The 57,469-nt window shown below is 72.5% G+C and carries 45 protein-coding genes and 1 pseudogene (2 of these 46 cut by a window edge); 16 read left to right on the top strand and 30 right to left on the bottom strand.

The window, feature by feature from the left end; genetic code table 11:
• Positions 1-682, top strand: the 3' portion of a protein-coding gene (locus ACZ4Z4_RS06985) for a LacI family DNA-binding transcriptional regulator (protein ID WP_468323297.1). 368 nt of this gene lie to the left of the window's left edge; only the last 682 of its 1,050 coding nucleotides appear in the window; its start codon lies beyond the left edge, outside the window; its stop codon occupies positions 680-682.
• A 28-nt stretch (positions 683-710) separates the two neighbouring features.
• On the opposite strand, the gene ACZ4Z4_RS06990 is transcribed toward ACZ4Z4_RS06985, so the two are convergent.
• From ACZ4Z4_RS06990 to ACZ4Z4_RS07010, 5 genes are all read right to left on the bottom strand, one after another.
• Complete coding sequence (locus tag ACZ4Z4_RS06990) at positions 711-1,622, bottom strand: nitroreductase/quinone reductase family protein (protein ID WP_468323299.1); 912 nt, start codon at positions 1,620-1,622, stop codon at positions 711-713.
• A 307-nt stretch (positions 1,623-1,929) separates the two neighbouring features.
• Entirely contained in the window at positions 1,930-2,991 is a 1,062-nt protein-coding gene (locus tag ACZ4Z4_RS06995) for a hypothetical protein (protein ID WP_468323302.1), read from the bottom strand.
• A 272-nt stretch (positions 2,992-3,263) separates the two neighbouring features.
• Positions 3,264-3,437 (bottom strand): hypothetical protein, encoded by a 174-nt coding sequence (locus tag ACZ4Z4_RS07000; protein ID WP_468323305.1) that lies wholly within the window; start codon positions 3,435-3,437, stop codon positions 3,264-3,266.
• Between the two features lie 366 nt (positions 3,438-3,803).
• Positions 3,804-5,291, bottom strand: a complete 1,488-nt coding sequence (locus tag ACZ4Z4_RS07005; protein ID WP_468323307.1) for an SDR family NAD(P)-dependent oxidoreductase — start codon at positions 5,289-5,291, stop codon at positions 3,804-3,806.
• Between the two features lie 70 nt (positions 5,292-5,361).
• Complete coding sequence (locus ACZ4Z4_RS07010; protein WP_468323310.1) at positions 5,362-6,732, bottom strand: wax ester/triacylglycerol synthase family O-acyltransferase; 1,371 nt, start codon at positions 6,730-6,732, stop codon at positions 5,362-5,364.
• Between the two features lie 506 nt (positions 6,733-7,238).
• Between ACZ4Z4_RS07010 and ACZ4Z4_RS07015 the strand changes: the two genes are divergently transcribed.
• From ACZ4Z4_RS07015 to ACZ4Z4_RS07030, 4 genes are all read left to right on the top strand, one after another.
• Positions 7,239-7,466: a type A2 lantipeptide gene (locus ACZ4Z4_RS07015; RefSeq protein ID WP_468323313.1), complete on the top strand. Its 228-nt coding sequence runs from the start codon at positions 7,239-7,241 to the stop codon at positions 7,464-7,466.
• 154 nt (positions 7,467-7,620) lie between these two features.
• Positions 7,621-8,427 carry a hypothetical protein gene (locus tag ACZ4Z4_RS07020; protein WP_468323316.1) on the top strand — a complete coding sequence of 269 codons (807 nt, stop codon included), beginning with the start codon at positions 7,621-7,623 and terminating at the stop codon, positions 8,425-8,427.
• A complete protein-coding gene (locus ACZ4Z4_RS07025; RefSeq protein ID WP_468323318.1) occupies positions 8,424-10,709 on the top strand; it encodes an NHLP family bacteriocin export ABC transporter peptidase/permease/ATPase subunit in 2,286 nt (761 codons plus the stop codon). Before ACZ4Z4_RS07020 ends, ACZ4Z4_RS07025 begins: the two co-directional genes overlap by 4 nt.
• A gap of 1 nt (position 10,710) precedes the next feature.
• On the top strand, positions 10,711-13,566 hold the full coding sequence (locus ACZ4Z4_RS07030) for an NHLP bacteriocin export ABC transporter permease/ATPase subunit (protein ID WP_468323321.1): 2,856 nt from the start codon (positions 10,711-10,713) through the stop codon (positions 13,564-13,566).
• A gap of 6 nt (positions 13,567-13,572) precedes the next feature.
• Here ACZ4Z4_RS07030 and ACZ4Z4_RS07035 read toward each other — a convergent pair whose 3' ends face one another.
• From ACZ4Z4_RS07035 to ACZ4Z4_RS07050, 4 genes are all read right to left on the bottom strand, one after another.
• On the bottom strand, positions 13,573-13,998 hold the full coding sequence (locus ACZ4Z4_RS07035; RefSeq protein ID WP_468323324.1) for a peptidase inhibitor family I36 protein: 426 nt from the start codon (positions 13,996-13,998) through the stop codon (positions 13,573-13,575).
• 111 nt (positions 13,999-14,109) lie between these two features.
• Complete coding sequence (gene glgC, locus ACZ4Z4_RS07040) at positions 14,110-15,330, bottom strand: glucose-1-phosphate adenylyltransferase (protein ID WP_468323327.1); 1,221 nt, start codon at positions 15,328-15,330, stop codon at positions 14,110-14,112.
• A 28-nt stretch (positions 15,331-15,358) separates the two neighbouring features.
• Positions 15,359-16,525 carry a glycogen synthase gene (gene glgA, locus ACZ4Z4_RS07045; protein ID WP_468323329.1) on the bottom strand — a complete coding sequence of 389 codons (1,167 nt, stop codon included), beginning with the start codon at positions 16,523-16,525 and terminating at the stop codon, positions 15,359-15,361.
• Positions 16,526-16,571: 46 nt separating this feature from the next.
• Complete coding sequence (locus tag ACZ4Z4_RS07050) at positions 16,572-17,327, bottom strand: (2Fe-2S)-binding protein (protein ID WP_468323332.1); 756 nt, start codon at positions 17,325-17,327, stop codon at positions 16,572-16,574.
• A 247-nt stretch (positions 17,328-17,574) separates the two neighbouring features.
• Between ACZ4Z4_RS07050 and ACZ4Z4_RS07055 the strand changes: the two genes are divergently transcribed.
• The gene (locus ACZ4Z4_RS07055; protein ID WP_468323335.1) at positions 17,575-18,654 is read left to right on the top strand and encodes a DMT family transporter; all 1,080 of its coding nucleotides are present in this window, start codon (positions 17,575-17,577) and stop codon (positions 18,652-18,654) included.
• Between the two features lie 37 nt (positions 18,655-18,691).
• Here the strand turns inward: ACZ4Z4_RS07055 and ACZ4Z4_RS07060 are convergent, their stop codons facing one another.
• The 8 genes from ACZ4Z4_RS07060 to ACZ4Z4_RS07095 form a co-directional block, all read right to left on the bottom strand.
• A complete protein-coding gene (locus tag ACZ4Z4_RS07060) occupies positions 18,692-19,981 on the bottom strand; it encodes a transglycosylase family protein (protein WP_468323337.1) in 1,290 nt (429 codons plus the stop codon).
• A 132-nt stretch (positions 19,982-20,113) separates the two neighbouring features.
• Complete coding sequence (locus ACZ4Z4_RS07065) at positions 20,114-21,094, bottom strand: acetylxylan esterase (protein WP_468323340.1); 981 nt, start codon at positions 21,092-21,094, stop codon at positions 20,114-20,116.
• 525 nt (positions 21,095-21,619) lie between these two features.
• Positions 21,620-22,303, bottom strand: coding sequence for an aspartate/glutamate racemase family protein (locus tag ACZ4Z4_RS07070; protein WP_468323342.1), 684 nt, complete (start codon positions 22,301-22,303; stop codon positions 21,620-21,622).
• Entirely contained in the window at positions 22,300-22,728 is a 429-nt protein-coding gene (panD, locus tag ACZ4Z4_RS07075; RefSeq protein WP_468323345.1) for an aspartate 1-decarboxylase, read from the bottom strand. The genes ACZ4Z4_RS07070 and panD overlap by 4 nt, the downstream gene beginning before the upstream one ends.
• Positions 22,729-22,800: 72 nt before the next feature.
• Positions 22,801-23,595, bottom strand: a complete 795-nt coding sequence (locus ACZ4Z4_RS07080) for a DeoR/GlpR family DNA-binding transcription regulator (protein ID WP_468323347.1) — start codon at positions 23,593-23,595, stop codon at positions 22,801-22,803.
• Between the two features lie 144 nt (positions 23,596-23,739).
• Complete coding sequence (locus ACZ4Z4_RS07085) at positions 23,740-24,288, bottom strand: flavin reductase family protein (protein WP_468323350.1); 549 nt, start codon at positions 24,286-24,288, stop codon at positions 23,740-23,742.
• Positions 24,289-24,308: 20 nt separating this feature from the next.
• On the bottom strand, positions 24,309-25,469 hold the full coding sequence (gene argJ / locus ACZ4Z4_RS07090) for a bifunctional glutamate N-acetyltransferase/amino-acid acetyltransferase ArgJ (protein WP_468323353.1): 1,161 nt from the start codon (positions 25,467-25,469) through the stop codon (positions 24,309-24,311).
• 56 nt (positions 25,470-25,525) lie between these two features.
• The gene (locus tag ACZ4Z4_RS07095) at positions 25,526-27,742 is read right to left on the bottom strand and encodes a BTAD domain-containing putative transcriptional regulator (protein WP_468323356.1); all 2,217 of its coding nucleotides are present in this window, start codon (positions 27,740-27,742) and stop codon (positions 25,526-25,528) included.
• 458 nt (positions 27,743-28,200) lie between these two features.
• Between ACZ4Z4_RS07095 and ACZ4Z4_RS07100 the strand changes: the two genes are divergently transcribed.
• The 4 genes from ACZ4Z4_RS07100 to cs1 are packed head-to-tail and all read left to right on the top strand — an operon-like array spanning position 28,201 to position 33,447.
• Positions 28,201-29,916, top strand: coding sequence for a thiamine pyrophosphate-binding protein (locus ACZ4Z4_RS07100; protein WP_468323359.1), 1,716 nt, complete (start codon positions 28,201-28,203; stop codon positions 29,914-29,916).
• A gap of 3 nt (positions 29,917-29,919) precedes the next feature.
• Positions 29,920-31,494, top strand: a complete 1,575-nt coding sequence (locus tag ACZ4Z4_RS07105; RefSeq protein ID WP_468323361.1) for an asparagine synthase-related protein — start codon at positions 29,920-29,922, stop codon at positions 31,492-31,494.
• A 31-nt stretch (positions 31,495-31,525) separates the two neighbouring features.
• Complete coding sequence (gene speB, locus ACZ4Z4_RS07110) at positions 31,526-32,476, top strand: agmatinase (protein WP_468323364.1); 951 nt, start codon at positions 31,526-31,528, stop codon at positions 32,474-32,476.
• A complete protein-coding gene (gene cs1 / locus ACZ4Z4_RS07115) occupies positions 32,473-33,447 on the top strand; it encodes a clavaminate synthase Cs1 (RefSeq protein WP_468323367.1) in 975 nt (324 codons plus the stop codon). The genes speB and cs1 overlap by 4 nt, the downstream gene beginning before the upstream one ends.
• A 71-nt stretch (positions 33,448-33,518) precedes the next feature.
• Here the strand turns inward: cs1 and ACZ4Z4_RS07120 are convergent, their stop codons facing one another.
• From ACZ4Z4_RS07120 to ACZ4Z4_RS07140, 5 genes are all read right to left on the bottom strand, one after another.
• Positions 33,519-34,658 (bottom strand): acyl-CoA dehydrogenase, encoded by a 1,140-nt coding sequence (locus ACZ4Z4_RS07120; RefSeq protein WP_468323370.1) that lies wholly within the window; start codon positions 34,656-34,658, stop codon positions 33,519-33,521.
• Between the two features lie 32 nt (positions 34,659-34,690).
• The gene (locus ACZ4Z4_RS07125; RefSeq protein WP_468323372.1) at positions 34,691-35,698 is read right to left on the bottom strand and encodes an aldo/keto reductase; all 1,008 of its coding nucleotides are present in this window, start codon (positions 35,696-35,698) and stop codon (positions 34,691-34,693) included.
• 17 nt (positions 35,699-35,715) lie between these two features.
• Entirely contained in the window at positions 35,716-36,360 is a 645-nt protein-coding gene (locus ACZ4Z4_RS07130) for a nitroreductase family protein (protein WP_468323375.1), read from the bottom strand.
• Positions 36,361-36,427: 67 nt separating this feature from the next.
• Positions 36,428-37,801: an aminotransferase family protein gene (locus ACZ4Z4_RS07135; protein WP_468323378.1), complete on the bottom strand. Its 1,374-nt coding sequence runs from the start codon at positions 37,799-37,801 to the stop codon at positions 36,428-36,430.
• A gap of 174 nt (positions 37,802-37,975) precedes the next feature.
• Positions 37,976-40,729 (bottom strand): helix-turn-helix transcriptional regulator, encoded by a 2,754-nt coding sequence (locus tag ACZ4Z4_RS07140; RefSeq protein WP_468323381.1) that lies wholly within the window; start codon positions 40,727-40,729, stop codon positions 37,976-37,978.
• A 122-nt stretch (positions 40,730-40,851) separates the two neighbouring features.
• Between ACZ4Z4_RS07140 and ACZ4Z4_RS07145 the strand changes: the two genes are divergently transcribed.
• Both ACZ4Z4_RS07145 and ACZ4Z4_RS07150 read left to right on the top strand, forming a co-directional pair.
• Complete coding sequence (locus tag ACZ4Z4_RS07145) at positions 40,852-41,772, top strand: MBL fold metallo-hydrolase (protein ID WP_468323382.1); 921 nt, start codon at positions 40,852-40,854, stop codon at positions 41,770-41,772.
• Positions 41,773-41,814: 42 nt separating this feature from the next.
• The gene (locus tag ACZ4Z4_RS07150; RefSeq protein WP_468323384.1) at positions 41,815-43,305 is read left to right on the top strand and encodes a carboxylesterase/lipase family protein; all 1,491 of its coding nucleotides are present in this window, start codon (positions 41,815-41,817) and stop codon (positions 43,303-43,305) included.
• Positions 43,306-43,378: 73 nt separating this feature from the next.
• On the opposite strand, the gene htpG is transcribed toward ACZ4Z4_RS07150, so the two are convergent.
• The 3 genes from htpG to ACZ4Z4_RS07165 form a co-directional block, all read right to left on the bottom strand.
• Positions 43,379-45,262 carry a molecular chaperone HtpG gene (gene htpG / locus ACZ4Z4_RS07155; RefSeq protein ID WP_468323386.1) on the bottom strand — a complete coding sequence of 628 codons (1,884 nt, stop codon included), beginning with the start codon at positions 45,260-45,262 and terminating at the stop codon, positions 43,379-43,381.
• A gap of 100 nt (positions 45,263-45,362) precedes the next feature.
• A complete protein-coding gene (locus tag ACZ4Z4_RS07160; protein ID WP_468323389.1) occupies positions 45,363-46,538 on the bottom strand; it encodes a spore photoproduct lyase family protein in 1,176 nt (391 codons plus the stop codon).
• Between the two features lie 108 nt (positions 46,539-46,646).
• A complete protein-coding gene (locus ACZ4Z4_RS07165) occupies positions 46,647-48,326 on the bottom strand; it encodes an amidase (RefSeq protein ID WP_468323391.1) in 1,680 nt (559 codons plus the stop codon).
• A gap of 241 nt (positions 48,327-48,567) precedes the next feature.
• Here ACZ4Z4_RS07165 and ACZ4Z4_RS07170 point away from each other — a divergent pair.
• Positions 48,568-49,390, top strand: a pseudogene (locus ACZ4Z4_RS07170) (VOC family protein).
• Positions 49,391-49,409: 19 nt separating this feature from the next.
• Here ACZ4Z4_RS07170 and ACZ4Z4_RS07175 read toward each other — a convergent pair.
• Positions 49,410-49,607: a hypothetical protein gene (locus ACZ4Z4_RS07175; RefSeq protein WP_468323394.1), complete on the bottom strand. Its 198-nt coding sequence runs from the start codon at positions 49,605-49,607 to the stop codon at positions 49,410-49,412.
• A gap of 386 nt (positions 49,608-49,993) precedes the next feature.
• Here ACZ4Z4_RS07175 and ACZ4Z4_RS07180 point away from each other — a divergent pair, with 386 nt between their 5' ends.
• A complete protein-coding gene (locus ACZ4Z4_RS07180; RefSeq protein WP_468323396.1) occupies positions 49,994-51,133 on the top strand; it encodes a baeRF2 domain-containing protein in 1,140 nt (379 codons plus the stop codon).
• A 221-nt stretch (positions 51,134-51,354) separates the two neighbouring features.
• A complete protein-coding gene (locus tag ACZ4Z4_RS07185) occupies positions 51,355-51,858 on the top strand; it encodes an SPW repeat protein (RefSeq protein ID WP_468323398.1) in 504 nt (167 codons plus the stop codon).
• A 121-nt stretch (positions 51,859-51,979) separates the two neighbouring features.
• On the opposite strand, the gene ACZ4Z4_RS07190 is transcribed toward ACZ4Z4_RS07185, so the two are convergent.
• Both ACZ4Z4_RS07190 and ACZ4Z4_RS07195 read right to left on the bottom strand, forming a co-directional pair.
• Positions 51,980-52,438 carry a DUF6098 family protein gene (locus tag ACZ4Z4_RS07190; protein WP_468323401.1) on the bottom strand — a complete coding sequence of 153 codons (459 nt, stop codon included), beginning with the start codon at positions 52,436-52,438 and terminating at the stop codon, positions 51,980-51,982.
• A 51-nt stretch (positions 52,439-52,489) separates the two neighbouring features.
• Positions 52,490-53,515 carry a DNA topoisomerase IB gene (locus tag ACZ4Z4_RS07195; RefSeq protein WP_468323404.1) on the bottom strand — a complete coding sequence of 342 codons (1,026 nt, stop codon included), beginning with the start codon at positions 53,513-53,515 and terminating at the stop codon, positions 52,490-52,492.
• 206 nt (positions 53,516-53,721) lie between these two features.
• Between ACZ4Z4_RS07195 and ACZ4Z4_RS07200 the strand changes: the two genes are divergently transcribed.
• Complete coding sequence (locus ACZ4Z4_RS07200; protein ID WP_468323407.1) at positions 53,722-56,253, top strand: ATP-dependent Clp protease ATP-binding subunit; 2,532 nt, start codon at positions 53,722-53,724, stop codon at positions 56,251-56,253.
• A 27-nt stretch (positions 56,254-56,280) separates the two neighbouring features.
• On the opposite strand, the gene ACZ4Z4_RS07205 is transcribed toward ACZ4Z4_RS07200, so the two are convergent.
• Positions 56,281-56,550, bottom strand: coding sequence for a DUF6480 family protein (locus ACZ4Z4_RS07205; RefSeq protein WP_468323410.1), 270 nt, complete (start codon positions 56,548-56,550; stop codon positions 56,281-56,283).
• Positions 56,551-56,609: 59 nt separating this feature from the next.
• On the bottom strand, positions 56,610-57,469 hold the 3' portion of the coding sequence (locus tag ACZ4Z4_RS07210; protein WP_468323413.1) for a glycosyltransferase family 2 protein. It continues 94 nt past the right edge of the window; the window shows 860 of its 954 coding nt (coding positions 95-954); its start codon lies off the right edge, out of view; its stop codon occupies positions 56,610-56,612.

Genomic DNA, 57,469 nt, shown 5'->3' on the forward strand with positions numbered 1-57,469 from the left:
CTGGTGGGCCGAGCACCGGGTGGACGGCGTCCTGGTGGTGGACCCGCGCACGGACGACCCGCGGCCCGCGCTCCTCGACGAGCTGGGTCTTCCCGCGGTGGTGACGGGCGGGGTGCCCGACCCGGAGGCCGGGCACCCGGGCCTGTCCACGGTGTGGGCGGACGACGCGGGCGCGATGGCTTCGGTGGTGGGCCATCTGTACGGGCTCGGGCACCGCCGCATCGTCCACATCGCGGGCCTGGAGGGGCTCGCGCACACCGAGCGGCGGATCCGGACGCTGCGCGTGGAGGCGGCGGGGCGCGGCCTGTCGGGGGTGCGTTCGGTGACGACGGACTACTCCGACGCGGAGGGCGCCGCGGCCACCCGCCGGGTCCTCGAATCCGCACAGCCGCCGACGGCGCTCGTGTACGACAACGACGTGATGGCCGTCGCCGGTGTCGCCGCCGCGCGCTCCCTCGGCTTCGCGGTTCCGGACGACCTCTCGGTCGTCGCCTGGGAGGACTCGGCGCTGTGCCGCATGGTGCACCCGTGGCTGACGGCCTTGTCCCGGGACACGCTGTCGTTCGGCCGCACCGCGGCCCGCGAACTCCTCGCCCTCCTCGACGACGGCCCCGCGGCGACGGTTCAGGTGCCGTTGCCGCGGCTCATCGAGCGGGAGAGCACGGGGCCCGCGCGAGCCTGAGGCCGGGAAGGCCCGCGCGGGCGCCGGCTCACTCCCCGCCCGGCGGCACGGGAGGCCACGGGAGCGCGGCGAGGACCGGCAGCAGGGCCTCCTCCTCGTAGTCGAGGTGGGCGGTCAACTCCGCGCTCATGCGCGCGAGTTCGGTGCGGAACCGCTCGGGTTCAGCTCCCCCGACGGCCGCGAGGAGGGTGGCGAGCTCGCTCTGGATGCGGGCGATCGTCCGGTGTTCCTCCGCGAGTCGGTCGAAGGTGTCGCGCAGTTCGGGGTGGTGGCTCGCCATGACGGGGAAGAGATGGGCGTCCTCGCCGGTGTGGTGGAACTCCAGGGCGTCGCAGAACGCCAGGCAGTGCTGGCGGATCTGGAGCCCGAGGCCCGGTGCCGGCGGTGTCCCCGGACCCCGGTGTGCGGCGAGCGCGGCGAAGTACGCGTCGGTCTCGTCGCGTACGTGCCGCAGCTGGCCGCGGAGCCAGTGGTGGACCTGGACCATCTTGTCCGCGAAGGTGGCCGCCTCCTCTGGCGTGCCGGCGTCGTGCGCGGGCCGTTCCAGGACGACGACCGGCAGGATCCGGCTGGTCCGCGCCTGGTAGTCGCCGTATCCGGGTTCGGCGGCGACCACCCGCTCGAAGAGCCGGTCGCGCCGCTCGCCCTCGGCCGGGACGGCGATCGCCTCGAACGCGTCGGTGCCGAGCTCGACGGTCACTGTGGGGTGGGTGAGGACGTTGTGGTACCAGTCGGGGTGCCGCGGCCCACCGAGGTTCGACCCGACGACCAGGAGCGCTCCGCCGTCGCGGACGAAGCCGAGGGGGGTGGTGTGCTCCTTGCCGGATCTCGCGCCGGTGGTGGTGAGCAGCAGGAGGTCGCCGCCTTCGAAGGGGCCGCCGACCTTGCCGCCGTTGGCGCGGAACTCGTCGATGACGGACTGGTTGAAGGGTGTGGGCATGACGGTGTCGGATCTCCGTACGGATCGTTCAAAGCCGCGTCGGGCGCGGTGAAGTGAGGGAGGGTCACGCCGTGGCGGCATGACCGAGGGCGCGCGAGGGCGCACGGGTCGGGCGGAAGCCCTGGGGTGCGGACGTCACGAACGGCAGGGCCGTTACGCGCGGTGTGCACTCACGACGTATCCATGGCGTCGTCCTTGAGTGAAGGTGCTCGCCCGATCGCCGACCTGCCCACTGCTCTTTGGTCGGCGCCACGCGGCACGAGCACCATTACAGACACTCACTCCCTCACATGTCAACGCGGAACGATCAGTCGAAGCGGCGGACGAACACGTCCGACTTGCCGTTGGTGTCGCCGGGCACGATGTCGTCGGCCGTGGAGTGGAAGACGACGGCGCGCCCGTCGGCGCTGACCGCGTCGGTACCGGCCGAGGCGGGCCGGTCCGAGACGACCCTGTCGGTGCCCGTGCTCAGATCGCGCAGGGTGAGCGACGGTCCGGTCGTGTCGTGCGGGGCGTACAGCAGATAGCGGCCGGTGGGGTCGATGGCGACGCCCCGGACGTTCGGCACCTGTTGCGCGGTGCCCGAACCCACGTCGTGGACATAGGTGTCGGAGCCCGAGAGGTAGAGGACCGTGCCGCCGTCCTCGCTGAGCTGGACGAGCGTCGCCTCCTTGGCCGGGCCCTCGATCGGCCCCGAGGTGGTGCCCGCGGCCCGGTCCCGTACGAAGACGTCCTGCGCCTTGCCGTCCTGGTAGGCGATGCGTTGCGCGTCGCCGCTGAGGGACGGCCGGGAGGGGACGGTGTGGTCGAAGGCGGCGACGGTCTCGACGGTGTTGGCGTCCCAGTCCTCGACCTGGACGCGCTGCCCGTAGTTCGCCTGCCGGTAGGAGATGGCGGCGTACGCGGTGATTCTGCCGTCCCCGTTGATCGACGGCTGGTTGCAGGTGAAGAGCGAGCAGCTGCCGGAGGCCGTCCTGCCGGTGCTGACCTCGTAGTGGCGGATCCGTACGTTGTTCATCCACTGGAGCGGATAGGCGACGTACTCCCCGTCACCGCTGATCTCCGGGGGCTCGACCGGGGTCAGATGCCCCATCCGCTGGGTCTGCCCCGCCTGCCGGTCGCGGACGTACACCTTGGCGCCCTCGGACGGGGTGTCGGACGTGAGGTTCTTCGCCGCCGACGAGAAGACGACGCGGCGGCCGTCCGACGTGATCGAGGCCCCGGCGGAGTCACCCTCACCCTGGGTGCCGTCGGTCGCGACACTGACCCTCTCGACGCCCTCCGTGCTCCCGGGCTCGGCCGCGGCCGCCCCGGGAAGCACCGCTGTGACCGCGCAGACCACGACCGCCGCGCTCAGAGCGGTCCGCACACGTCTGGTGGTGCCCCGGTTCACAACTGCACTCATCTTCCCCCCAGTTCTGATGGTCTCCCCTCCGGCTCCCCACCGGAGGACCACCAGCATGCAACCGTGCTGACACTGCGGGGGTCAATGCGTCACATGACGTAGCAAGAGGCGCAGTTCTGGTCATGTGAGAGCAGACGGCTGTGAGCGGAGAGGCCGGACACACCGGTGCCCCCGGCCGTCGAGGGCAGGGGGCACGGGGCGAAGTGCACCGGTGCGGGACCGGGGCCGGCAGCGGTTCAGTCGATGCCGGGGAGGATGTGCGGCTCGGCGAGGTCGTCCTCGTAGCCGGCCAGACGGATCGGGGCCGCCTTGGCCCACGCCTCCAGGTTGCGGAGCTTCGCGGGCCGAGTGGCCCGCTCGCCGCCGCGTTCCGCCGGTCGCTTCTCGTGCTTCGTCAGATCGGGTGTCACCGCGCACTCCTTTGTGTCGCGTAACGGAAGGGCTGGGGCAGTTCGGTCGCGGTGGCGCCGTTCTTAGGCGGGACCGCGGCCGTGGTGCCGGCCTGTCCCCGGAGCGGCCGAGGGATGGTTGTGGATCTCTCGTGGCCGCCCGTTCGCACTACATTAACCAAATGAGCGGCGCGGCGCTCGATGGGGAGCTGAGTCGGGGTGGATTCCGGACATCGGAGCCCGCGTGGCGGCCTGCGGCGGCGGAGGCCGGGGGTGCGGAACGGGTCACAGCTGGCGAAAGACGGACAGCCGGTCCGGGGCGCGCGGCGCGCGACACCCGGACCGGCTGTCCAAAAGCTGAGACGACGTCCGGCTACGGCCGGTGGACTACCACTTGCCCTGTGCGTAGTCCTTCAGGAAGACGCCGTACAGGTCCTCCCCCGCCTCGCCGCGCACGACCGGGTCGTACACGCGGGCGGCGCCGTCGATCAGGTCGAGCGGGGCGTGGAAGCCCTCCTCGGCGAGGCGCAGCTTGTCGTAGTGCGGGCGCTCGTCGGTGATCCAGCCGGTGTCCACCGAGGTCATGAGGATGCCGTCGGTCTGGAACATCTCCTGGGCGCTGGTCCGCGTCACCATGTTCATCGCGGCCTTCGCGGCGTTGGTGTTCGGGTGCCCCGCGCCCTTGTAGCCGCGGCCGAAGACGCCTTCCATCGCCGAGACGTTGACGACGTAGGAGCGGCCGCTCGGCGCCTTCTTCGCGGCGTCGGCCATGGCCTGCCGCAGCGCGCTGATCAGGATGAACGGCGAGGTGTAGTTGCACAGTTGGGTTTCGAGGAGCTCCACCGGGGAGATCTGGTCGATGGTCTGCACCCAGGTGTTGCTGTCGACGACGTCCGGGACCAGGCCGCCCGCGTCGATGGCGGTGCCGTCGAGGTGCCGGGCGACGCTGGCGTTGCCGGCGACGAGGGCCAGGTCAGCGACCTGCTGCGCGTCCAGGCCGCTGGTGCCGACGGGCAGCGCGGCCAGGCCGTCCACCGCCCCGGAGTTGAAGGCGCCGATCACCGAGTGGGCGGGCAGCTCCCCGGCGGGCAGCGGCGCGCTCTCGCCGTCGACCAGCGCGGCGTACGCGGAGGGCAGGCGGCGCACGGTCTGCGTCGCGTTGTTGATGAGGATGTCGAGCGGGCCCGCGGCGGCGACCCGCTCGGCGAGGGCCACGGCCTGCGCCGGGTCGCGCAGGTCGATGCCGACGACCTCCAGGCGGTGGAGCCACTCCGCCGAGTCGTCCATCGCCTTGAAGCGGCGGATGGCGTCCTTGGGGAACCGCGTCGTGATGGTGGTGTGAGCACCGTCACGCAACAGCCGCAGCGCGATGTACATGCCGATCTTGGCGCGGCCGCCGGTGAGCAGGGCGCGCTTGCCGGTGAGGTCGGCGCGGGCGTCGCGCTTGGACCGGTTCAGGTGGGCGCACTCCGGACAGAGCTGGTGGTAGAAGTAGTCGACTTCCACGTACCGGGTCTTGCAGGTGTAGCAGGAGCGCGGGCGCTGGAGTATCCCCGCGATCCTGCCCTCCTCGGTCCGCGAGGAGGGCAGCAGGCCCTCGGTCTCGTCGTCGATGCGCTGCGCGGAACCGGTGGCGGTGGCCTCGGTGACGGCCTTGTCGTGGGCGGTCTTGGCGGCGCGGCGCTCCTGGCGGCGGCGCTGCTTCACCGTCCGGTAGATCCCGGCCGTGGCCCGGCGCACGGCGATCGCGTCCGGGTGGTCGACGTCCAGCTTGTCGAGTTCGTCGAGCACGCTGAGGCAGACGGCGAGACGGTCCGGGTCGATGCCCGGGCCGTGGGAAACGGTCTCCTCCTGGCTTTCGTCTGTCACCGTCATCGCCGCTGTCCTCATGTCATTCCGTGCCGCGGCGCGTCTGGTCGTCCGCGGAAGCTCCAAAAGCGCAACTTTACGTAGCGGCGGGCCCTGTCACCAAACCCGCCGCCTGGGCGCAGGCGGCGACGAGGCCGTCGATCTCGTCCCGCACGCTCCGCGCGAGCAGTTCCAGATCGGGTACGGCGGCGGCGTCCGCGACCAGTCCGTAGTGGACCCTGCCCCGGTACGTGGAGACGGCGACGGCGAGCGACTGGCCCCGGGCGAGGGGCGCGAAGGGGTAGACCTCGGCGAGCCGGCAGCCGCCGAGCCGCAGGCCGACGCCGGGCAGCGGGACGCTGGTGACGAGGATGTCGAAGAGGAGCCGCGCGGCCTGGGCGACGACGGGTCCGCCGATCCGGTGCCCGAGCGACGGCACGTGCTCGGCGAGCAGCGCCACGGCTCCGGCGCCCCGCTCCGGGCCCGCCTCCTTGTTCCGGTCCATGGCGGCGCGTACGGCGCGCAGCCTGTCCAGGGGGTCCTCGTGGCCGACGGGGAGGCGGACGAGATAGCCGGAGAGCCGGTTGCCCGGGGGCTGCGCGGAGCGGGGGCGGCGCCGTGAGACGGGGACGAGGGCGCGCGGCTCGACACCCTCGCTGCAATCGCCGCGCTCGTCGAGCCAGCGGCGCAGGGCGCCGGCGACCACCGCGATCAGTACGTCGTTGACCGTGCCGCCCACGGCCTTGCGCACCAGGTGCACGTCGTCCAGGTCGAGGACGACTCCGGCGGTGCGGCGGGTGCCGGAGGCGGCCGCGGTGAGCGCGGCGCAGGAGCGTACGCCCAGGGTGGCGCGCGCGACGGAGGCGCCGATGCCGATGGCCTGGCGCACGTCCGCGACCGTGCCGCGGACGCGGCCTGGCAGGGTGCGCGGGTCCAGGACGGACCAGCGGGAGGCCGCGGGGGCCGGTGGCCGCTCGCGGGAGGCGGGGAGGTCGACGGGGTCGAGGAGGGCCGCGCCGAGCGTCAGCGCGCGCAGTCCGTCGGCGAGCGCGTGGTGGAACTTGAAGAGGACCGCGAAGGACGTGCCGTCCGCGCCGGGCAGCACATGCGCCTCCCACGGTGGCCGCCGGCGCTCCACCGGCCGCCGCATCAGCTCCCCGGCGGCGGCGTGGAAGTCCGTCACGGGCGCCGAGAGGCGGACGTGCTCCAGCGGGTCGAAGGCGGGCGCCGGTACGCGCATCGCGCCGCCGGGGGGCACCAGGACGGTGCGTATGCGCATGCGGAGTCCCGGTACGGCCGCCGCACGGGCCGCGAGCAGGTCGGCGGCGCGGTCGGCCGCGCCGGGCCCGTCGGCCTCGAAGACGCCGAGCGCGCCCAGATGCATGGGGTGTTCGGCGGTCTCGATGTTCCAGAAAGCCAGATCGAGAGGTACGAGCAGGTCGGAGCTCTGCACAGACGATGAAGTCACGGACTCGCTCTCGCGTCGAAGACGGGGCGGTGCTGGCGAACGAGAAGTCAACCGCCCCGGTCAACTACGGTCAAGTACGGTCACGTTACGCAGAGTTAACAACGGATTAAGGCCCGCCCGCCGGAACGCCTCACGCCCGCCTTCAATAAACCTGCACATCGAATGCGCACTCCGGTCACGCAATTCGACCCGAGCGCCAACCCGGAATTCCGTGCACCGGCCACAGAGCACACCCTTCGGCGCGCACGTGTCCGTTTTGTCGAAGGGAGTCCTGCCATGCCCTCGATTTCCTTCTGTGAATCTTGTGAAGGAGCTGCCGCCACGCGGTGAAACCGCCTGCACGCAGCGGTGATTCGACGACACAGCCGTGCCCGACGGTTGCTGCTCCGATTGGATGTACGAGCTGCGAACGTGCTTTGATCCTGGCTCGCCGCGGAATTCGAATCCCCAGGTTCCGCGACGTAGGAAAAACCTCCGCACATTCATTGAGAAGGGCAGCTCACGCCATGAACAACGTCCCCCAGGTCGAGACCCTCGAGATTTCCGACGCCGACCTCGACAACGTCTCCGGCGGCCTCGTCGCCGGTGTCGTGTCCAACGTCACCGGCACCGTCGACTCCGTCGCCCCCGTCTCGGGCGTCGTCGCCGGCGTCGTCGGCACGGTCGAGGGTGCCACCGGCATCAACACCGGCGCCGTCACCGGCCTGGCCGCCGGCCTGACCGCCGGTCTCTGAGCCTCCCGCTCACCGAGACGCCATGATTCGTGAGCCCCGGAGCCTCTGGTTCCGGGGCTCACGGACGCCACAGGCACCGTCGCCACAGGCACAGGCACAGGCACAGGCGCCATCGCCATCGCCATCGCCACAGGCACAGTAAGGGAAGCGTTCCGTGCAGTTCCGCCAACAGGCCCTGTCCAAGGTGCAGTCGCCCGAGGAACTCGACCTTCCGGTGCGCTACGCCCGCCCCCAGGGCCTGCTCGTCCTCGCCGTCACCCTCGTCGTCATGGCCGCCGCGAGCGTCTGGGCCGTGACCGGCTCGGTCTCCTCCACGCTCCGCGCGCCGGGCATCCTCACGCACGGCCAGGGCAGCTACGTCCTACAGAGCCCCGTCACAGGGCAGGTCACCCGCGTCCTGGCCGAGGAGGGCAAGCGCCTCGCCGCGGGCGCTCCGGTGCTCAAGGTCCGTACGGAACAGGGCGACAAGATCGTGCGCGCGCTCGCCGCGGGCCGCGTGACCTCGCTCGTCGCCAGGATCGGCACCGTCGTCACCACCGGCGCCGACGTCGCGACCCTGGAGCGGGTGGCGGACGGCGACGACCCGCTGCTCGCCCTGGTCTACGTGCCCGCGGACAGCGCCGCCACCGTCCCCGTCGGCGCATCGGTGGATCTCACCGTCCAGACCGTGCCCACCCAGGAGTACGGAACGCTGCGCGGCCGCGTGAAGGCGGTCGGACGGGCCGCGCAGACCCGGCAGAGGATCGCCGGGTTCCTCGGCGACAAGGACCTCGCCGGGCAGTTCACCAAGGACGGGCCGCCCGTCGCCGTCCTCGTACGGCTCGACAGGTCACCCGCCACCAAGTCCGGCTACGCGTGGTCCACCGCCGACGGACCGCCCTTCGCACTCGACTCCATGACCCCGGCCACCGGCGCCTTCCACCTCACCGAGCAGCGCCCGATCGATTGGCTGCTTCCGTGACCGCACCGCACCCCTCCCCCGCGCACCAGCAGCAGCTGCCGCCCCCCGGCGGCCGCCGCAGGCACCGCCCCGAGCCCCCGCGGCGCGGCCGCCGCCGCGCGGCACCGCGCCCCGCGTCGAAGGGCCGGCGGCCGCGGACCGTCCGCACCCCCACCGTCCTTCAGATGGAGGCCGTGGAGTGCGGCGCCGCCGCCCTCGCCATGGTCCTCGCCCACCACGGGCGGCACGTCCCCCTGGAGGAGCTGCGCATCGCGTGCGGCGTCTCCCGCGACGGCTCACGGGCCAGCAACGTCCTGAAGGCGGCCCGGAGTTACGGCCTGACGGCCAAGGGCATGCAGATGGAGCCGGCCGCGCTCGCCGAGGTCCGGGCGCCCGCGATCCTCTTCTGGGAGTTCAACCACTACGTCGTGTACGACGGCACGGGGCGCCGCCTCGGCCGCCGGGGCGTCTACATCAACGACCCCGACAAGGGCCGCCGCTTCGTGCCGTCGGAGGACTTCGACACCAGCTTCACCGGGGTCGTCCTGGTCCTCGAACCCGGCGACGGCTTCCGTCCGGGCGGCCGCAGGCCCGGCGTCCTGAAGACCCTCCCCGCCCGGCTGCGCGGCACCACGGGCACCATGCTCGCCGCGCTCCTGGCCAGCCTGCTGCTCGTCGCGGTCGGCGCTGCGCTGCCCGCGCTCAGCAGGACGTACATCGACCTGTTCCTGATCGGTCACCAGACCTCCCTTCTGGGCGCGCTGTTCGCCTCCATGGGCGCGATGGTGGCGCTCACCGTCGTGCTCACCTGGCTGCAACAGGCCAACCTGCTGCGCGGCCGCATCATCTCCTCCACCCTCGGCAGCGCCCGCTTCTTCCGCCATCTGCTGCGCCTGCCCGTCACGTTCTACGCGCAGCGCTCCCCCGCCGACCTCGTACAGCGCCTCGCCTCCAACGACGCGGTCGCCGAGACGCTGGCCCGCGACCTCACGGCCGCCGGGGTCGACGGCGTCGTCGTCCTCCTCTACGCGGCCCTGCTGTGGACGTACGACCCGCAGCTCACCCTCGTCGGCGTCGGCATCGCGCTGCTGAACGTCGTGGCGATGCGCACCGTCGTCCGGCTGCGCGCCACCGGCACCCAGAAGCTCCGCGCCGACAGCGCCAAGCTCACCAACACCTCGTACACCGGGCTCCAGCTGATCGAGACCATGAAGGCCACCGGCGGCGAGAACGGCTACTTCCGGCGCTGGGCGGGCCAGCACGCCACCACGTTGGAGGAGCAGCAGCGGCTCGGCGTGCCGAGCGCGTGGCTCGGTGTCGTCGCGCCGACCCTCGCGACCCTCAACAGCGCGCTGATCCTGTGGATCGGCGGTCTGCGGGCGGTCGAGGGGCAGCTGTCGATCGGGCTGCTCGTCGCCTTCCAGGCCCTCGTCACCCGCTTCACCGCGCCGATCACCCGCCTGAACGGCGTCGCGGGCCGCATCCAGGACTTCGCCGCCGACGTCGCCCGCCTCAAGGACGTCGAGAACTTCCCCGTCGACCCGCTCTACTCCCGCCCCGAACCGGCCGCCGACACCCGCCGCCTCAAGGGCCACGTGACCCTCGACGACATCACCTTCGGCTACAGCCCGCTCGACAAGCCGCTCCTCACCGGCTTCTCGCTGTCGGTCGGGCCGGGACAGCAGGTGGCGCTCGTCGGCGGGTCCGGCAGCGGCAAGTCGACCGTGTCCCGGCTCATCTCGGGCCTCTACAGCCCCTGGGAGGGCACGATCCGCATCGACGGGCAGCGCCTCGAGGACATTCCGCGCGGCGCGCTCGCGGCCTCCGTCTCCTTCGTCGACCAGGACGTCTTCCTCTTCGAGGGCACCATCCGCGACAACGTGGCCCTGTGGGACCCGTCGATCCCCGACGACGCCGTCGTCGCCGCCCTGAAGGACGCCTGCCTGTACGAGGTCGTGGCCCGCAGGCCCGGCGGCATCCACGGCCGCGTGGAGCAGGACGGGCGCAACTTCTCCGGCGGGCAGCGCCAGCGCCTGGAGATCGCGCGGGCCCTGGTCCGCCGCCCGAGCATCCTCGTGCTCGACGAGGTGACCAGCGCCCTGGACGCAGAGACCGAACAGGTCATCATCGACAACCTGCGCCGCCGCGGCTGCGCCTGCGTGGTCATCGCCCACCGGCTGAGCACCGTGCGCGACAGCGACGAGATCGTCGTGCTCGACCACGGCCGGATCGTGGAGCGCGGCCGCCACGAACACCTCGTCACTGCAGGCGGCCCCTACGCCGACCTGGTCAAGGAGCACTGAGGTGACCTCACCACCCGAGCAGCACGCGTACGACGCGGTGGGCGCGGCCTTCGGCACGCTCGGCAGCCCCGTCGACTGCACGGGGCTGCGCAGCGTGCACCTGGAGGGTCCCCAGGTGCTGTGGTTCGTCGTGGCGGGGGCGCTCGACCTGTTCGCGGTCGACGCCGTGCAGCAGGGCCACTGGCACTACCTCGGCCGCCTGGAGCCGGGCACACTGCTCCTCGGCCCGGTCGAAGGGCCCCAGCACACCCTCGTCGGCCGCCCCCTCCAGGGCTGCGAGCTGCGCCGCGTCCCGCTGCGCGAGCTGTACCGGCCCGACCACGGCGACACCTGGTCGTACGAGCAGCACCACCCCTCTCAGTACGACACGCAGGACGCGTCCCTGAGCCTGCTTGAGCACGCCTTCGCCCTCGGCGTCGGACGCGGCCACCGGGTCCTGTTCGAGGCGCCGCTGGACGGCCGCACGGTGGGCGACGAGGTGGTGGCGGACGACGACATCCTGTGGATGCCGGTCGCGCCGGGCAGCGTGCAGTACGGCTCCGCCTACAGCGCGGAGGCGGCGGGCGACCTGCTCGTGGACGCCGCGATGTGGCAGCGCATGGTCAACCAGCAGTACCGGCTGCTCGCCACCCTCGACCGCTGGATCGAACGCCTGGAGCGGGCCCACGAGGACCGAACGGCGGCCGGCATCAAGGCGGGCGAGAGCGTGCGCGAGCAGGCCGACCGCACACTGATCGCCTCCATCGGCCGCGCACGCGGGCGCGGCACGCGCCGTACCGGGTCCGGTGCCGGTGCCGGTCACGACGCGACGTACGCCGCCTGCCGGCTGGTCGCGGAGGCGGCGGGCATCACGCTGTCCGGCGCCGCCGAGGGCGGTGCGGTGAGCGACCGGATCGATCCGGTGGAGCAGGTCGCGGTGGCCTCGGGCATCCGCACCCGCGCCGTCCGGCTCGACGGCCGCTGGTGGCGCGAGAACGCGGGACCGCTGGTGGGGCACCGGGCCGCGAGCGGCACACCGGTCGCGCTGCTGTGGCGGCGCGGCGGTTACGAGTCGGTGCATCCGACGTCCGGGCGGCGCACCCGCGTCGACGCGGCCAACGCCGACGAGTTCGAACCGCAGGGCGTCATGTTCTACCGGCCGCTGCCCGACCGGCCGTTGACGCCGTGGCGGCTGTTCCGCTTCAGCCTGCGCGGCACCGGCTCCGACGTGCGCAACCTCGTGCTCGCCGGTCTGGTGACGGTCGTGATCGGCGCGCTCGTGCCGATCGCGACGGGGCAGGTGCTCGGCGTGTTCGTGCCGAACGGCGAGAAGAGCCTCATCGTCCAGGTCTCCCTCGCCGTGATGGTCACCAGTATCGTCTCGGCGGCGTTCATGCTGCTCCAGAACCTCACCGTCCTGCGGATGGAGGGCCGCATGGAGAGCACGCTCCAACCCGCCGTGTGGGACCGGCTGTTGCGGCTGCCGACCCGCTTCTTCGCGGCCCGCTCCACCGGCGAGCTGGCGAGCGCGGCGATGGGGGTCAGCGCGATCCGCCGGGTCCTGTCGGGGATCGGTCCCGTCACCCTCCAGGCCGGTTCGGTCGGCGCGATGAACCTCGTCCTGCTGCTCCTCTACAGTGTCCCTCTCGCCCTGGCCGCCCTCGCGATGCTGGCCGTCATCGCCGGTGTGTTCCTCACGCTCGGCCTGTGGGAGCTGCGCTGGCAGCGGCGTCTCGTGGAGCTCGCCAACAAGCTGAACAACCAGGCGTTCCAGAGCCTGCGCGGGCTGCCGAAGCTCCGGGTGGCGGGGGCGGAGAGCTTCGCGTACGCCGCGTGGGCGGGCGAGTTCGCGCGCAGCCGGGAGCTCCAGCGGCGGGCCGGCCGCATCAAGAACATCACCACGGTCCTGAACTCGGTGTACCTGCCGCTCTGCACGCTCGTCATGTTCGTCCTGCTCGCGGGACCGGCCCGGGGCAGCTTGACCGCGGGCGAGTTCCTCACCTTCAGCACCGCCGTGACGATGCTCCTGACATCCGTCACTCAGCTCACCGGCGCGCTGATCTCGGCGGCCGCGGTGCTCCCGATGTTCGAGCAGATCAAGCCGGTGCTCGACGAGGCGCCCGAGGTACGCGCCGGGAGCGCGCAGCCGGGCGAGCTGCGGGGCGGCATCGAGGCACGCGGCGTCTCCTTCCGCTACACCGACGACGGCCCGCTGGTCCTGGACGACGTGTCGCTGGCGGTCGAGCCCGGGGAGTTCGTGGCCGTCGTCGGCCCGAGCGGCTGCGGCAAGTCGACGCTGCTGCGCCTCCTGATCGGCTTCGACGAACCGGTATCGGGCAGCGTGCTCTACGACGGGCAGGACCTGTCGGCGCTCGACCAGTCGGCGGTCCGCCGCCAGTGCGGTGTGGTTTTGCAGAACGCGCAGCCGCTCACCGGCTCGATCCTGGACTGCATCTGCGGCGCCGAGTCGTTCACACAGGAGGAGGCGTGGGAGGCCGCCGCGATGGCGGGGCTCGCCGAGGACATCAAGCGCATGCCGATGGGCCTGCACACGATGATCTCCGGCGGCGGGGCGGTCTCCGGCGGCCAGCGCCAGCGCCTGATGATCGCCCAGGCGTTGATCCGCCGCCCCCGCGTCCTCTTCTTCGACGAGGCGACGAGCGCCCTGGACAACGAGACCCAGCGCACGGTCATCGACAGCACCCGCGCCCTGAACGCCACCCGCGTCGTCATAGCCCACCGCCTCTCCACGGTCCTGGACGCCGACCGCGTCGTCGTCATGTCGGAGGGCCGCATCGTGCAACAGGGCCCGCCCGCCCAGCTGTTGGCCGACGCGGGCGGGCGGCTGCACGAACTGGTGCGGCGGCAGCTGCGGTGAGAGTGGCTAACGACCCTCGCCCGGCGGCGTGCCGCAGCTCGGGCCGCCGGGGCCGTCGAACTGCACCGAGCTGAAGAAGTCCTGGTACGGCGGGAAGAAGTTGCCCTTGCCCGTCGGGCCGGCGGAGGTCACCGCCGTACAGCCGGTGTAGTGCGCGTCGGACCAGAGGTAGATGATCGAGGCCGTGCGGTTCCAGTCCGACTTGGCCCGGTCGTCCATGCCGACCGCCGCGAGGTCCGGGGTGTTCCCCCTGAGCGCGATCATGTCGCCGGTCCCGTCGAGGCCCGAGAACATGCAGTAATGGCCGTCGGGGCACCGGTCGTACCCATCGGCCGCGTGCGCCGTGGTCACCGGCACCGCGGTGGCGGCCAGGGCGGCCACCGCCACGAGCGGCACGAAGAGCCTTTTCCGCATCACGATTGCCTCCCGCATACAGATCCGCCTCGGTCGTCCAAGGCTTGTCGACCTGCCCGGCGAGCCGCCATCCCCCACATGAGGGACTCTGAGGTGGCCGGGCCTGCGGGCGCCGGGTGCGCGCGGGCCTCACATCGGTACGGGCTGCCCCTTGCCGAGGGCGATCACCCCGCCTTGGGAGACCGTGTACAGCTCCTCGTCCCGCTCCGGATTGACCCCGATCGTGGCGCCCGGCGGTACGTCGACGTTCTTGTCGAGGACGGCGCCGCGCACCACCGCGCCCCGCCCGATGCGGACGTTGTCGTGCAGCACGGAGCCCTGGACGACCGCGCCCTCCTCGACGGTCACGCCGGGCGAGAGGACGGAGCGGGTGACCTGGCCGCGGATGACGCAGCCGGGGCTGACGATCGACTCGCCCGCGATGCCGCCCGCGCAGAACTTCGCGGGCGGCAGGCCGCCGGAGTGCGTGTAGATGGGCCAGCGCCGGTTGTCGAGGTTGAAGACGGGCTGGTCCGAGATGAGGTCCATATGGGCTTCGTAGTACGAGTCGAGCGTGCCGACGTCGCGCCAGTAGCCGTGGTCGCGCGGGGTCTCGCCGGGTACGTGGTTGTCGTCGAAGTCGTACACCTGGGCCATGCCGCGCTCGGTGAGCAGCGGCAGGATGGAGCCGCCCATGTCGTGCGCCGACTCCTCGTCCTCGGCGTCCTGCTGGAGGGCGTCGACGAGGGTCTTGGTGGTGAAGAGGTAGTTGCCCATCGAGGCGAAGACCTGGTCCGGGTCGTCGGGCAGCCCCGGCGGGTCGGTCGGCTTCTCCAAGAAGCGCTCCACCTTCGTGCCGTCGCGTCCGGGCGTGATGATGCCGAACGACGGCGCCTCGGCGCGCGGCACCCTGATCCCCGCGACGGTCACCGCCGCGCCGTTCTCGATGTGCTGCTGGAGCATCTGCCGCGGGTCCATGCGGTAGACGTGGTCGGCGCCGAACACGGCGATGTAGTCGGGCTGTTCGTCGTGGACGAGGTTGAGGGACTGAAGGATGGCGTCGGCGCTGCCCAAGTACCAGCGGGGGCCGAGGCGTTGCTGGGCGGGCACGGGCGTGACGTAGTTGCCGAGGAGGCTCGACATGCGCCAGGTCGTCGTCACGTGCCGGTCCAGGGAGTGGGACTTGTACTGCGTGAGGACGCAGACGCGCAGGATGTCGGCGTTGACGAGGTTGGAGAGCACGAAGTCGACGAGGCGGTAGGTGCCGCCGAACGTGACCGCTGGTTTGGCCCGGTCGGCGGTGAGCGGCAACAGCCGCTTCCCCTCCCCGCCGGCGAGCACGATTCCGAGCACCGAAGGTCCACCGCGCATCCCAGCCCCCTGTTTGGTCGGCTATCGGCTATCTGTCGGCGTGCAGGATCTTCTCGTACACCTCGACCGTGCGCCGGGCCACCGCGTCCCAGCCGAACTCGCGGAGCGCGCGGTCGCGCCCGGCCGCGCCCATCGCGGCGGCCCGTTCCGGGTCGGTCGCCACCGTGTTCAGGAGCAGCCCCAGTTCGCGCTCGAAGCCTTCGGGGTCGCTCGCGTCGTACGGCACGAGTACCCCCGTCGTGCCGTCCCGAACGACTTCCGGGATGCCGCCGACCCGGGAGGCCACGACGGCCGTGCCGCACGCCATCGCCTCCAGGTTGACGATGCCCAGCGGTTCGTACACGGATGGGCAGACGAACACGGCTGCGTGCGTGAGGAGTTGGACGATCTGGGGGCGCGGCAGCATCTCGGGGATCCACTGCACTCCGGCGCGGGTCTTGCTCAGCTCCTCGAAGAGGGTGCGGAACTCGAGGTCGATGGCGGGGGTGTCGGGCGCTCCGGCGCACAGGACGAGCTGCACTTCGGGGTCCAGCTTCCGTGCCGCCCGCAGCAGGTGGGGCACGCCTTTCTGGCGGGTGATGCGGCCGACGAACAGGACGTACGGCCGCCCCGGGTCGACGCCGAGCCGCTCCAGGACGTCGGTTCCGGGGTCGGGGCGGTACAGCTCGGTGTCGATGCCGTTGTGCACGACGTGGACCTTCGCCGGATCGACGGCCGGGTAGCTGGTGAGGACGTCCTCGCGCATCGCGCCGGACACCGCGATCACGGCGTCGGCGGCCTCGGCCGCGGTGCGCTCGGCCCAGGTCGACAGGGCGTACCCGCCGCCCAGCTGCTCGGCCTTCCAGGGGCGCAGCGGCTCAAGGGAGTGCGAGGTCATGACGTGCGGGATGCCGTGCAGCAGCTTGCCGACGTGGCCGGCGAGGCTGGTGTACCAGGTGTGGGAGTGGACGAGGTCGCGGTCGGCGAGCGCCGCGGCCATGGCGAGGTCCACGGAGAAGGTGCGCAGCGCGTCGTTGGCCCCGTCGAGCGCGGGGCACGCGCTGTGCCGCACGAGCCCGTCGGCCGCGCCCTCCCCCCAGCAGTGCACTTCGAGATCCGTGAGGGCGCGCAACTCCCGTGCCAGGAACTCGACGTGGACTCCGGCGCCGCCGTAGACGTCCGGCGGATACTCCCGGGTGAGCAGGCCCACCTTCACGTAGCACCCTCCGTCGTCCGTCGCTGCCGGCCGCGCCACCTCATGGTCACCCAGACGCGGCTCCGGGGGAAGACCGCTGCGGCGGGCGGTCGAAGCAGCAGTCGCCGCACAGTCCGCCGTCGGGGCACCGGTAGTAGAGGCAGCAGCTGCGGCGCCGGAACGCCGTGCCCCGCAGGGTGCCGGTGCCGCGCAGGTCGGGGTGGTCGAACAGCTCGGCGGCCAGGCTCAGGGCCCGCTCCCCCACCTCCGGGCGCCCCGATCGCGCGGCCCAGCCGTGCAGTTCGCGCGCCGCGCCCGCGAGCGCGGACCCCGCGTTGCCCCACAGCAGCCCGGCGGAGATCCGGTACCGGGCCCGCAACGCCTCGGACAGCGGCGCCAGATGGCCGTACTGCACGACGTCCCGCACGGTGGCCGCATCGCCCGGCAGGGGGCGTACGCCGGTCAGCCACAGGTCGTCGGGCGAGGTGCCGTCGGCGTCCCAGCCGAGCAGCGCGGGGTCGAGGTCGGGCACCCGGCCGTACAGCGCGGCGGAGCCGAGCGCCACGGACCAGAGCCGGGCCGCGAGCCCCAGCTGCGCCACGGACACCGCGACGCGGTCCTCCGGGGCGCCGAGCCGCCGCGCGACCTTGCCGACCCGGAAACCGATCGGATCACCGGGTTCCGAACCGGTCGGATCACCGGGTTCCGCAAGCCCGTACACCGCTGCCAGCGGCCGGATGCCCCGGTCGTGCGCCGGGCTCACGCGCAGGGCGAAGAAGCCGCCGACGGAGCCGAGTTCTGCCAGGTCAATGAGGGTGGTCACGGGAGAAGTACAGCAAGCCGCAGGGCGCCGGCCACCGCTGGGGTGCCCATGAGGGTCACTCTCCGCGCCCAGGACGTAACCCCTCTTGGGGAGGACACGCCACAGGCCGTACTCCATCGGCAGTAGGACCGATTGCCTGCTCAGGTACGACGACTTGTAGGGCTGCACGCGTCATCGTTGTCACCATGGAAGCAGACCGTTCGCCGGACCGGGATCGCCGGGAGCACCGCACCCCGCGGAGCACGTCATGAGTGCTCTGGCGCTTTCCGTGGTGCTGTCGCTCGTCTCAGCCGTGGCGTACGCCGGCGGGGCGATCCTTCAGGAGCGGGTGGCGGCGACGGCGCCGGGCCAGTACGCGCCGCTGCGCCGCGCCGCCTGGTGGGCCGCGATCGCCCTGAACGGTCTCGGCGCGCTGCTGCACGTGGTGGCGCTCGCCTACGGCCCGCTCAGCCTGGTCCAGCCGCTGGGCGCGCTGACCATCGTGTTCGCGCTGCCGATGGCGGCCGTGTTCGTACGGCGGCGGGCCGGGGCCACCGCCTGGCGGGGCGCGCTCATGGCGACGGTGGGGCTCGCCGGGCTCCTGTCGCTCACCTCGACCTCCGACTCGCAGACGCTGGCCGACGCGGAGCGCGTCATGCTCGGCCTCGTCACGGGCGGCGGCGTCGTCACGCTGATGCTCGCGGCGCACGCGGCGCACCGGCACCCCGTGGTGCGCAGCGTGCTGCTGGCCTGCGCGGCCGGTGCGGCGTTCGGCATCGCCTCGGTGTTCACGAAGACGGTGGCGGTGGACTGGGACCGCCGCGTCGGGCTCGTCGAGCAGCTGCCCACCCTCGGGGCCATCGCGGTGCTCGCGGCGGCCGGCCTGCTGCTCTCGCAGGCCGCGTACCGGGGTGCGGGGCTCGCGGCGCCGCTGTCGACGGTGACCGTGGTGAACCCGGTGGTCGCGGCCGCGGTCGGCCTGACCCTCTTCGGCGAATCCTTCCGGCACGGCGCCACGGGCACCGTTCTCGCGCTCGGCAGCGGTGTCGTGGCCGCTTGTGGTCTGATCCTGCTGACGACCGAGCGGATCGCCCGGGAGACGGCGTCCGTCACCGTGGCCGAGGGCGGTCCGGTGGTGCGAGGCGGCCCGTGCGCGGCGCGGCCGGCCCCGGAGACCGCTCCCGGCGCGGAGACCGTCGCCGGCGCGGAGACCGTCCCCGACGTGGAGGGCGGACCTGGCCCGTGCCCCGCCGGCGCGCTGCCCGCGGTGCCCTCGCAGCCGCCGCCGACGGCTCACCGCCGGACGCGCCCGCGGCAGCCGAGGCGCCGCGAGCGCATGGTGTCCTGACGGTCCGGCCACTGCTGCTCGGACTGTACGGGGCGTGTCAGATCCGTACGCCGCGTGCCCGCAGGTAGGCGAGCGGGTCGATGTCGGAACCGAAGCCGGGCCCCGTCCGCACCTCGAAGTGCAGATGCGGACCCGTGCTGTTCCCGGTGGAACCGGACCTGGCGATGCGCTGTCCGGCGCCGACCTGCTGCCCCGCCTTCACGGAGAGCGCCGACAGGTGCCCGTACTGGCTGTACTTCCCGTCGGTGTGGCGGATGACCACCTGGTAGCCGTAGCTGCCGCCCCAGCCGGCGGAGACGACCCGGCCCGCCGCGACGGACTTCACGGCCGTCCCGGTGGGCACGGCGAAGTCGACGCCCGTGTGGTAGCCCTTCGACCAGGAGCGGCCCGCGGCACGGTACGGCGTGCTGGGCGAGGCGGCGACGGGGGCGGATGCGGCGGACGTGGCCCGCTCGGCCTGCGGGGCCGAGGCCCGCGGCGCCCGCTGCTTCTCACGCTTCTTCTCGGCGGCGGCCTTGTCGGCCGCCTGCTTCTCGGCGGCCCTCTTCTCGGCGGCCTTCCTTTCCGCGGCCCTGCTCTCGGTGGCCTTTCGGTCGGCGGGCTTCTGCGGGGCACGCTCCTTGGTGCCGGTGCCGGTGCCGCCCTGCCCGTGGACCGAGAGGCGCTGTCCCGGTGTGATCAGGTCGGGGTCGCCGCCGATGACACGCCGGTTGGTTTCGTACAGGCGCTGCCAGCCGCCCCGCACCCGGCGTTCGTCGGCGATGCCGGAGAGGGTGTCGCCGTGGACCACGGTGTACATCTCGGCGCTGCCCGCGGCGGACTGGGGCGTCACCTCGGGCTTGACGTCCCTGACGTCACGTGCGGGCCGCTCGGGCTTGCTCTTGGCCGGGGCCTTGGCCGGCGTCCTGGCCGGTGCCGCCTTGCCGGGGCTGACGTCGGGCGTGCCGCCGCCCCGGGTGAGACCGGCCTTCGCCGAGCAGACCGGCCAGGCGCCGGGGCCCTGCGCGTCGAGGACCTTCTCGGCGACGGCTATCTGCTGGTCCTTGGTGGCGCGGTCCGCCCGCGAGGCGAAGGCCGTGCCGCCGTACGCCTCCCAGGTGGACTGCTTGAACTGGAGGCCGCCGTAATAGCCGTTGCCGGTGTTGATGCTCCAGTTGTTGCCGGACTCGCAGGCCGCCACCTTGTTCCAGGTGTCGACGTCGGCGGCGCCCGCGGTGCCCGTGACGGTCAGCGGGAGCGCCATGCCCGCGCCGCCCGCCGTGACGGTCAGCGACGCACGGTTGATGCGGTTCGGCTGATACCGGCGGTGCCGGCCCCGTACGGCCATTGGGAGCCCCCTCGGACACACGTCATCACGGATTGCGCACAGCGGACACACGACAAGCCCGCAAGCTATCCGGTTGCCCAATCCGTGACAAGGGCGATGCACCGAGGGGGAGTTGAACAGACGGGGTTCGCGTCAGCCCTTCAAGTACTCCTGCACCCACCGCAGTTGCACGCCTTGCTGGTAGGGGCCGCCGCCCTCGTGATCGTTGAAGGCGTATACCTCCATCGAACGCTCCCTCCCCGTATACGCGTTGAAGGCGGCGAAGACCGTCGACGGCGGGCAGGTCTGGTCCTCCAGGGCGGCGGAGAAGAGGGCGGGCGCCCGTCCGCGGGCGGCGAAGTGCACGCCGTCGAAGTACGCCAGCGTCCGGAAGACATGCTCCCTGCCGTCCCTGCGGGCCTTCAGATAGGACGCGATCTCGCTGTAGGGGAGGCGGTCCGTGAGGGTCGTCGCGCGCGGGAAGTCGCAGAGGAAGGGGACGTCGGGCATGACGGCGGCCAGGTCAGGGACGAGTCCGCCGACGGCGAGGGCGAGCCCGCCGCCCTGGCTGACGCCGAGCACGGCGACCCGTGCGGCGTCCACGAGCGGATGGGCGCGGGCGGCTTCGACGGCGCGCACCGCGTCGACGTACAGACGCCGGTAGTAGTAGTCGTGCGGGTCCTGGATACCGCGCGTCATGAACCCGGGGTGCGCGGGCCCGCTCCCGACCGGGTCCGGGGTGTCGCCCTGCGCCCATCCCCCGCCGCCCTGCCCGCGGGAGTCCATCACGAAGTGCGCGAACCCGGCGGCGGCCCAGAGCAGGTGCATGTGGGGCAGGCCGCGTCCGCCGCCGTACCCGATGTACTCCACGACGGCGGGCAGCGGCTCGCCGTCCTCGGCGCCTGCGGGCAGCACCAGCCACCCCTTGACGGGATGGCCCCCGAACCCGGCGTACGTGACGTCGAGGACCCGCACGCCGGTCAGCGGCAGCTCCACCGCCTCGAACCGCGCGTCCAGTTCGTGCGCCCGCGTCTCCTGCAACGTCTTCTCCCAGAAGGCGTCGAAGTCGTCGGGCTCGGGCAAGTCGGGTCGGTATCGGCGCAGTTCTTCGAGGGGCAGATCGAACTGTGGCACGGGCGACTCCTCCTGGCGTCATGTCCTGGGAGGGTTCACGCTATGCCAGCTGATCGCTGCCGGACAGGGAGTATTCCGGGCTGGAGCCGAGGACGGCCGCTGGGCGGGCCCTCCGCCCCGGGCCGGGAATACTCCCAGTCGCTCAGCGCACCGGCTCTCTCTCAGCGCATCGGGTCCGGCTGGGGCTCCGGCGCCGGGTCGGGTCCCGGCGGCTGGGGAATCGGGGAGGGCGGCGGCTCCGGGCTCGGCCGGGGCTCGGGGTTCGGCACCGGGTCCGGATTCGGGAAGGGCCTCCCCGGCTCCGTCGGCGGTACCGGGTCAGGGTCCGGGAAGGGCCTGACCGGCCCCGGCTTCGGTGCGGGATCGGGGAACGGTTGAGTCATTGCACTCCTCCAGCCAGTGGTACGCCAGCGGCTCCTCCCCGCGTACCCGACGCCCCCGGAACCAAGCCTTCCACGGTTCCTCGCACGGTGCCCGTGGCCGACCGCCACCCGGGTCGGTCACCTCACCACCCCACGTGGCCCCCTACCCGGCGCCCGTCCCTCCCGGGCCCGCGGCCAGCGATGCCGCCGCCGCGAGCCCGAGCCGGGGGCTGGACAGCACCGGCACCCGCGCCCGGACGTCCGGAACGAGCCGCTCCGCCCCCGCCATGGAGGCCTGCGCCAGCACGATCGCGTCGGCGTCCCGCACCTGGCGCACCGCTCGGGCCACGCCCTCGGCGTACCCCTCGGAGTCACCGGCCTCGAACCGCGCCCACGCCCCGTCGACCACCTCGGCCCGCACCGACACGTCCCGCCCGGCGCGCCGGGCCTCCTCCTCGACGAGGGCCGAGGTCGGCCCGACCGTGGACGCGACCGCGGCGAGCACGACGACCCGGGGCCCCGCGGCGACGGCGGCGGCCGCCATGGGCCGGTCGACCCGCACCACGGGAACCCCCACGTCGGCGCCGACGGTCTCGGCGACGCCCCCGATGGTGGAGCAGGTGCACAGCACGGCGGCGGCACCGCCCTCTGCGGCGCGCACGAGTGCGGCCCGCACGTCGGTCGCGACCGCGTCAGGGCCCTCCTCCCGCGCCCGCGCAAGGAGCTCCTCCACCACGTGGTGGCGCAGCCCGAGCTCGGGGTGCTCGGCGTCCCGCAGCCCTTCGAAGACGGGCACGTGCACGGACGACGTGTGCAGGAGCGCCAGCGTGACCGGGCGCCCGGTCACACGGCGGCCGTGCGGCTCAACGGATTGCGCACCATGTCGGTCGCGCCGGGCACCGGCTCCGCCGCGTCGCCGCCGAGGGCCACCACGCGGTTGCCCTCGTCGACGTGCACGACCCGCGGCCGCCAAGCCCTGGCCTCCGCGTCGTCCACCTGGGCGTAGCTGATGATGATCACCTTGTCACCGGGGTGCACGAGGTGGGCGGCCGCCCCGTTGATCCCGATGACTCCGCTGCCGCGCTCACCCTCGATGGTGTACGTCTCCAGACGCGCACCGTTGGTGACATCGACGATGTGGACGAGCTCCCCGGGCAGCAGATCGGCGGCTTCGAGCAGCTCCGCGTCGATGGTGACGGATCCGACGTAGTGCAGGTCGGCCTGGGTCACCGTGGCGCGGTGGATCTTGGACTTGAACAGAGTACGCAGCACTTTGGACTCCCGTAAGACGGCTCCCTGCCTGCTTCGTGCAGGTCAAGGGCGTCATTCACTGTACACACGCCGTCACACCCGCAGTACCTCCGGCCCGAGCAGGGCGTACCGTCTGGCCTCCGTCTGCGACAGGCGTGTGTCGGTGACGATCGCCTCGAACGCGCGTGCCTCGGCGAAGCGGCAGAAGCTGACCGCGCCGAATTTGGAGTACACCCCGGCGAAGACCCGTCTGCGGGAGACGCGCATGGCCTGCCGCTTGACCGCGCCGACCGTCGGGTCGAGCGTGGTGAGGCCGTGTTCGCGGGAGATCCCGCTGGCCCCCACGTAGGCCAGGTCGATGACGAACTCGGACAGCATCTGGGCCGCCCAGTGGTCGACGGTGGCCATCGTGCCGCCCCGGACGCGGCCGCCGAGGAGCAGGACCGTGACCCGCGGCCTGGCCGCCAGGACCTGCGCCGTGGCGAGCGACGCGGTGATCACGGTGAGCGGCCGGTCGTCGGGGAGCGCCTCGGCGATCAGCTGCGGGGTGTAGCCCTCGTCGATGAAGACCGTCTCGGCGTCCCCCAGGAGTTTCGCGGCGGCCGCCGCGATCCGTGACTTCTCCGCGACGTGCATCGCGGTCCGGAACTCCAGCGTCGCCTCGAAACCCCTGCCCTCCACCGGGTACGCGCCCCCATGCGTACGCCGCACCAGACCGCGCCGCTCCAGGGCGCTCAGGTCGCGCCGCACCGTCTCCTTGGAGACTCCGAGGTCGGCGGCGATCGCGGTGACGTCGACGGACCCCGTACGGCGTGCGCTGGTCACGATGCGGCGGCGCCTTTCCTCCCCCTCCGCGACGACCGCGCGGCCTGTGGCCGTTTCTGTCATGTGTGGCCCTCCCCCGTGTCGACTGCGGCCGGACCCGCGTCCCAACAGTCGGACCGGCCGTCCTTCACCCCCGTGCACCACACTTGTACGGGGGGTGCGACCAGCCGGTTCAGCGGACTTTGGGCACGCGTGCATTTCCGGCCGCTACACCGGCCACGATCTGCCGCGTGGGAGCGAGCGCGGCGCGTACGTACCGTAGTGGCCGCCGAGGAAGACCAGCGGCGGTCCCTGGTCCCCCGTGCCCATCTCCCGGACCGAGCCGGTGACGAACCAGTGGTCTCCGGCTTCCCACTGTCCGTCCAGGGCGCAGTCGATCCAGGCGACGGCGTCTGTCAGGAGGGGGCAGCCCGAGGGTGACCAGCCGTAAGGGATCTCCCAGCGGCGGGGCGACTTCGCGGCGAACGCCTCGCACACGCCTTTCTGTCCCGCGCTCAGGACGTTGGCACAGAAGCGGCCCGTGGCCCGGATCAGTGGCCAGGTCGTCGACGTGCGTGCGGGCAGGAAGCCCACCAGGGGCGGATCCAGGGAGACCGAGGTGAAGGTGCCGACGACCATCCCGAGCGGGTCCGCCCCGGCACGCCCCGCGGGTGCGGTCACCAGGACGACGCCCGTGGGGCAACGCCCCAGTACGGTACGGAAGTCCGGCGTGCGGTCCGTGGCGACGGGGCCCACGGGGTCGGAAGCGTGCGTCATGAGGTTCCCGCCCGGTGGTGTCAGGTCGAGTAGTCGGCGTTGAGACGCACGTACCCCTCGGTGAGGTCGCAGCCGTAGGCCGTGAACTCCGCGGCGGAGTGCGGGTGGCCGAGATCGACGCGGAGCCCGACCTCCGCCAGTTTCAGGTGCTCCACGACGCGCGCCAGTCCGTCGGGGCCGGGGCTTCCCGGGTAGACCTCCTGGCCGCCGAAGTCGATCGTGACGCGCTCGGGGACGATGTCGAGGTCGTCCTGGCACTTCCCCACCGCCATGGCGACCCGCCCCCAGTTCGGATCCGCCCCGTGCACGGCGGTCTTCACCAGCGGGGAGTTGACCACGGACTTGGCGACGCGCTTGGCCTGTGCGACGTCCCTGGCCCCGGTGACCCGTACCTCGATGAGCTTGGTGGCGCCCTCACCGTCGCGGGCGATGTCCTTGACCAGGTCGAGCGCGACGGCTGACAGGGTTTTCTCGAACTCCATGAGGTTCACCGGGCCCGCGAGGCCGTTGGCGAACACGGCCGCCGTGTCGCTGGTGGACGTGTCGGTGTCGATGCTCAGGGCGTTGAACGTGTGGTCCATGACGCGGCGGAAGATGTCGTCGAGTACGACCGGACCCACCTCGGCGTCGGTGCAGAAGAACGTCAGCAGCGTCGCCATGTCGGGCTCCATCATGCCCACTCCCTTGGCGATGCCGACCAGGGTCGCGTCACCGCAGCGGGCGCGGCGGATCTTGGGGTGGGTGTCGGTCGTCATGATGGCGGTCGCCGCCGCGTCGAAGTCGGCGCCGGGGAACGGCCAGCGCAGCGAGGCGACATGTGAGCGCAGGAGGGGCATGGGGTAGCGGTGGCCGATCATTCCCGTGGAGGCGATCAGGACGTCGTTCGGGTCGGCTCCGATCACCTCGGCCACCTGGCCGCGGATCTCCTCGGCGTCCTGGCGGCCCCCCGCCCCGGTGGCCACGTTGGCGTTGCCCGACAGGACGACGACGCCCCGCGCGATCCGGTCCGCGACCGCTTCCCGGCTCAGCAGAACGCTCGGCCCGGCGAAGCGGGAGCGGGTGAACACCGCGCTCGTGGCCGCGGGCACCTCGGAGGCGATCACGGCGAAGTCCGGGCGGGCGTCCTTGATGCCGGCCCGGCCGTGGTGGACGAGGAAACCTTGGGGAGAAGAGGCATGCATCGGACCGGAGATCCCTTCCCGAGTCGCTGCTGCCGGGCCGTCCCGGCACCTGCCCGTCACCGTGGCACACTCCGGTTGCCGCCCACTGCGCCGTCCGCTGGAACTCCCTTGAACGAGGGACCAGTCGTCTTGACACGGCCATGCGTCGCGCCGTTCTGTGCGGGCCGGTCGGCGGCCGGCCGCGTCGGACGTGCGTTCTCCAGGTCGTGGCAGATCGCCTCGCGCACCAGTGGGTGGACGAAGCGGAGTCGGTCGCCGTCGGACGGGTCGGGCTTCAGCAGGCCTCCGTGGAGAGCCACGAGGACCGGGTCCGTGGAGATGCCCTCGTGCCGCAGCGTCGCCTCCACCGCGCGTCGCTCGCATCCGTCCTCCGAGACCGCGCAGAGTTCGAGGACACGGCGCACCCCGGGCGGCAGTCCCGACAGGCGTTGCAGCACGACGCCGGCCAGCTCGTGGGAGATGCGGGCGTCCAGGTCCGCGTCGAGGCCCTGCGTCCGCGCGTGCAGCAAGTAGCCGAGGAAGTAGGGGTTGCCGGCGGTTCGGCGGTGCAGTCTCTCCAGGAGGCGGGGCTCCGGAGTGGCGCCCAGCGTCTTCTCCGTGAGCGACTCGGTGGCCGCGAGGTCCAGTGGGTCGAGCAGGATGCGCCGCGCGTCCGGCGACTGGAGGATCACGGCCGCGGCCCGTCGCAGCTCGGCGTCGTGGGCCAGCTGGAAGGTGCGCGTGGTGACCACCAGGAGGACCGGGACACTGCGCAGCTGCTCCACGAAGAGCCGCAGCAGGGCCAACGACGGCGGGTCGGCCCGGTCCACGTCCTCGACGACCAGGACCGTCGGCTCGCGGACGGTACGCAACAGCGCCTGGCACACCGCGTCGTGCAGCGCGAACCGGTCGCCCCTGGACAGGAGAGGCGGCACCGACCGCGCACGCGGCTCGTGGTCCGCCGGATCGCAGATGTCCGAGCACATCTCCGGCAGCAGGTGGGCGAGGCTGTGCCGGACCCAGTCCGGCAGGCGGCGCACCCGTTCGGGCCAGAGCACGCTCAGTCGGCGCAGCAGCGTCGTCCACGGCCAGTGGTCCGGCTTGTCCTCGCTCTCCGAGCAGGAGCTCCACACGGCGTGCACGCCGTCCGGGATCGTCCGGGTGAGCTCGGTGACCAGCCGCGTCTTTCCGATGCCGGCCTCGCCGACGACGAACGCCACCCTGCCGGACGTGTGGAACGCGCCGGCGGCGCAGTCAAGGAGGAGCCTCAGCTCGTCCGCGCGTCCGACGAACACCGGTGGAACGGCTGCCCAGCTCCGTCTCTGTGCCACCGTCTCCGCCCGGCGTCCGGCGTGCGTTCGGGGCTGCGCGATGGTGACGCGGCCGGAGTCGGCGGCGGCTGCCGGGTGGGGCGGCCCTGAGACGCACGGCACGGTGTCGCCCCGGACGCCGGTGTGCGTCTCCCGGACGGGGACGTCGGGCGTGCGGTCCAGGGAACAGTCCTGGCGCAGGATCGCGGCGTGCAGCGCCGCGAGGGCCCGGCCCGGGTCCGCGCCGATCTCGTCGGCGAGGGCGCGGCGCGTGTTCTCGTACGTCCGCAGGGCGTCGGCCTGTCGGCCGAGCCGGTACTGGGCGTGCATGTACAGCCCGATGAGCCGCTCGCGCAGGGGATTGCGCTTGGCCTCAAGGGCCAGCGGGTGCAGCACCTCCTCCTCGCGGCCGAGCCGCAGCGCGCACCGCGCCCACGACTCCACCGCGCTCAGCCTCAGCTGTTCGAGCCGTCCGGCCTCCTGCACGGCGAAGTCATAGGCGCTCAGCTCCTCGTACGGCGTGCCGGACCAGGTGGCCAGGGCCGAGCTCAGCACGGCATGCGCCTCCTCGACGCTGCCCGTGCGAGCCAGTCGGCCGCCGATCCGCACGGCCCTCTCGAAGCGGTGGGTGTCCACGTGCTCGGGGTCGACGACCAGCGCGTACCCCGGTTGCTGGTAGACCAGTTGGGGGCTGCCCCCGTCGGGGAGGACACAGTGTGCGAGGAGCTTGCGCAGGCGGGAGACGTAGGACTGCAAGGTCGCGTTGGCGGTCGCCGGCGGTGTGTCTCCCCAGATCTGCGTGATGATCGAATCGACCGACACCACGCTGCCCGCGCCGATCAGCAGCAGGGCGAGGACTGCTCGCTGGCGTGGCGGTCCCAGCTCCAGGGGCCGGCTGTCGACGCTCACGGACAAGGCGCCCAGCGCGCCGATCGGCGGTGGTCCTGTCCTCTCACGCACATCGGCCCGGGACTCCTGGCTCATCGGTTCCACTGCGTCATCCAGTCCTCTCCGCGTGGCGCGCGACCGTCCTGTGGTGCACTCACCTTCACCCGGCGGACCGGCACCGCCTTTGCCCGGAACGGGGCGACTTGTGCCTGCCCGTGGCTGAATGCGGCACTCCAGTTGCCCGCGCCGGTGGCTCCGGTACTCCCTGCCCGTCCGTCGAGTCGACGGATACGTGCGTATCGGTGCCCGACGCCCGGTCCGTCGGCGCCCGACTGATGCCCGTATGACCACCGGACGGAAGCGGGGCGGCGGCGCGTGACGGCGATGCCTCAGCCGTCCGCAGGAACCGTGCAAGCGGCGCGCCCACCCCCCTGCAAGGCGGGGTCGGCACAGTGGCCAGCAGCCGCCGGAGAACCTCCTCGGCTCCGCACAGCCCGTACGCCGGAAGCACCCCCAGGCGCGGCCATCATCCGTCTCGACGCAGAGGAACCGCCATGTCACGAGTCTCCACCGGCCCGAGCAGCAACCCGACGACCGCCCACGCCCTGTTGCGACGGCTCCACGACCACGGCGTGCGCACCGTGTTCGGGGTGGTCGGCCGCGAGGCCGCGTCGATCCTCTTCGACGAGGCGGACGGCATCGACTTCGTGCTGACCCGGCACGAGTTCACCGCCGGCGTCGCGGCCGACGTGCTGGCCCGCATCAGCGGCCGCCCACAGGCGTGCTGGGCCACGCTCGGCCCCGGCATGACCAACCTGACCACGGGGGTCGCCACCTCCGTCCTCGACCGGTCACCCGTCGTCGCGCTCGCCGCCCAGTCGGAGTCGCACGACATCTTCCCCAACGACACGCACCAGTGCCTCGACTCGGTGTCGGTCATGCGCCCGATGACCAAGTACGCGGTGGAGCTCGAACGGCCCGCCGACATAGAGGACCTGGTGGACTCGGCGATGAGCGCGGCGATGACCGAACCGGTCGGGCCCAGCTTCATCTCCCTCCCCGTCGACCTGCTCGGCAGCGAGGTCGACACCTCCCGGCCGCGGCCCCCGGCCAGGCTCCCCGCCAAGCCGGTCGGCGCGGTCGAGGACGGCTGGCAGGAGGCCGCCCTGAAGGCGGCCGAACTGGTCCGCACGGCGCGCCATCCCGTCCTGGTCGTCGGCGCCGCGGCGATCCGCTCCGGGGCCGTGCCCGCCCTGCGTGCCCTCGCCGAGCGGCTGCGGATCCCGGTCATCACCACCTACATCGCCAAGGGCGTGCTGCCGCACGGGCACGAGCTGAACTACGGCGCGGTCACCGGCTACATGGACGGCATCCTGTCCTTCCCCGCCCTGGACGCCCTGTTCGGACCCGCGGACCTCGTCCTCACGCTGGGCTACGACTACGCGGAGGACCTGCGCCCCTCGATGTGGCGGCGCGGCGCGGACAAGACCACGGTCAGGGTGTCGCCCACGGCCAACCCGGTGCCGCGCGTCTACCGTCCGGACCTCGACGTCGTCACCGACGTACTGGCCTTCGTGGAGCACCTCGACCGGCACACCGAGGGCCTCGCCGCGAAGACCCCGCACGACATCTCGCCGCTGCGGGAACGGATCGCGGAGTTCCTGGCCGACCCCCGTCACTACGACGACGGCCTGCGCGTCCACCAGGTGATGGACTCCATGAACACCGTCATGGCCGAGACGGCCGAGGCGGGCGAGGGCACCATCGTCTCCGACATCGGGTTCTTCCGGCACTACGGCGTGCTCTTCGCCCGCGCCGACCAGCCCTTCGGCTTCCTCACCTCCGCCGGCTGCTCCAGCTTCGGCTACGGCATCCCGGCGGCCATCGGCGCCCAGCTCGCCCGGCCGGGACAGCCGACCTTCCTCATCGCGGGCGACGGCGGCTTCCACTCCAACAGCGCCGACCTGGAGACCATCGCCCGGCTCAACCTGCCGATCGTCACCGTCGTCGTCAACAACGACGCCAACGGCCTCATCGAGCTCTACCAGAACATCGGCCACCACCGTTCCCACGACCCGGCGGTGAAGTTCACCGGCGTCGACTTCACCGCGCTGGCCCGCGCCAACGGCGTGGAGGCCACCAGGGCCACCAGCCGCGAGGAGCTGCTCGCCGCGCTGCGCAAGGGGGCCGGTCTGGGGCGGCCGTTCCTGATCGAGGTACCGGTGAACTACGACTTCCAGGCCGGCAGTTTCGCCGCTCTGACCATCTGAGCCATGGCGGCGAACCTGCTCCCCGCCTTCGGTTTCCTGACCGAGGTCCGCCAGAACGGCGCCCGGCCGCTCGACCCGCGCTTCGCGGCCCGCGGCGCCAGGGAACGGTGGGACGAGCGAACGGCCGACCGGAGTCTGCACACCGTACTTCTGCACTCCGGGGCGCCGGAGGAGGCGTACGCACGCGGGCGGGGCAGGACGCTGGTCCTCGCCGGGGAGCTGTACAACCGGGACGAACTGATCGGGTCGCTGCCCGGCCGCGCCTCGCCGGACAGCGACGCCGCGCTCGTCCTCGCCCTCTTCGACGTCTACGGCGTCCATGCCTTCCGGCTGCTCAACGGCCGGTTCGCCGCGCTGCTCACGGACCGCGAACGCGCCGTTCTCGCCACGGACCACGCCGGATCGGTGCCCCTGTACGTCTGCGTCGCCCCCGGCCGGGTCCTGGCGGCGACGGAGGCGAAGGCGTTGCGGGGAGCCGCCCCGCAAGGGCGGCCCCTCCCCCAGGGGCGGCCGGTGCGCCGCCAACCCGGCACCTGCCAGGTCCCGGCCGGCACGGTCCTCGACATCCAGGTGCCGACCGGGACGTGCGTCGCCCACCGCACGTGGACGCCACCGCTGGCCCGCCGGGTCCTGCCGGAGGACGAGGCGGTCGACACCGTCCGCCGCGTGCTGGAACGTGCGGTGCGGGCCCGCACGGGCCCCGGCACACCGCTGGTGGTGCTGTCGGGCGGCGTCGACTCCTCCGGGGTCGCGGCGCTGGCCGCGGGCCGGTCGGCCGGGCCGGTCGACACGGTCTCGATGGGCACCGACGAAGCCGACGAGTTCCCGCAGGCACGCGTCGTCGCCCGGCACCTCGGCTCCGCGCACCGGGAGATCACCGTGCCGGCCGCCGACCTGCTGCTCGGGCTGCCGCACGCGGTCTGGGCAGCCGAGTGCACGGACCCGGACGTCATCGAGTACCTGCTGCCGCTGACCGCGCTGTACCTGCGCCTCGGCGGCACGGAAGGCGAGGGGGACACGGAAGGCGACGGCCCGGGCGACACCCGCCGGCGCATCCTCACCGGCTACGGGGCCGATATCCCTCTCGGAGGCATGCACCGCGAGAGCCGGCTGCCTCAACTGGACACGGCGGTCTGCCACGACATGGACACCTTCGACGGCCTCAACGAGATGACACCGACGCTCTCCTCGATGGCCGGCCACTGGTCGACGCACCCCTACTGGGACCGCGACGTGCTCGACGTACTGGTGTCGCTGGAGGCCGGTCTCAAGCGCCGCCACGGACGCGACAAGTGGGTGCTGCGCGCCGCCCTGGGCGATGTCCTGCCGCACGAGGTCGTCGTCCGCCCCAAGCTCGGCGTGCACGAGGGCTCGGGCACCACGTCGTCGTTCTCCCGGCTCCTGGCCGACGCCGGTGTCCCCGAAAGCCGGGTGCGCCACGCCAAACGCCTGGTCGTGGAGGAGATTTACGACCAGGTCGTCGCCGGAGGGCGGCATCCGGACGAGGTGGCGGTCGACGCGGTGGTCGAGCTGGTCACCGGCCGAACGGCGCACCACCCCCACCCGACCCCGCGCTGACATCGCGGTACAGGAAAGGAGGGACCGCACCGTGGAACGCATCGACACCACCGTCTCCCCCCGCTACGCGCAGATCCCCACGTTCATGCGCCTGCCGCACGACTCCGCACCGCGCGGCAAGGACGTCGTGGTCATCGGCGCCCCCTACGACGGCGGAACCAGCTACCGGCCGGGGGCGCGCTTCGGGCCGCGCGCCGTCCGCAACGAGTCCGGGCTCATCCACGGCGTCGGCATCGACCGCGGGCCCGGCACCTTCGACCTGATCGACTGCGTCGACGCGGGGGACATCGACCTGACCCCGTTCAACATGCACATCGCCATGGCCACGGCCGAACAGAGACTGACCGGTCTGCTCGCCGACAACGCCGCCTTCCTCATGATCGGCGGCGACCACTCGCTGACGCTGGCCGCGCTGCGCGCCGTCGCGTCCCGGCACGGTCCCGTCGCCGTCCTGCACCTGGACGCGCACTCCGACACCAACCCCGCCTTCTACGGCGGCGAATACCACCACGGCACGCCCTTCCGGCACGCCATCGAGGAGAAGATCGTCGATCCGGAGCGGATGGTGCAGATCGGCATCCGCGGCCACAACCCGCGGCCCGACTCACTCGACTACGCCCGCGGCCACGGCGTACGGATCGTCACCTCCGACGAATTCTGCCGGCTCGGCACCGAGAGCACCCAGCGGCTGGTCCGCGCCCGCGTCGGTGACGGGCCGGTGTACGTGTCGGTGGACATCGACGTCGTCGACCCGGCGTTCGCGCCGGGCACCGGCACGCCCGCCCCCGGCGGCCCCACCTCGCGCGAGGTGCTCGCGCTGCTGCGCGGCATCGGTGATCTGCGGCCCGTGGGCTTCGACGTCATGGAGGTCTCACCGCTGTACGACCACGGCGGCATCACCTCCGTCCTGGCCACCGAAATCGGCGCGGAGCTGCTGTACCAGTACGCCCGCGCCCTCTCCCGAGAAAGGACCACCTCATGACCGTGCTCGACTGCTCCGCGCACCGTGCGGACCTGCTCGCGCTGGCCGGGCGGCTGCCACGGGTCCCCCGTGCCGACCTCCACGGGTTCCTGGCCGCGGCGGGCACCCTGGCCGACGCGCTCCCCGCACCCCTGGCGGCGGCGCTTGACGACTTCGACGCGGACGGCAACCGGGACGGATACCTGCTGCTGCGCGGCCTGCCGGTGGAGGACGACGACGCCCTGCCCCCCACCCCCGACAGCACGCCCGCCCCCGTGGACCGGCCGCTGCTGAACCAGGAGGCCATGCTCGCCCTCGTCGGCCGCCGTCTCGGCCTGCACACCGGCTACCGCGAACTGCGCTCCGCCACCGTGTACCACGACGTCTATCCGTCGCCCGGCGCGCACTACCTCTCCTCCGAGACCTCCGAGACCCTGCTCGAATTCCACACCGAGATGGCCTACCACGTGCGCCAGCCGAACTACGTCATGCTCGCCTGCTCCCGGGCGGACCACGAGCGCACGGCGGCGACCCTCGTGGGCTCGGTCCGCAAGGCGCTCCCGCTGCTCCCGGACGACGTCCGCGCCCGTCTCTTCGACAGGCCCCTGCCCTGCCGCGTGGACGTCGCCTTCCACGGCGGCGTCGAGGATCCGGGCGCGATCGCCGACGTCAAGCCGCTCTACGGCGACCCGCTCGACCCGTTCCTCGGCTACGACCGCGAGCTGCTCGCGCCGCGGGACTCCGCCGACGTCGAGGCCGTCTCCGTCCTCTCGAAGGCCCTCGACGAAGTGCGCGAGGCGGTGTACCTGGTCCCGGGCGACCTGCTGATCGTGGACAACTTCCGTACGACGCACGCCCGCACGCCGTTCACGCCGCGCTGGGACGGCAAGGACAGGTGGCTGCACCGCGTCTACATCCGCACCGACCGGGGCGGCCAGCTGTCCGGCGGGGAACGAGCCGGTGACGTCGTGGACTTCGTGCCGCGGCACTGATCGGGCGCACGGCTGCGGGGGCCGCCGCCGACCGGGGCGGCCCCCGCACCCATGTGTGCCGATGACGGTGGCTAGGCGAAGAACAGCGGCTTCCCCGTGAAGTAGTCGACGACCGCATCGCTCATGCTCATCCGCGACGGCGGATGGAAGACGACGGCCTGTGCCGCGGAGGCCAGATAGGCGATCTTCGGGGAAGTGATGAAGGCCATGCCGCCCAGCATCTCCACCGCCTGCGCGACGGCCCTGGTGATGATGGACTGCACGGAGAAGCGGGTGAACAGGGAGGCGGCGGCGCAGTCGTTGCCGAGATCGCCGTCCATGATCCGGCGGGCGACCCCCTCCACGAGGGATGCCGCCGAGTCGATGAGCAGACACAGGCCGGCGCGTTCCCCGGCCGACCCGCGCTCCCCGCGCAGCACGAGGTCGACCAGCCCGCTGGCCACTCCCGTGTAGGAGGCGGCGACGATCATCTGGAACCAGATCACACCGGCTTCGTTCAGCTCGTCCAGCCGCTCGGCGGTGTTCGCCGGCGCACGGAGGATGTGCTCCGCCCCCGCGAACACATCGGTCAGGCGGACTTCGTGGCTCTCCGCGCCGACCAGCGGAAACGTCGACCAGAAGTCGTGGACGGAGATGCCCGGGGTGTCCGCGGGCAGCACCAGGAGCCCCATCTCGGCGCGCCCGTCGGCTCCGCGCAGCGCGACGCTCGCGGTGAGGAGGTCCATCGAACGCGAGAGGCTGCACGGCTTCTTGGAACCGCTGACGAGATAGCCGCCGGCCGTCTCACGGGCCTCGACCGTCGGGGTGAGGATGCCGTGCCCGGAGCGCCCCTCCGCGTAGCCCGACGCGATCAGTGACCGGTTCTCGGCGACCACGTCGAGCACGGACGCGCGGATGCCGGTGCTGCTCGCGTAGTACGGCCCGACGGAGAAGAGCATGCCGACCGAGAAGTGGTGCATCGCCGTGGCCACCGCGAGGGACGGCGCCAGCGACGCCAGCGCGCGGATCACCCGGACGGCGTCGAGCGCACAGGCGCCGATGCCGCCGTGGTCCCGGGGGATGAGGAGGTTGGTGCCGCCGTACTCCTTGAACAGCGCGATGGCGGGGCTCTCCGGGGACTCCAGCTGCTCGAACGGTATGTCGGCCAGGCGGCCCGCCAGACCGGGCAGGAGCCTGTCGCAGGCGTCATGGTCGAGTTGCAGGAATTTCACGCTCTCTCGTCCTCTGCTGTCGCCGGGGCGGCTCAGTTGTCCACGAGCCGCATCAGGAAGGGCGGGTACCGTTCGCCGTGGACGGCCGCCGCAGGGACCGCGTCCGCGACGGCTCGCAGCTCCTCGGCGGAGAGTTCGACGAAGGCCGCGGCGAGGTTCTCCGCCAGGTGGCCGCGGCGGCAGGTGCCCGGGATGGGTACGACGTCCTCGCCCTGGTGGTGCAGCCAGGCCAGGGCCAGTTGGGCGAGGCTCAGGCCACGCCGCGCAGCCAGCGGACGCAACGCCGTCACGATCGCTTGATTGCGTACGAGGTTCGTGGGGCCGAAACGCGGCAGGGAGCGCCGGAAGTCCGCCGCGGGACCGAGGTCCGCGAGCGAGGCGACCCGCCCGGTCAGCAGACCGCGCCCCAGCGGGCAGGACGCGATGATCCCGACCCCCAACTCCCGGCATGCGGGCACCACTTCGTCCTCGATGCCGCGGGTCCACAGCGACCACTCGCTCTGGACGGCGGTGATGGGGTGTACGGCGTGGGCGCGGCGCAGGGTGTCGGCGGAGACCTCGGACAGGCACAGGTGACGCACCTTGCCCTCGGCGACGAGTTCCGCCAGGGCGCCGATCGCTTCCTCTATGCGCTCCCCCGGGGCCACCCAGTGCTTGACGTAGAGGTCGAGGTGGTCGACGCCGAGACGGCGCAGCGAGGCGTGGCAGCGCTCCCGTATGTAGGTCCGGTCGCCCCGTACGCCGAGGAACCGTCCGTCCCGGTCCCGCTCCAGGCCGGCCTTCGTGGAGATCAGTACGCGGTCCCGGCGGCCCACGAGGGCCCGGCCGAGGAAGCGCTCGCCCTCGCCGAGTCCCTGGACGTCCGCCGTGTCCAGCAGGGCGACGCCCCGGTCGATGGCGCGGTGCACGGTGGCGAGGGCTTCGGCGGGGTCGGCCGGAGCGTAGAAGGAGCTCATGCTCAGGCAGCCCAACCCCTGGGCGGGCACGGTCAGTTCGCCGAGTCTGCGCGTCGGCAGAGGTGCTCCGTCGTCCTTCTTCATGCGTTCCGCACCTCCGGCTACCAGGAGTCGACGTGGAGCACGTGGTCGAGCGGTTGCCGGGGGGCTGGCCTGAAGTGCGTGCCGATGGAGTAGGCCGTCGGGATCAGGGCCGCCTGGACGACGCCGTCCGGCAGGCCGAGCAGCTCCGCGATCTCCTTCTCGTACATCAGGTGCAGGGTGGTCCAGGCCGTGCCAAGCCTGCGCGCCCGGGCCGCGAGCATGTAGCTCCAGGCGGCCTGGATGATCGACCCCCACTTGCCCGCCTCGTTGTACTCGGGAGCCTCGGTCACGTCGAGGCAGGGGATGACGTGTACGGGTACCTCGGCCATGTGGTCGCCCAGGTAGGCCACGCTGTCGCCGACGCGCCGCTGCACCGCGTGGCGCGCCGGGTCCTCGGGGAACAGCGACCCGCAGTTTCCCTCCGACCGCAGGTACTCCTTGACCGCGCGCCGGTAGTGGCGGCCGATCTCGGCGCGCCGCGCCGGGTCCGTGACGACCAGCCAGTGCCAGCTCTGCCGGTTGCTGCCGGTCGGCGCCTGAAGGGCGACATCGACGCATTCCTTGACGAGTTCCAGCGGAACCGGCCGGGTCAGGTCGAGCCGTTTGCGTACGGAGCGGGTGGTCGTGAGGAGTTCGTCCGGGCTGAGGTCCATGAGTGGCATGAGGTGTCCCTTCGGTCGCGACGGTCTCGGGTGGAGGGGCCGGGGCGACGGCCGGCCGGGGCGCGCGTCAGGGGCGGATCCGGCCGTCGGGCTCGACGCGGGCGAGGACGGTGTGGAGCCCGTCGGCCAGTTCGTCCGCCGTGGCGCGGTCCATCACCAAGGGAGGGTTGATCAGCAGGGAGCGCGGGTTGCCGCGCAGGATGATGCCGGCCTCCTCCCGCAGGGCCTGGGCCACCGGGGCGGTTCCTGTGGGCAGTTGGGTCCGTGCCGTCTGGTCCGCGACGAGCTCGACGCCCACCATCAGACCGATCTGCCGGACGTCCCCGACGACGGGCAGGTCGCGGAGCGATGCCAGCCGGTCGGCCAGGTGATCGCCGGTCGTCGTCGCCTTGTCGAGCAGTTTCTCCCGCTCGATCAGGTCCAGGTTGGCGAGCGCGACCGCGCAGGCGGTGGGGTGTCCGGTGTACGTGAACCCGATCGGGAAGCCGGCCGGGCCGGTCACGGCGGCCGCCACCTCTTCGGTGACGAGCACCGCGCCGTGCGGGACGTAGCCGGAGGTGATGCCCTTGGCCGTGACCAGCAGATCCGGGCGCACACCGAAGTGTTCGGCGGCGAACCAGTGCCCGGTCCTGCCGTACGCCGTGACGACCTCGTCGAAGATCAGGAGGATGCCGTGGGAGCGCAGCAGTTCGGCGACGCGGGGCCAGTAGTCGGCCGGGGGGACGACCGCGCCGCCGACGCTCATCACGGGCTCGCCGATCATCGCCGCGATCCGGTCAGGACCTGTGCGTTCAATGGTCTCCCGCAGCTCGCGCAGGCAGAACTCGGTGACGTCCTCGCCCTCGAACGCGGCGGTCTGGTACGGGTCGGGCGCCGTGAGGTGGTGTACGTGGGGCAGTGGGGGGCCGAAGCCCTCGTGGTAGACGGGCAGACCCGACACGCTTCCGGCGCCGTAGGCGATGCCGTGGTAGGCGGTCTTCCGGGAGAGGATCCACGTCCGGTCGGGCTCGTTCCTGCGGTGGTGGAAGTACCGGGCCATGCGCAGGGCGATCTCGTTGCCCTCCGCGCCGCCGCTGGTGAAGAACACACGGTCCAGTCCCTCGGGCGCGAGGTCGGTCAGCCGCACGGCCAGCTCGATCGCCTTGTCGTTGCTCATCGACTCCCAGAGGTGGAAGCACTCCAGGGTGCCCATCTGGGCGGCGGCGGCCTCGACGATCTCGCGCCGCCCGTGCCCCACCTGCATCATGCCGAGCACCGCCGCGGCGTCCAGATACCGCCTGCCCGAGCTGTCTTGTACGTAGCAGCCCTGGCCCTCGACCATGACGGTGCGGTCGGTGCGGGTGCTCGGGAGATTGGGGTGAATGAGCCGGTCCCGGTCGGACCTGACCCACTGTGCCGTCCGGTCCGAGCCGGAGAGGGATACCGCGGATGATGCGGACATGGGGCGAGCTCCTTTGCGGATGGTCCTCCGGCAGATACACGGGAGGGCGCGGCCACGACGAGCGGCTGGATCAGGAGGAGTCTGGCAACCGGGGGTTGCAACCGGCTGACACGGAACGCGAGCGAAGCACCGAGCGGGCTGCAAGCGCCGCCACGGCTGCGGCGCGGGACGCCATTAGCCCGTGGGCGCCTGTTCGACGAGGTCGCGCAGCTGGGAGCGGGCGGTGACGCCCAGCTTGGGGAAGGTGCGGTAGAGGTGTGAGCCGACCGTGCGCGGGGAGAGGAAGAGCCTTTCGCCGATCTCGCGGTTGGTCAGCCCGCGGGCGGCGAGCCGGACGATCTGCCGCTGCTGCGGGGAGAGTTCGGCGAGCGCGTCGGGGGCCGTGTCCGCGACATGGAGGCCGGCGGCGCGCGCTTCGGCGCGGGCGCGGTCGGCCCACGGGCGGGCGCTCAGGCGGCGGAAGATCTCCAGGGCCTCGGTGAGGGGCGCGCGCGCCTCCGCGACGCGCCGGCGGCGGCGCAGCCACTCGGCGAGGTCGAGCAGGGTTTGCGCGTGTTCGAAGGGCCAGTACCGCAGCACCGGGTCCGCCAGTGCCGCCCGGAAGTGCGGTTCGGCGTCCTCGGGGTCCGCGAGCAGGCCGCGGGCGCGGCTGATCAGCGCACGCAGCCGGGGTGAGGCGTTGTCGGCGAGCACGGCTGCCGCGTGCTCGACGACCGCCGCGGCCTCCGCGTGGCGGCCGCAGCGCGCGGCGGCGGCCGCCAGGTCCGCGAGGGCCGGGTAGGAGGCGTGGTAGTGGACGGGCGCGCCGTCCGCCGTGAAGACCGTGCGGAGGTGGGCGTACGCGGTCTCGTGGGCGCCTTCCGCGGCTGCCGCGGCACCGAGCGCGCGACGGGCGTAGACGGCGACCGAGCGGCTCTCCAGCGGGTCGATCAGGGCGAGCGCGTCCTCGGCGCGGGTCCGGGCGGCGGACGTGTCGCCCTGGTGCGCCAGCAGGGTGGCGTCCACGGCGGCCGCACACGCCACGGCGTGGTCGAGGCCCGTCACCCGGCCGACCGCGGTGGTGCGGGCGCAGGCCTCGCGTGCCTGTTCCCACCGCCCGCGCTCCGCGTGGGCCCAGGCGACCGCGCCGCCCAGCCCCTCGGGCAGCGTGCCCCGTGCTTCCCAGCGGTCGAAGGCCTCGTCGAAGGCGCGGACGGCCTGCGGGGTCTCGTCGAGGAGCCACGCCATGATCCCGACGGCGGTGAGCCGTTCCGGCCGGGCTGCCGCCTCGACGGTCAACCGCGGGAGCAGGGCGAGGAGTCGGGGCCTGTTCTCGAAGGGGTCCGACACCGCCTCCGCCCAGGCGCGCATGCCGGTGTCGGCGGCGTTCGCGGGAAGGCGCCGCAGGATGTCCTGGACACGGCGGCGTTGGGTGTCCTCTCCGGAGTAGAAGCGGACCACGGCGGCGCCGGCCACGAGGTCGAGACCGGCCGCCGGCTGCGCGGTCAAGAGCTCCTCGGCCGCGTCGGCCAGCCGGGAGAAGACCGCGGTGTGCCGCACGGTCAGGACCGCCAGCCGTCCCGCCTGGACGGTGGCGGAGGCCAGCAGGGCCGCGTCGTCCGTGCGCGCGCGTACCGCCGCGGTCAGCTCCTCGACCCAGGCGAGGTCTCCGGTGTACGCGGCCGCCGCGGCGGCTTCGACCAGCAGCCGGGCGCTGTCGTCGCGTCGCGGTGCGAGTTCCGCGGCGCGCCGCAGGGCGTGGGCCGCCGCCGCGTGGCCGCCGCGGCGACGGGCCCGGTCGGCGGTCCGCTCCAGCTCCGCCGCCACGGCCGCGTCCGGGTGGGCGCAGGCGGCGGCGAGGTGCCAGGCGCGCCGGTCCGGTTCGTCCCGCAGCAGCCGGGCGAGCGCCAGGTGGGCCTCGCGCCGGGCGTCCGCGGACGCCGCGTGGTACACGGCGGACCGGGCCAGTGGGTGGCTGAAGCGGACGTCCTGGCCGGTCCGCCGGACCAGCCCGGCCTCCCGGGCGGGCAGCCAGGCGGCGTCCTCGGCGTGCGGCAGTCCCGCGGAGACCGCGAGCGTGGAGTCGGCGCTGTCCGTCGCGGCGAGGAGCAGCAGGGCCCGCGTGGTGGCGGCGGGGAGGCCGCTCAGGCGGGCGGCGAGGATCCGCTCCAGGTGCTCGGTGAGCGGAAGCGGGCCCGCGGACGGCAGACCCTCGGCCGTGTCGTGGGCCGCGGCTGTCCTGGTCAGTTCCACCAGGGCCAGGGGGTTGCCGCCGGCCTGGTCGAGGATGCGCGACCGGGTGTGGCCGGTGGGACTCTTCGGCAGCAGGTCCAGGAGTCGGTCGGCCGCGGTGTTGTCGAGCGGTCCCAGACGCAGCGTCGGCATCCGACGGTCGAATCCCGGGAGCTGAGCGCCACCACGGGTGGCGATCAGCATCGTGACCGGTTCGCCTTCCAGCCGTCTGGCGACGAAGGACAGCGCGTCCAAGGAGGCACGATCGCACCACTGCGCGTCGTCCAGCACCACGAGCACGGGATGGTGGTCCCCCAGGCCTGACAGCAGGTTCAGGACAGCGACCCCGACCAGCATGAGATCGGGCTCCGAGGTGGCCGTCCCCTCGCCGAAGGCGTCCCGCAGCGCGGCCCGCTGCCTTCCCGGCAGTCCGTCCGTCTCGGTCGGCAGCGGGCGCAGCAGCTGATGCAGTGCGGCGAACGCCAGGCTCGACTCCGACTCGCTGCCCTGTGCCCGCAGTACGCGAGCACCGCCTGCTTCGGCCCGGCGGACGGCGTGCTCCAGCAGCGCGCTCTTGCCCGTGCCCACGTCGCCGACCAGCAGCAGCGGCGGGTCGGCCGACACCGGGCCCACCGCGCGGAAGAGCCGCGCCAGTTCCGCGTCCCGGCCGACGATCGGCTGCCCCGCCTCCGGAGCAGGCTCCAGCTCCGGTGCCATGACCGCACCCTAGCCGCCCGGTGTCCCGGCTCTGCGCACAGGTGCAGTCACGTGACGGATACCGCGGGCGTCGAGGCCGCTCGTACGGTTCCGGAAAACCTTCACTTTCCCAAGGAAACCCCATGGAACAAATAGCGCTCGGCAACGTCACCATCACACGCATATGGGAGTACTTCGGCTCTGTCGACATGTCGCCCGACATCTTTTTCCCCGAAAGCCCGAAGGAATTGTGGAACGCCAACTCCTCCTGGCTTTCCCCGCATTTCCTCGACTCCGGCACCGATGTCGTCAACTCCGCGATCCAGACCTGGCTGCTGCGCAGCGGAGGCAGGACCATCCTGGTCGACACCGGCGTGGGCAACCACAAGGACCGCCCGTACGCGCCGGTCTGGAACCGCCTCGAAACAGACTTCCTGGCCAACCTCGCACGTGCCGGTGTCGCGCCCGAGGACGTGGACATCGTGATCAACACGCATCTCCACATCGATCACGTCGGCTGGAACACGTACTTGGACGACCGGCAGTGGGTGCCCACTTTCCCCAACGCGACCTATCTGATACCGAAGGACGACTTCGACTTCTGGAATCCCGAGAACGGTCACGAGCCGCTGATAGGCCGCGGCAATCAGAACGTGTTCGAGGACAGCGTGGCCCCGGTGCACAGGGCCGGTCAGACGGTGCTGTGGGAGAACAGCCACCAAATCGACGCCGACCTCCGGCTCGACGCGGCTCCGGGACACACCCCCGGCTCCTCCGTGCTGACCCTCGCCTCCGGGTCGGACCGCGCGGTGTTCGTCGGGGACATGCTGCACAGCCCCGTGCAGATCCTCGAACCCGACTGCAACAGCTGCTTCTGCGAGGACCCGGCGGCCGCCCGCGCCACCCGCCGCAAGGTCCTCGGCTGGGCGGCGGACAACAACGCACTGGTGGTCCCCGCGCATCTGGGCGGCCACGGCGCCGCCGAAGTGGCGCGCGCGGGAGACAAGTTCACCATCAAGGGCTGGGCGCCCTTCGCCCCGTACACCCGCGCCCGGCAGGGCTGAGAGCGGCGGAAGGAGCGACAAGAGCGGAGAGACACGAGAGACATGAGCCACCACCCCGACCCCGTCGTGACCACGGCGCAGGGAACCGTCCGCGGCCTGATCCACGGCGACACAGCCGCTTTCCTCAACATCCCCTACGCCGCCCCGCCCCGCGGCGCCGACCGCTTCGCGCCACCCCGGCCGCACGCACCGTGGGACGGCGTACGGGACGCCACCGTCCCGGGGCCCAACGCGCCGCAGGCCGAGCGCCGACTCGGCAACGTCGACATGTCGCCCTACTTCGGCACCGGCTGGAGCCGCGGCGAGGACTACCTCACCGTCAACGTCTGGACACCCTCCGCCCGCGGCGGCGGCCTGCCGGTCATGGTGTTCGTCCACGGCGGCGGGTTCGTCGCCGGATCGACGCGGTCCGCGCTGTACGACGGCTCCGCCTTCGCCCGGGACGGCGTCGTCCTCGTCACCCTCAACTACCGGCTCGGCATCGCCGGATTCCTCGACCTGCCCGGCGCGCCCGCCAACCGCGGCCTGCTCGACGTCGTCGCCGCCCTGCGCTGGGTCCAGGAGAACATCGCCGTCTTCGGCGGCGACCCGCACAACGTCACCCTCTTCGGCCAGTCGGCCGGGGCGACCGTCGTCGGCGGTGTCCTCGCCGCTCCCGAAGCCGCGGGCCTCTTCCGCCGGGCGATCGTCCAGAGCGGTAGCGGACTGGGCGCTTTCACCCGCGAGCAGGGTGCCCGCGTCGCCCGGGCGGCCGCCGGGGCGCTGGGCGTCGAGCCCCGCGTCGACGCCTTCGCGGACATCTCCGACGACCGTCTGGTCGCAGCCGCCTCCCGGCTGGTGGGCCTCGACCTGCGGACCGACACGCACCACGACCCGCTGAGCGGGCTCAGCCCCTTCAGCCTGGTGCTCGACACGCAGCCCGCCGGAGCCGTCGCCGCCGGCCTCGGCAAGAACGTCGACCTGGTCATCGGGGTCAACGCCGAGGAAGGGAACCTCTATCTGGTTCCGGTGGGCGAGTACGCCACCTCGACCGCCGGCGACGTCGACGAGGCGGCGGCGCGCGCACACCCGCGACCGGCGCGGCTCGTCGAGGCGTACCGGAAGGCGCGGCCCGAGGCGTCCTACGGCGAGCTGCGCTCCGCCGTCCTGGGCGACGCGCTGTTCGGCGCGGGCAGTTGGGCCCTGGCCGACGCACACGCCACCCACTCCGGGTCCGGCACCTACGCGTACGAGTTCGCCTGGCGCTCCCATGCCCTGGGCGGCGAGCTCGGCGCCACCCACGGGGTCGAGCTGCCCTTCGTCTTCGACGTCACCCACCTTCCGCGGCTCCACGGGCCCACCGGGCTGCTCGGCCCCGACCGCCCCCCGGCGGATCTCGCCGCCCGCATGCACGGCGCGTGGGTCCGGTTCGCCAGGATCGGCGACCCCGGCTGGGACCCGTACGACGACGAGCGCCGGGCCACGATGCGCGTCGACGCCGAGTGGGCCCAGGTCGACGACCCTCGCGGCCAGGAACGACGGGCCTGGCGCTGACGCTCCGGCCGGGCTGCCGCGCGTACCTCCGTACGCGCGGCAGCCGCCGTCGCAAGGCGCCGGGCGCCGGTGCTCAGACCGTCCTGCTGAGGCGGTCGGCCAGCAGGCCGGCGAAGCGGGCCGGGTCGGCCAGCTCGCCGCCCTCCGCGAGCAGCGCGGTGCCGTACAGCAGCTCGGCCGTCCCGGTCAGCTCCGGGTCGTCGGGCCGCTTCTCGTGCGCCGTCCTGACCGCGCTGACCAGCGGGTGCTTCGGGTTCAGCTCCAGGATGCGCTTGACCGGCGGGAGCTCCTGGCCCATCGCCTTGTACATCTTCTCCAGCGCCGGCGTGAGGCCGTCCGTGTCGCTGACCAGGCACGCCGGTGAGCTGGTGAGCCGGGTCGTCAGGCGCACCTCCTTGACGTCGTCGAGCGTCTCGTTGAGCCAGGCCAGCACGGCCGCGTACTCCCCGGCCTCCTCCTCCGACGGCTCCTCGTCGGAGGGCAGGTCCACCGCGCCGCGGGCGATGGACTGGAACTCCTTGCCCTCGTGGTCGCGGACGGCCTCCACCCAGATCTCGTCCACCGGGTCGGTGAGCAGCAGGACCTCGTACCCCTTGGCCCGGAACGCCTCCATGTGCGGGGAGTTCTCGATCTGGGCGCGGCTGTCGCCGGTCATGAAGTAGATCTTGTCCTGGCCCTCCGGCATCCGGCCGAGGTAGTCGGCCAGGGTGGTGGGCTCCTCGCCCGCGGTGGAGGCGAAGGACGCGATGTCGAGGATCGCCTTGTGGTCCTCCGCCCGGTCGAGGAGCCCCTCCTTGACGGCGGGCCCGAACTCGCGCCAGAAGGTGCGGTACTTCTCGGCGTCCTTGTTCATCAGGTCCTTGATGGACGCCAGGATCTTCTTCGCCAGGCGGCGGCGGATGAGCTGGATGTGCCGGTCCTGCTGGAGGATCTCGCGGGAGATGTTCAGCGACAGGTCGGCGGCGTCCACGACGCCCTTGACGAAGCGCAGGTGGTCGGGGAGGAGCTCGCGGCTGTCGTCCAGGATGAACACCCGCTTGACGTACAGCTGGAGGCCGTGGCGGGAGTCGCGCTGGTAGAGGTCGTGCGGGGCCCGCGACGGCAGGAACAGCAGGGCCTCGTACTCGAAGGTGCCCTCGGCCCGCATCTGGATGATGTCGAGCGGGTCCGTCCAGTCGTGGCTGATGTGCCGGTAGAACTCCCGGTACTCCTCCTCGCTCACCTCGGAGCGCGGGCGGGCCCAGAGCGCCTTCATCGAGTTGAGGGTGGACTCCCCCATCCGTACGGGGAAGGAGATGAAGTCCGAGTACCGCTTGACGATCTCCCGGATCTTGGCTTCGTCGGTGTAGTCGTAGAGCGCGTCCTCCTCGTCGGCGGGCCGCAGGTGCACATGGACCGACGTGCCCTCCGGGGCGTCCTCGACGGTCTCGATCGTGTACGTGCCGTCGCCGTCCGACTCCCAGCGCACGCCGGTCGGCTCACCGGCCTTGCGGGTGACCAGGGTGACCTTGTCGGCGACCATGAACACGGAGTAGAAGCCGACGCCGAACTGCCCGATCAGCTCCGCCGTCTCCGTACCCTCCTTGCTCCCCTCCTTCCCGGTCTTGCCTTCCTTCCCGTCCTTCCCCTTGTTCTCCTTGAGCCGGCGCAGCGTCTCCGCCGTGCCGGACTTGGCGATGGTGCCGATCAGCCCCACGACCTCGTCGCGCGTCATGCCGATGCCGTTGTCCCGCACGGTCAGCGTGCGGGCCTCCTTGTCGGCCTCGATCTCGATGTGCGGGTCGTCCGTCTTGAGGCTGTCGTCCCGCAGGCCGGCCAGGCGCCGCTTGTCCAGGGCATCAGAGGCGTTGGAGATGAGTTCGCGAAGGAAGATGTCCTTGTTCGAGTAGATCGAGTGGACCATCAGCTCCAGCAGCTGCCGCGCCTCGGCCTGGAACTCCAGCGTCTCGGTACTCATGACTTCCCTTCTGGTCGGTTGGTCTGTGCGACGACCACATTTTCCGCCACCATTTTCAGTGGTGGTGCGGGGGTCGCGGCAGAAGGCATACCGGATCGGATCAGAAGGCGTACCGCACGCGCAGCCAGGGGGCGTGCGCCGCCAGCAGCTCTTGGAGACGCGACAGGGAACGCTGCTTGACGTCCAGGGAGTAGCGCACGTTCAGAGCGCCGTTCTGCGAACGCTTGGTCTCCTGGATCTCCGGCTGCCACAGCACCTCCTCGGCGCGGGGGTGCCACCCCAGGTTGACCTCGTGGAGCGCCTGATTGTGCGTCAGCAAGATGACCTCGGCCGCCGCCTGCTCCTTGACGCGGGCGGGCAGTACGTCGTCGAGGTGGGTGAGCAGATCGGCCCAGTCCCGCTCCCACCCCGGGCGCAGGACGACGGGCGAGAGGTTGAAGTGGACCTCGTAACCGGCGTCGAGGAAGTCGGCGGCCGCGGCGATCCGCTCGGCGACCGGGCTGGTGCGGATGTCCAGCAGCCGGGCGTCGTCGGCCGGCATGACCGAGAACCGCACACGGGTCCGCCCCCGGGGATCGAGTGCGAGCAGGTCGGGGTTGACGAACTTGGTCGCGAAGGAGGCCTTCGCCGTCGGCATGCCCCGGAACGCGGCGACGAGGTCGGCGGTGTTGTCGCAGACCAGTGCGTCGACGGAGCAGTCGCCGTTCTCGCCGATGTCGTAGACCCACGCCCGCGGGTCGCACTGGTTGGGCGTCGTCTTGGGGCCCTGGGCCCGTACGTGGCGCCGGACGTGCGCCACGATCGCCTCGATGTTGGTGTAGAGGGTGATGGGGTTGGCGTAACCCTTGCGGCGCGGGACGTAGCAGTAGGCGCAGGACATCGCGCAGCCGTTGGAGGGCCCCGGCGCGATCCAGTCGGCCGATCTGCCGTTGGGGCGGGTCACGAGCTGCCGCTTGACCCCGAGGACCAGCGTCTCGGTCTTGACGCGGACCCACCGGGCGACGTTGCCGTCGTTCCCGTGCAGGGAGGGGATGCGCCAGTGGCTGTCCACCTCGGTCACGCGCACGCCCGGCAGCCGGGCCATGATCTGCCTGCCGCGCGGTGAATCGAGGGCTGCCGGCTCCGCGTACACCTCACGCACATCGAGCAGCCGGCGCGCCTCCGGGCTGTCCCGGAACGTCCCCCGCGCCGCCTGTGCCGGAGGTTCGTCCGGCCAGCCGAACAGCGCCGGCTGCTCGGGCTCTCCCGGGGCGGGTCCTGACACCGGCTGCTCCATGGCGTTCCTCTCCGGGCGGGCGCCGCACGGCCGACCGGTGTGAAAGTGCTTGCGCACAGATCAAAGCGCACACCGACGCGGCCGTGCCGCCCACACGCCGGGCAGGCGCTAGCGACGAGGCGGTACGCCGGGCTGTGCGCCGGACCCGGTCGTCGGCAGGTAGCGCGGTGCCCGCCAGGCGTTCAGGCGGTGCTCCACGGCGGCTCCCAGTGCCAGCAGCTCGGTGTCCTGGCGGTCGCCGGCCATCAGCAGCACGCCCACCGGCAGCTCACCGACCGAACCCGCCGGCACCGAGAGGGACGGGTATCCGGCGACGGCCGCGGGGGTGGAGGACGGGATGACGTCGTTGTCGCCGCGCGCGCAGTCGGTCGTCCAGGCGGGCGGGTTCGTGGGCGCGGCGATGGCGTCCAGCCGGTGCCTGGCCATGGTCTCGTCGAGGGAGCGCCGGGAGAGGTCCTTCAGCTCGGCCCGCATCGCCCGGTACCCGGGGTCGGTGGTGGGCGGCGCGACGAGGGCCTGCTCGAAGAGTTCCTGACCGGCGAAGCAGGTCCGCTCCGCGGGGTGGGAGCGGTTGAACTCGATCAGCTCCGCGAGGTCGCGGGGGCCCTCGCGCGTGCCGAGGTAGGCGTCGATGTCCCGGTGGAACTCGCTGAGCAGGGCGGGGAATTCGAGCTCGGCGAGCCGCGCCTGGTAGGGCGGTGTCACCTCGACGACCACGGCTCCGGCCGCGCGCAGCTTCTTCGCCGTACGGGTCATCACCGCGTCCACGTCGGGGCCGAGCGAGGGCAGGCGCCACAGGCCGATCCGCTTGCCGCGCAGGCCGGTCGGCTTGTCGTGGGCAGCGACCCGCTCGCCGTGCGGAGCGGCCGGGCGGTCGCCCTGGGTGCGCGGACCCTTGCCGCCGCTGAGCACCGAGAACGTGAGCGCGGTGTCGATCACGTTGCGCGCCATCGGGCCCGCCGTGTCCTGCTCGGCGGAGATCGGCACCACGCCGGACCGGCTGACCAGGCCGAGGCTGGGCTTGTGGCCGACGACGCCGGTCATCCCGGCCGGGCACACGATGGAGCCGTCCGTCTCGGTGCCGATCGCCACCTGCGACAGCGACGCGGCGAGCGCGGCGGCGGAACCGGACGAGGAACCGCACGGGTTCCGGTCGAGCACGTACGGGTTGTTGGTCTGTCCGCCCACCGCCGACCACCCCGACGTCGGCTTCGCCGCGCGGAAGTTGGCCCACTCGGACAGGTTGGTCTTGCCGAGGATCACCGCCCCGGCCTTGCGCAACCGGGTCACCAGCACGGCGTCCGTCTTCGGCGGGCTCCCGGCGAGGGCGAGCGACCCGGCCGTCGTCGGCATGTCGCGGGTGTTCACGTTGTCCTTGAGCAGGACGGGGATGCCGTCCAGCGGCCCGAGGGTCTCGCCCCGCCGGTGCCTGGCATCGCTGGCGGCCGCCTGGCGCAGGGCCGTCGGGCTGGTGCGCAGCACCGCGTGGATCTTGGGGTCGACCTTGTCGATCCGCTTCAGGTAGGCCCGGGTCAGCGCCGACGAGGTCAGCGAGCCGCGCGCCATGCGCGTCTGTAACTCCGGGATGGTCACGGTGTCGAGGTCGAACCCGAGCCCGGAAGGGTTCCCGAGCCCGGCAGGCGACCCGGGCGCGGAAGGCGACCCGGGTGACGGTGACGGACGGTCGGCGCCGGACTCGGCTGCTTGCGCGCCCGCAAGCGGTACGCCCGTCAGAAGGGACCCCGCGACAAGGGCGGCGGTCATCGTGGCAACGCTTCTCTTCCCCATGCGGCCCAGCCGACTACACGGGCAGCACCCGGCGCAAGGGTGCGGGACCCGGCGCCGGGCCTCGCCGCTCGCGGCACCCTCACCCGGGTCGCCGTCGGCCATGCCGAGTACCATGGCAAACGCCGGGAATCCGGGCATATGGGCCGATACGGCGGCTCGGCACGAACAAGAACGCACGAGAGCGGCTCCCCGGGCCGACCGGCCCGTCGCCGCACCCTTCCCCACCTGGATGTTGAGTGCGATGACCCACCACAGATCAGCCACCTCCGCCGCCCGCGCGACGACGAGCCGCGAAGTCTTCGGGGCGCCCTGCTGGGCGACCCTGCTGACCCACGACCTGACGGTCGCCGAGTCCTTCTACGGCGCGGTCTTCGGCTGGACGTTCCGGCCCGCACCGCTCGGCGAGGACTTCCGCGTCGCCATGCACGAGGGCAGGCCCGGTCGCGGGCATCGGCTCTCTCGCCTCCGCGCTGCGGGTGCCCGTCGCGTGGACGCCCTACTTCGCGGTCGAGGACGCCGACGAGACGGCCGCGCGCATCCGTGAGCGCTGCGCCACCGTCGCCGTGGGACCGCTCCGGTTCCCGGTGGGCCGCGGCGCGCTCGCGGCGGACCGGAACGGGGCCGTCTTCGGCATCTGGGAGGGCCGGCTCGTCTCCGACTGGCACTCCTGGCGCGCGCAGGCACCCGTCTGGCTGCGGCTGCGCTCACCGGACGCCTTCGAGGCGGCCATCTTCTACGGCCAGGTCCTCGACTGGGCCTGCGGGCGGCCCGGTTGCTGCGACGTCGACTACGAGAACGACGAAGTCGTCCTGAGCCAGGAGGGCACGGTGCTCGCCCGGCTCCGCTCCGGCGCCGCCGAGACGGCTCGCCACCCGGTCGACCTACCCCGCTGGGAAGTCCACTTCACTGTCGCCGACCCCGAGGCCACGGTCCGTACGGCGCTGCGCCACGGCGGGTCCGTGGTGCGCCGCGACGACGGCGCGGACGGCCCGGCGATCACCATCTGCGATCCCGAGGGCGGCATCCTCACCGTGACGGCACGCGTGACCGCTCGACGGGACTGACTCCCGGGGTCTCCCAGCCTCAGGGGTGGTTCGGCCGCTGCTCGGGCGGGGTTCCGCCCCCGCGGCCGCCACCCTTGCCGCCCTTGTCCGTTCCATGGGCGTGCGCGCCGGCCCGGCGTGAGGTGCCGGGCTGCCGCGCCTTGAGTTCCGCGCTGTCCTGGGGCGTTGCCCCGCCCTTGTCACTGCGCCGTTGTTCGGGCTGCTGCGGGTTCGACATCGCCTTCGCTCCCTCGCCTCTCGGGTCTTTCCATGCTGCCACGGCACGGCGCCACGGTCCCGTCGAGCAGTTCGCGAGACCCCTGCGGGCCCGTGGCCCAAGGGGAACGAGTCCTGAAGCGGCGCACGGGATCGGCGCGTATTCTGGTGGGGAAGAACGCACGGTTCCGCCGCCGGCCGCGGCGACAAGCCCCACCCAGCGGCCCGTCTCTCCTCCGAGAGCCCAGTGAGCCCACCAGCCTGCCTCCGATTTCTGGCAAGAGGGAAGTTTGCTCCCTTTTGCGCCCGGGGACCCGCAGAGCCGAGAAGGGGAACGAGCCCACCGACTGAACGACGAACCCGAACGTGGGCCGGTCGCGGAACGCGGCCCACAAGGAGCGAGTCACCATGCGTCTTTCTTTTCTGCAACCACTCCTGGACCGTCCCGGCCCCTGGGCGACGGTGTACTTCGACCCCGGTCAGGCCGACGAGGCGGGCGCCAAACGCCGTGAACTCTCCGTACGAGAGGTGTGCCGGACCCTGGAGCAGGAAGGTGCGGACGAGGCCACCGTCGCGGCGGTCCGCGACAACCTGACGGCGCTCTCACCCGCCGAGGACCCGGCGGGACGCGTCGTCTTCGCCACCGGCGGCGAGGTCGTGCTGAGCCACCGGCTCTCCAGGCGGCCCCAGGGCGAGATCGCCTGCTGGGGCCCGCTGCCGCGGCTCACGCCCCTGCTGGAGCTGTGCGGCCAGGACCCCGTGAGCCTCGTCGCCTACATCGACCGCACCGGCGCCGACTTCGAGCTGCGGGCCGCGGCGGGACCGCAGGACTCCGGGCACGTGGAGGGCGAGCAGTGGCCGGTGCACCGCACCACCTCCTCCGACTGGTCCGAGCGGCACTTCCAGCTCAAGGTGGAGAACACCTGGGAGCGCAACGCCGCGGAGATCGCCGAAGCGTTGACCGAGGCCTATGAGGAGTCCGGCGCCGACCTGGTGGTGCTGGTGGGCGACCCGCGCGAGCGGCCGGCCGTGCGCGACAAGCTGCCGGAGGCCGTACGCGCCGTGACGGTCGAGACGGAGCACGGCGGCCGTGCCGCCGGTTCCGGTTCCGCGGCGCTGGAAGAGGCCATCGCCAACGCCTGCCAGGAGCATCTGCACCAGCGCGTGGACGACGCGCTCGACCGCTTCCGGGCGGGGCGCGTCGGCACCGACCGGCCCACCGACGCCGTGGAGGGCGTGCCCGCCGTGGTCGACGCCGCGCGCGAGCACCGCATCGACACGCTCCTGGTCCGGCCGGACGGCCCCGACCTGCACCGCGAGATGTGGGCGGGCGCCGACCCGGACCAGGTGGCGGTGCGCCGCACGGACGCCGAGGCCCTCGGCGACGGCGCCCCCGTCCCCGTACGCGCCGACGACGCGCTGCTGCGTTCGGCGGCGGCCACCTCCGCCGACGTGCTGATCATCCCGTTCGAGGAGGTGAGCGACGACATCCCGGCAGGAGGACTCGGCGCCCTGCTGCGCTGGACGTACGAACCGAGTGCGGTCTGAGAGTCAGGAGCCCGCGAAGAGGGAGGTGCATCGCCGAGCGCACCGCGTTCCCGGCCGACCGGCAGACACTGCCGGCGACGATTGACCAAAACTGTGTGCGTGCCTCCGGTGCCGCACCAAGAACCACCTGGTTGGAGGTGGACGCAGTGACAACGTCCCCCAGGTCCCCGTCCGGAATGCCGTCCGGAGCCCCGTCGTCGATGTCAGGAGCCCACGCCCCGATGTCCGGGGCGCCGTCCTCCATGGACACGCACCCCGACATCGTCGACATGCGCGCCCGGCACGAGAGTGCCGAGCGTGCGGCCAGCACACCCAAGGTGCAGGCCATCGACGCGCTGGCCTTCCTCACCGGCCTCTACCTGGCCGCCTCTCCCTGGATCGCGGGCTTCAACAGCTTCACGCGACTGTCGATCGTCAACCTGATCGTCGGCGTCGCGTACGCGCTCCTGATGAGCGGGGGCTTCGGCCGGGCCTACGAGCGCACCCACGGCATGGCGTGGGCGGCGTGCGCGCTGGGCATCTGGACGATCGTCGCACCATGGGTCATCGCGGGTGACGCCACCACCACGAGGACCGTGGTGAGCAACGTCATCACCGGTGCCGTGGCCGCCCTCCTCGCCCTGGCCGCCAGTGCGGCCGCCCGTGCGGGAGACAAGTCCGAGGCGGCACACGGAAGGAACAGCGGGAAAGGCAGGAGGGGCATGAGCCGCGGCGGTCACGACTGACCGGCCGCCCCTCCCCCGACCGGTCGGTCCTCCACCGCCGACCGGTCGCCCCCTCCGCACGACCGCGCCCCGTGGCACACCTGCCGCGGGGCGCGGTCGTGGATTCGTGCGGTCGCGCGGTTCAGCCCTCGACCCCGTGCGTACGCCGCAGGGGCCCCCAGCCGCCCGCCTCGTGCGCCACCTTCTCGCGGGCCTCGTCGATCATCTTCGTGTCGATCCAGGCCATCGGCTCGACCTCGTCGACCAGCGGCTCGTTGTCGGGGCCCCGGGCGGCCTCGTGCCCGAGCAGCACCCAGGGGCGGACGCCGGGACCCTTCTCGCGCGGCAGGTGCGAGTAGTCGTGCAGCCGCCGGGCCACCCACAGCTCGACGGGGCGGTCCTCCCACCACGGCTCGACGCCGAGCGGGTTGGCCGACAGGCCCGGCATGCGGACACCCGTCAGATCGTCCCTGCTCATCACCCTGCCGAGGTCCTTGGCGGGGCCGCGGGACCAGCGCACGTACAGGCCCTCGTGGCGCTCCACGAGACGGGCCAGCTCCCGCAGGGTGTGCAGGACCGGCAGGTCGTCCGAACCGCTCATGCGTGTGATCACTCTCCTTGTCGCCACTTCTGTGCTCACCGGCTTCCCATCTCACGTCAGCAGCCGCAGTACCGCCTCCTCAATGGCCCCTTGCGTCGCCGGACGGCCGAACGTGGCGCCGTCGCCCAGCCGGTCCAGGGCGTCGGCGATCGTGCGGCCCTCCTCGAAGAGCTCGATGACACGCGGGTTGATGTAGGAGGCGCGGCAGACCGCCGGCGTGTTGCCGAGGTACTCGCTGACCTCGCGGACCGCCCGCGTGACGGCGCGTTTGCGTGCCGCCCGTGACTCGTCGGCGACCTGCACCGACACCGCGAGGGCGACCGCCGCGAGGACGGTGCCGTGCCAGACGCGGAAGTCCTTCGCGGTGATGTCCGTGCCCGCGCGCTCCCGCAGGTATGCGTTGAGTTCGGCGGCGCGCAGCTCGTGCCAGGCTCCGCCCTGCCAGTAGGTGAACAGCCGCGGGCCCGCGGCGTCCTTGCGCAGCAGGGCGCGCAGCACCTTGCAGGCGGGCGGGTCGACGAGCGCGCGCGTCTGCGTCTTGGAGAACTTCGCCGGGTACGTCACGCAGACCTCGCCGCCCCGGCAGGCGACGTGCTCCTTGAGCAGTGTCGTCAGTCCGTAGGTGCCGTTGTCGCGCCGGTAGGACTCGTTGCCGATGCGGAAGAAGCCGAGGTCGAGCAGGCGGGCGGCGCAGGCGAGGACGCGTGCCCGGCTGAGGCCGCGGCCCGCGAGGTCCTCCGCCACGTGCGCGCGCACGTCGGGGAGGGCGGCGGCGACCTCGAGGACGTGCTCGTGCTTGGCCGCCTCCTGCCGCTCACGGAACCGCGGGTGGTACAGGTACTGGCGCCTGCCCGCGGCGTCGGTGCCCACGGCCTGCAAGTGTCCGTTGGGCCACGGGCAGATCCAGACGTCCCGCCAGGCCGGCGGGATGACGAGCCGCCGCAGGCGCTCCTTCTCCGCCGGGTCCGTGACGGGGCGGCCCGAGGCATCCGTATAGCGGAACCCCCGTCCGGAGCGGACGCGGGTGATCCCGGGCCCGTCGATGTGGCTCGTTCTCAGTCGCCGCTTCTCACCCATGTCCCAGGAGTGCCCCCAAAGCGGGGCGGCAGACTTCGGAACAGCCCGTTCGGCGGAGCGTGCCGCAGGCACGGCGGGCCGCCACGGGCGACGATCGTAGGCGGGGCACCAGGAGTGACGAGGGTGACGACTGGGCACCCGGAGCGGACACGAAACGATCAGGCACGAGGCTGTCCCGGCGGGCCGGGACACCGGAACGGACGGCTATGAGCAGCGGTTTCATCGGGCCCGAGGGATTCGGGCAGGACCCCTTCGGAGAGCTCTTCGCGCGGTTCCTCGGCAGTGGGCGACGGCAGATCGACATCGGCAGGCTGATGAGCGGCCCCGCGCGGGAGCTGGTGGCCGCGGCGGCCTCGTACGCGGCGGAGCACGGCAAGAGCAATCTGGACACGGAGCATCTGCTGCGGGCGGCGCTGACCATCGAGCCGACCCGTGGTCTGGTGGCGCGTTCCGGTGCGGACCCCGAGCAGATCGCCGAGGAGATCGACCGGCACTCCGCGGAGACCGAGGGCGCCGTGCCCACCCAGGCGGTGGCGCTCACCCCGGCCGTCAAGCGGGCGCTGCTCGACGCGCACGAGGTGGCCCGCGCGGTCGGCGCCGGGTACATCGGTCCTGAGCACATCGTCATGGCGCTGGCCGCCAACCCCGACTCGGCGGCGGGCCACATCCTCAACGCGGCCCGCTTCGACCCCGGTCCCGCCCCGCAGCCGCCGCAGGGCAGGCCGGGGCCCGCCGAGCAGCGGCAGAGCGGCGGCGGTGGCACGGCGACGCCGACCCTCGACCGGTTCGGGCGGGATCTGACCGCGCGGGCCGCGGAGGGCGGCGTGGACCCGGTCATCGGCCGTGAGGAGGAGATCGAGCAGACCATCGAGGTGCTCTCCCGGCGCGGCAAGAACAACCCGGTCCTCATCGGTGACGCGGGCGTCGGCAAGACCGCCGTCGTGGAGGGCCTGGCCCAGCGGATCGCCGACGGCGACGTGCCGGACACCCTCGCGGACCGGCGCGTCATCGCGCTCGACCTCTCGGGGGTGGTGGCGGGCACCCGCTACCGCGGTGACTTCGAGGAGCGGCTGAACGGCATCATCGAGGAGGTGCGCGCCCACTCGGACGAGCTGATCGTCTTCATCGACGAGCTGCACACCGTGGTCGGGGCCGGCGGCGGCGGTTCCGAGGGCGGGTCGATGGACGCGGGCAACATGCTCAAGCCCGCGCTGGCCCGGGGTGAGCTGCACGTCATCGGGGCGACCACCCTGGAGGAGTACCGGCGGTACATCGAGAAGGACGCGGCGCTCGCCCGGCGCTTCCAGCCGATCCTGGTGGCGGAGCCGACGGCGGCGGACGCGGTGGAGATCCTGCGCGGCCTGCGCGACCGGTACGAGGCGCACCACCAGGTGCGCTACTCCGACGAGGCGCTGCTCGCCGCCGTGGAGCTGTCGGACCGCTATCTGACCGAGCGTTTCCTGCCCGACAAGGCGATCGACCTGATGGACCAGGCGGGCGCCCGGGTGCGGCTGCGGGCCAGCACGAAGGGCACGGACGTGCGGGCGCTGGAACGCGAGGCGGAGCAGCTGGCCCGGGACAAGGACCAGGCGGTGGCCGCGGAGCAGTACGAGCGGGCCACCGAGCTGCGGGACCGCATCAACGACCTGGTCAGGCGGATCGCGGCGGGCCAGGACCGCGAGCCGGGTGACGGGCAGATCGTCGAGGTGACCTCCGAGGACATCGCCGAGGTGGTGTCCCGGCAGACGGGCATCCCGGTCAGCACCCTCACGCAGGAGGAGCGGGACCGGCTGCTCGGCCTGGAGGAGCACCTGCACGAGCGGGTCGTCGGGCAGGAGGAGGCGGTCAGCGCCGTGGCGGAGGCCGTCCTGCGCTCACGGTCGGGCCTTTCGAGCCCGGACCGGCCCATCGGGAGCTTCCTCTTCCTGGGTCCCACGGGCGTCGGCAAGACGGAACTGGCGCGGGCCCTGGCCGAGGCGCTGTTCGGCAGCGAGGAGCGGATGGTCCGCCTCGACATGAGCGAGTTCCAGGAACGGCACACCGTCAGCAGGCTCGTCGGGGCGCCGCCCGGCTACGTGGGCCACGAGGAGGCGGGCCAGCTCACCGAGGCCGTACGCCGTCACCCGTACTCGCTGCTGCTCCTCGACGAGGTGGAGAAGGCCCACCCCGACGTCTTCAACACCTTGCTCCAGGTGCTCGACGACGGGCGGCTGACCGACGCGCAGGGCCGGACGGTGAACTTCACCAACACCGTCATCGTGATGACGAGCAACCTCGGCTCCGAGGCGCTCACGGGGCGCGGCGCGACCCTCGGGTTCCGGGCCGACGGGTCGGAGGCCGACGAGGAGGCGCGGCGCGAGCAGGTGCTGCGGCCGCTGCGCGAGCACTTCAGGCCCGAGTTCCTCAACCGCGTCGACGAGATCGTCATCTTCCGGCGGCTGACGGGCGAGCAGCTGAGGCAGGTCACGGACCTGCTCCTGGAGGAGACCCGGCGCAGGCTGCACGCACAGGACGTCGTCATCGAGTTCACCACGGAGGCGGTGGACTGGCTGGCACGGCGGGGTCACCAGCCGGAGTACGGTGCGCGTCCGCTGCGCCGCACGATCCAGCGCGAGGTGGACAACCGGCTCTCCAGGCTGCTCCTGGACGGCCGGCTCACCGCGGGCAGCCGGGTCGTGGTGGATGTCGCGGACGACGCGCTGGACATGCGGGTCACGGCGGATGCGGGCGTGGGCTGACGGTCCTGCCGCCGGCCCTTCCCCGTGTCACAGCAGCAGCACGATCGCGTAGACGAGGAAGAACGCGGCGATCAGGACGCCCATGCCGATGATCAGGGCCAGCGGGCCCTTCCCCCAGCCCTTCGGAGGGTTGTACGTCTCCTCCGGCCCCGCCCCCGGCATGCTGCTCTCGGCGGGCGGGGTCTCCCCCGGTGGGACGCTCCCGCCGGGTTCCAGTCCTGTGGCGTGCTGCGGGTCGGGGTCCGGGTCCGGGTGGCGGGGGTCGGAACCCGGGTCCGGTTTCTGGGAAGGACTCATGTGATCCAAGTTCCCACGAGTTGCCGGGGCTCACCTCTCCACACCGTGGACGCCCGCCCTCAGCCGACGTAGCGGCGGGCCGTGGAGTGGCGGCGCGCCTTCTCCAGGGCGACGAGGCGGTCCTCGATCGGCGGGGGTACGGGGGCCCGCTGCCGCAGGACCCAGGGCAGGCCCGCCACGGCGCGGGCGACGGCGCGCAGGGAGGGCCGGTCGCGCGGCACGGTGCGCAGGAGGTGGGCGGTGCGGCGCAGGGCCGAGGGCCAGGGGCGGCGCAGCCAGGTGAACCACAGGGTGTTGCGCAGGCCGAGGACGCGCCGGTCGGTGCTGTCCCGGACCGTCGACGCCGCGTGATGGATGGTCAGTTCCGGTACGTAGCTCAGCCAGTGCCCTCGTGTCAGCAGGTCGGTGGCGAGGAGTTCCTCCTCCCCACCGAGCCACAGCCCCGGGTGGAAGCCGCCCGCGTCCCGGAAGGCGTCGGCTCTGATGACGGTCGCGGCGGCCAGGAACGACCCGAGGGCGGGCCCCGGCAGCCAGTCGGGCCCCGAGAGCGGGGAGTCGCGCAACTCGGCGACGACGGGGTCCTCCTCCCCCGACGGTTCGACCACGATGCGGGCCGTCACGGCCGCGAGCGCCGGGTGCGCGTCGAGGTGGTCCGCGGCGCGCCGGAGCGAGCCCGGGTCCCACCAGGTGTCGTCGTCGCAGAACGCCACGTAAGGGGTGCGGACGTGCCGGACCGCGAGGTTGCGCCCGACGGCTCCCAGGTTCCGTCCCGGCCGCAGCAGCCGGACCTCGGGGAAGTACCGGGCGACCGCCTCCGCCGTGCCGTCGCTCGACGCGTTGTCGGTGACGATCACGTGGGGCCGTTCGGGGAGGTCCCGCAGGGTGCGCAGGGTCCGCAGCAGTTCGCGGCGGCGGTCCT

It is taken from the genome of Streptomyces sp. NPDC030245 (assembly GCF_055572995.1).

What these genes read in the sequence shown, in the direction of transcription:
- ACZ4Z4_RS06990 (WP_468323299.1), bottom strand. Translation starts at nt 1,622, where the DNA reads ATGCCCACACCCTTCAACCAGTCCGTCATCGACGAGTTCCGCGCCAAC.
- ACZ4Z4_RS07005 (WP_468323307.1), bottom strand. Translation starts at nt 5,291, where the DNA reads ATGACGGTGACAGACGAAAGCCAGGAGGAGACCGTTTCCCACGGCCCG.
- ACZ4Z4_RS07015 (WP_468323313.1), top strand. Translation starts at nt 7,239, where the DNA reads ATGAACAACGTCCCCCAGGTCGAGACCCTCGAGATTTCCGACGCCGAC.
- ACZ4Z4_RS07035 (WP_468323324.1), bottom strand. Translation starts at nt 13,998, where the DNA reads ATGCGGGAGGCAATCGTGATGCGGAAAAGGCTCTTCGTGCCGCTCGTG.
- glgC (WP_468323327.1), bottom strand. Translation starts at nt 15,330, where the DNA reads ATGCGCGGTGGACCTTCGGTGCTCGGAATCGTGCTCGCCGGCGGGGAG.
- ACZ4Z4_RS07055 (WP_468323335.1), top strand. Translation starts at nt 17,575, where the DNA reads ATGAGTGCTCTGGCGCTTTCCGTGGTGCTGTCGCTCGTCTCAGCCGTG.
- ACZ4Z4_RS07060 (WP_468323337.1), bottom strand. Translation starts at nt 19,981, where the DNA reads ATGGCCGTACGGGGCCGGCACCGCCGGTATCAGCCGAACCGCATCAAC.
- ACZ4Z4_RS07080 (WP_468323347.1), bottom strand. Translation starts at nt 23,595, where the DNA reads ATGACAGAAACGGCCACAGGCCGCGCGGTCGTCGCGGAGGGGGAGGAA.
- ACZ4Z4_RS07085 (WP_468323350.1), bottom strand. Translation starts at nt 24,288, where the DNA reads ATGACGCACGCTTCCGACCCCGTGGGCCCCGTCGCCACGGACCGCACG.
- argJ (WP_468323353.1), bottom strand. Translation starts at nt 25,469, where the DNA reads ATGCATGCCTCTTCTCCCCAAGGTTTCCTCGTCCACCACGGCCGGGCC.
- ACZ4Z4_RS07095 (WP_468323356.1), bottom strand. Translation starts at nt 27,742, where the DNA reads ATGAGCCAGGAGTCCCGGGCCGATGTGCGTGAGAGGACAGGACCACCG.
- ACZ4Z4_RS07100 (WP_468323359.1), top strand. Translation starts at nt 28,201, where the DNA reads ATGTCACGAGTCTCCACCGGCCCGAGCAGCAACCCGACGACCGCCCAC.
- ACZ4Z4_RS07105 (WP_468323361.1), top strand. Translation starts at nt 29,920, where the DNA reads ATGGCGGCGAACCTGCTCCCCGCCTTCGGTTTCCTGACCGAGGTCCGC.
- cs1 (WP_468323367.1), top strand. Translation starts at nt 32,473, where the DNA reads ATGACCGTGCTCGACTGCTCCGCGCACCGTGCGGACCTGCTCGCGCTG.
- ACZ4Z4_RS07125 (WP_468323372.1), bottom strand. Translation starts at nt 35,698, where the DNA reads ATGAAGAAGGACGACGGAGCACCTCTGCCGACGCGCAGACTCGGCGAA.
- ACZ4Z4_RS07130 (WP_468323375.1), bottom strand. Translation starts at nt 36,360, where the DNA reads ATGCCACTCATGGACCTCAGCCCGGACGAACTCCTCACGACCACCCGC.
- ACZ4Z4_RS07135 (WP_468323378.1), bottom strand. Translation starts at nt 37,801, where the DNA reads ATGTCCGCATCATCCGCGGTATCCCTCTCCGGCTCGGACCGGACGGCA.
- ACZ4Z4_RS07140 (WP_468323381.1), bottom strand. Translation starts at nt 40,729, where the DNA reads ATGGCACCGGAGCTGGAGCCTGCTCCGGAGGCGGGGCAGCCGATCGTC.
- ACZ4Z4_RS07145 (WP_468323382.1), top strand. Translation starts at nt 40,852, where the DNA reads ATGGAACAAATAGCGCTCGGCAACGTCACCATCACACGCATATGGGAG.
- ACZ4Z4_RS07150 (WP_468323384.1), top strand. Translation starts at nt 41,815, where the DNA reads ATGAGCCACCACCCCGACCCCGTCGTGACCACGGCGCAGGGAACCGTC.
- htpG (WP_468323386.1), bottom strand. Translation starts at nt 45,262, where the DNA reads ATGAGTACCGAGACGCTGGAGTTCCAGGCCGAGGCGCGGCAGCTGCTG.
- ACZ4Z4_RS07160 (WP_468323389.1), bottom strand. Translation starts at nt 46,538, where the DNA reads ATGGAGCAGCCGGTGTCAGGACCCGCCCCGGGAGAGCCCGAGCAGCCG.
- ACZ4Z4_RS07165 (WP_468323391.1), bottom strand. Translation starts at nt 48,326, where the DNA reads ATGGGGAAGAGAAGCGTTGCCACGATGACCGCCGCCCTTGTCGCGGGG.
- ACZ4Z4_RS07175 (WP_468323394.1), bottom strand. Translation starts at nt 49,607, where the DNA reads ATGTCGAACCCGCAGCAGCCCGAACAACGGCGCAGTGACAAGGGCGGG.
- ACZ4Z4_RS07180 (WP_468323396.1), top strand. Translation starts at nt 49,994, where the DNA reads ATGCGTCTTTCTTTTCTGCAACCACTCCTGGACCGTCCCGGCCCCTGG.
- ACZ4Z4_RS07185 (WP_468323398.1), top strand. Translation starts at nt 51,355, where the DNA reads ATGTCCGGGGCGCCGTCCTCCATGGACACGCACCCCGACATCGTCGAC.
- ACZ4Z4_RS07190 (WP_468323401.1), bottom strand. Translation starts at nt 52,438, where the DNA reads ATGAGCGGTTCGGACGACCTGCCGGTCCTGCACACCCTGCGGGAGCTG.
- ACZ4Z4_RS07195 (WP_468323404.1), bottom strand. Translation starts at nt 53,515, where the DNA reads ATGGGTGAGAAGCGGCGACTGAGAACGAGCCACATCGACGGGCCCGGG.
- ACZ4Z4_RS07200 (WP_468323407.1), top strand. Translation starts at nt 53,722, where the DNA reads ATGAGCAGCGGTTTCATCGGGCCCGAGGGATTCGGGCAGGACCCCTTC.
- ACZ4Z4_RS07205 (WP_468323410.1), bottom strand. Translation starts at nt 56,550, where the DNA reads ATGAGTCCTTCCCAGAAACCGGACCCGGGTTCCGACCCCCGCCACCCG.